Raw genomic sequence first — 40,922 nt, 5'->3', positions numbered from 1 at the left:
AAAAAAAAAGATCTGGCCGGCGTGCGGCCAGATGCCAGAAAAGGGAGAGAAAAGACCGCAGAACACGGGGGCACGAAACGAGCGGGGGGGGGGGGGGAGACACCCCCCCCCCCCCCCCCCCCCCGCTCCGCGTCCGGTGGCCGGCGGACCGCTCAGGCGCAGCTGAACCGGGCCGCCGCCCAGTCCGCGTGGTCCCCGCTCTTGGAGCCGTTGGTGTCGGACACCTTCAGCTCGACGTGCCGGGCGCCCCGCACGTCGACGTCGACCGGGACGGTCGCCGACGCGCCCGTCACCTTCGGCGAGGTCCACAGCGCCTTGCCGTCGGCCTCGACGGAGAAGGCGACCTCTCCGTAGCCGTTGATCTCGTCGTCGATGCCGACGTCCGCGGTGAACTTCGTGCAGCGGCCGCCCGGATAGACCTCGATGACGGAGTCGGCGTGCGTGCCGATCCCCTTCTCGTACGTCTTTCCGGCCAGGGTCAGCGTGTGACCGTCGTCGGCGCCTGACTCGCCGTTGCTGCGGTCGCGTTCGGCGGGCCCGTACCCGTTGGCGGACTTGAGCCACTTCATGTCGCTCGCCCAGGTGTCCTCGGCGGGCGCCTCGGGCATCACGCCGAGTGCGAACCGCTGGACTGCGGTGCGGTCCTGGCCGGCCGACCGGTGGCGGACGGTCGCGGTGAGCGTCTGTTCGCCGATGTCCGCGTCCTTGGCGGGAGTGAGGGCCACCTCGACGCGGCGCGTGGTGCCGGCGGGGACACGGTCGGCCTCGGCGGTGCCCGCGGTCCAGCCCGCCGGTACGTCGAGGGTGGCCTCGACGCCGGTGGCGTCCTTCGTGCCCGCCGTGATGTCGACGGCGACCATGCCGGGCGTGCCCGCGCCGAGCTCCTGCCCCGCGGGGACGCTCACGGTGGCCGGCGCCCCGGGTACGGCGCCGCCGACGGCGCTGGTGTCGTCGAGCCGCAGGGTGAAGGCACGGTCGGTGCGCCGGGCGGCCGTCTTGACCTTGACGACGCCGCCGCGGTCGTCGCGGTCGTAGAACCAACCCTGCCGCGCGCTGTCGTACGCCTTCTGCGAGATGAGCCGCGGCAGGGTGCGTCCGACCAGTTCCACACGGCTGGGCGCGTCACCGGTGTGCAGGGTGAAGGCGTAGGGGCGGCTGCGCTGCTTCCCGTCGTACGCGCCCTTGCTCGCGCCGATCCGCACCCGCACGTCGCCCGCTCCGGAGTGCGGTGCACGGACCTCGGCGCGCTGGGTGGCGTACTCGCCGTCGCGGTGCTGCCGGGTCACGCCGTCGTCCTCGTACAGCTCGAAGGACGAGTTGCCCTGCGGGTAGATGTCCCAGGCGAGCGGCGAGTCCGCGGTGCGGTCCTCGTGGGAGCGGATGCCGCCCGGCCACATCGGCACGGTCGCGCCACCCTTGACGAAGAGCGGCAGCGTGTCGAGGGGCGCGCTGTAGCCGTCGACCGTGGTCGGCCCCCGGTAGGTGCGCCCGCTCCAGTAGTCGGTCCAGGTGCCCTTGGGCAGGTAGATGCCGTCGCGGGTGGTGGTGTCCTTGTGGACGGGCGCGACGAGGAAGTCCTCGCCGGTCAGGAACTCGTACGTGGCGGCGTCGGTCGCGGCCTTGGGGTCATGGGGGTACTCCAAGGCGAGCGGCCGTACGGCGCCGACCCCGGTCTCGGTCGCCTCGTGGGCGTACGAGTACAGGTACGGCAGCAGCGACTCGTGCAGCTTCAGGTACGTGCGGTTGATGGAGGTGTAGGGCTCGCCCTGGCGGAAGGGCTGCTTGTCGGCGGCGGCCCAGCCGTCCATCGTCATCGTGACCGGCAGGAACATCTTCCACTGGAGGTCGCGTACGTACGTCTTGGGGCTGCCGCCGAAGATGCCGTCGACGTCGCCCGTCGTGTAGGCGAGCCCGGACATGGTGGATCCGGCGTACGTCGGGATCTGCCAGCGGATGTACTCCCAGCCGCCGCTCTGGTCGCCGGACCACTGCACGCCGCAGCGCTGCGCGCCGGACCAGCTCTCCGGGGCCCAGGTGAAGCCGCGGGCGTCGCTGTTGTCCTCGATCCCCCGGTAGGCGTCCTTGCAGCCGTCGAGCGCCTTCTTGTAGCCGTCGCCGACCCAGGCGACGTCGAGTTTGGCGACGCGCTGGCCGGCCCTGACCTGTTCGGCGATCTTGTCGAGGCCGTCCTCGGTCCACAGGCCCGTCTTCATCTTGCGCTCGGCGAGGCCCTTGGAGGTCTCGGCGAGGTTCTCGTAGCCGCAGCCGTAGCCGTCGTTGACGAGCATCCATCCGTTGGGCATGTCGTTCTCGACGTACCCGTCGGCGACCTCGAGGGAGTCGAGGGTGTGCCGCTCGCCGCGGTTGGCGTTGTGGAGGTAGCAGTCGGCGTCGCCGATCTCCATGCCGTAGACCGGCAGCAGGAAGGGCTTTCCGGTGAGCTCGGTGTACTGCCCGATGACGTCCTTGGCCGCGTCGTCGCCGCGTCCGGCGAAGTAGTAGGCGTCGAAGCGCTGTTCTTTCGCGGTGGCGGTCACGGGCTCGGCGAAGTCGTACGTGTTGGGGGCGTACGTGTTCCGGAAGACGCCGTATCCCTCGGAGGACAGGTAGAAGGGCACGGAGTTGGGATGTCCTCCGTCGTCCCAGTTGTAGTCGACGCTCACCTCGACCTTCTTGCCGCGGTGCGAGGTGTTGCCGCGCCCGTTCTGCATCCCGGCACCGTAGAACTGCTCGTCGGCACCGCGGGCGAGGCTCTGCGTAGTGCCGTCATCGCTCCAGGACAGCCCTTTGGACTCCGCCCAGACCCGACTGCCGTCCCTCCGGTACAGGGCGAACCGCAGCGGCGACTTGTAGGCGCGCAGCGTCACTTCGCCGGTGCTCAGCTCGTAACGGTCGCCCTTGTCGGCCCACTTGGTGCGGGGCGCCTTGCCCTGCGGCAGGACGATGTCGTCGCCCGCGGGGTCGGTGAACTTGCCGTCCGGGGCGAGTTCGAGCCGGAAGGTCTCGGCCGACACGAAGCTGACGCGGGCCTCGGCGTTGCCCGCGGTCAGCTGGTAGACGGGGCCGTCGGCGTCGAACCCGGTGACGTCGCCGACGGTGGTTGCTGGCTCACCGGCGGCCTGCGCGGACCCACCGCCGGGCCCCGCGAACACCGCGAGAAGACCCAGAAGGGCGACCGCGACCACCGGTCTGAAGCGAGTGGAAGATCTCATGGCGGAGGTCTAGCGCGACAACTGGCCCCGGGGCCATGGACTTTGCCGACCTGCTCGTGGATTTCCCGACGCCCGCACGCGAAAACCGGACGGGCGGAGGATTCCAGCCCGTCCGGCGCTTGAGGACGAGCCCGAAGGGCGATCGACCTCAGCAGAGGGACACCGCTACAAGGCCACGCCGAGCAACGCGTCGACCGCCCGCGAAACCACCCCGGGCGCCCCCTCCTCCGTCCCGCCCTCGGCATCCTGCCGAGCGGCCCAGCGGTCGACCGCGGCCAGCGCGGCCGGCGCGTCCAGGTCGTTCGCGAGCGCCTCGCGGATCTCCTCGACGAGCGCCTCGGCGGACGGACCGTCGGGACGGGACACCGCCGCACGCCAGCGCCCGAGCCGCTCCACCGCCTCCGCGAGCACCGCGTCCGTCCACTCCCAGTCCGCGCGGTAGTGGTGCGCGAGAAGGGTGAGCCGGATCGCGGCGGGGTCGACCCCGTCGCGACGCAGCTTCGAGACGAAGACGAGGTTGCCCTTGGACTTGGACATCTTCGCGCCGTCCAGGCCGACCATGCCCGCGTGGACGTACGCCTTCGCGAAGGGGTACTCGCCGGTCAGTGCCTGCGCGTGCGACGCCCCCATCTCGTGGTGCGGGAACGCGAGGTCGGATCCGCCGCCCTGCACGTCGAAGCCCATGCCGAGGTGGTCGAGGGCGATGGCGACGCACTCGATGTGCCAGCCGGGACGCCCGCGGCCGAGGCTGCCGCCGTCCCAGCTCGGCTCGCCGTCGCGGGCCGCCATCCACAGCATCGGGTCGAGGGGGTTCTTCTTGCCGACGCGCTCCGGGTCGCCGCCGCGCTCCGCGGAGAGGAGCTGCATCGCGGCGGAGTCGAGCCCGGACACCTCCCCGAAGTGGGTGTCGGACTCGACGGAGAAGTAGATGTCGCCCTCGAGTTCATAGGCGGCGCCCATGTCGCGGAGGCGTTCGACGAGCGGCACGATGCCGGGTATGGCCTCGACGGCGCCGATGTAGTGCTTCGGCGGCAGGAGGCGCAGCGCGGTCATGTCCTCGCGGAACAGCGCGGTCTCGCCCTCGGCGAGCTCGACCCAGTCCTTGCCGTCGCGGTTGGCGCGTTCCAGGAGCGGGTCGTCCACGTCGGTCACGTTCTGGACGTAGTGAACCTGCCGCTTGGTGTCGAGCCACACGCGTTGCACGAGGTCGAACGCGTTGTAGGTCGCCGCGTGACCCATGTGGGTCGCGTCGTACGGGGTGATTCCGCAGACGTAGATACGGGCGACGGGACCGGGGTCGAGGGTGACGAGTCCACCGGTCGCGGTGTCGTGGATCCGGAGGTCGCGGCCCTTGCCAGGAAGGGCGGGGACCTCAGAAGCGGGCCAGGCATGCATGCCCTGAGCCTAACCGGACGGAGCGTCCGTATACGAGTGGGGGATCACAGCGGATACGAGTGGGGGATCACACGGGCGGCCAGGGAATAGCGGGCCACTCGCCGCTCGGCTCGGGGTGGCGCCCCGACTTCAGGAGTGCCGCCACCCGTGCGCGCAGCGCCTCGGTCTCCTTGGCGGTGATCAGCCCGGCCAGCCGCCCCGCCAGCCCGGACCCCTCCGCGAGGCCGTCCTGAAGGCCCTGGAGGGCCTTCACGGCCTCGCCGGTCAGGGGCTCCCCCGCCCAGCCCCACAGCAGCGTCCGCAGCTTGTTCTCGGCGTGGAAGGTGACACCGTGGTCGATGCCGTAGAGGTGGCCGTCGGCGGGCAGCAGGTGGCCGCCCTTGCGGTCGCTGTTGTTGATCACCGCGTCGAGGACGGCGAGCCGCCGCAGCCGTACGTCGTCGGCGTGCACGAGGAGCGCCGTCCGCTCCTCGTCGACCTGCGCGAGGCCGACCGCCTTCCAGCCCTCGCCGGGTTCGTCCCCGTCGACCAGGGCGAGGAGTTCCGCGTCGCCGGAGGCCTCGATCCACAGCTGGCACATGCCCTCGCCGTGCGGTCCTTCCCGCAGCACGGTCGGCGGCACGAGGTCCCAGCCGGTGGCGAGCGACACCTCGTACGCGGCGACCTCGCGCTGGGCGAGCGTGCCGTCGGGGAAGTCCCACAGCGGGCGTTCGCCGGCGACCGGTTTGTAGACGCAGGCGGCCTCCTGCCCTTCGTACGCGACCGTGCAGTAGAGCACCGCGTTGGAGGCCTCGCGGATGCGGCCGCGCACGGTCAGCTCCCCGTGGGTGAGGAGCGCGACGGGGTCGGCGACGGTCACGCTCCCCGCCGGTATCCGTTCTGGCGCGGGCATACGTGTCCTTCCGGGTCGAGCGGGAGGCTGCACAGCGGGCACGGCGGGCGGCCCGCGCTGACGACGTCGAGTGCGCGTTTGGCGAAGGCGCGGGCCTGCGCGCCGGTGAGCCGGACGCGCAGCATCGGCGGGCCGTTCTCCTCGTCCTGCAGGAGCCTTTCTTCGGCGGCGGCGAGATCGTCATCGGTATCGGCGTCCAGCTCGACGAGGGCCTGTGCCTCGACGACCATGCGCTCCTCCTCGCCGTCCCAGGCGAGCGCCATCGTGCCGACGCGGAACTCCTCCTCGACGGGGGAGTCGAGCGGGGCGCTGTCGGAGACCTCGGACGGTGCGACGGCCGGCACCGGGGCGTTGCCCCCGCTACGGCGTACGACCTCGTCGAGGAGCTCTTCCATGCGCTCGGCGAGCGCGGCCACCTGGGTCTTCTCCAGGGCGACGCTGGTCACCCTGACACCGGCGGAGGCCTGCAGGAAGAAGGTACGCCGTCCGGGCAGCCCTACCGTTCCCGCGACGAATCGCTCCGGGGGGTCGTAGAGGAACACCTGACGGGACACGTCCTGTCTCCATTGATCGGCTGCAAAGTACGGAGGGCTGTTTCAGCCCGGTTCACCCTACTGCGGGGGACGATCACGGTGCGCCCGCACCGCCTCCCACGGTGGCGTCGTCACCCGGCGGCTCCTCCCGCGGCGCGAGCGAGGCGAAGTCGCCGGTGTCCCCGAGGCGTACGAGGAAGGGCCGCAGCCGTGTGTAGCGGATGGCGGTGACGGAGCAGGGCTCCACGGAGATGCGCTGGAACAGGTCGAGGTGGAGCCCGAGGGCTTCGGCGACGAGGGACTTGATGATGTCGCCGTGGGAGCACATCAGGTAGACGGCGTCCTCGCCGTGATCGCGCTCCACGCGCGCGTTCCACTCGCGGACCGCCTCGGCGGCGCGTGTCTGCATGGCCCGCATGGACTCGCCGCCGGGGAACGCGGCGGCGGACGGGTGCCGCTGGACGACCTCCATCAGCGGCTCGTCGGTGAGCTCGGCGAGTTTGCGGCCCGACCAGTCTCCGTAGTCGCACTCGCCGATGCGGTCCTCCGTGTGCTCCTGAAGCCCGGGGCGGGCGGCGAGGAGCGGTGCGACGGTCTCGCGGCAGCGCTGCAGGGGGCTGGTGACCACTTCGGACAGGGGCAGCGCGGAGAGCCGTCCGGGCAGGGCGGCGGCCTGTGCGGAGCCGCGCTCGTCGAGGGCCACGCCGGGGGTCCACCCGGCGAGCAGGCCGGCGGTGTTGGCCGTGGAGCGTCCGTGCCGGACGAGGATCAGCGTGGGCATGCGGTTCAGCCTATGCGCCCCAGCGGGTGCAACCGGTGGGAAGGCTGGGAAGAATGCGCGGTGTGATCGTTGACTGTGCCATCTACCGGGACGGGCGTCGGACCGAGGGCCCCGAGGACCTGTCCGACGCCCTCGACCAGGCGCGGGCGGCGGGTGACGCGTTCGTGTGGATCGGGCTGCACGAGCCGACGGCGAAGGAGTTCGACCGGGTCACCCAGGAGTTCGGGCTGCATCCGCTGGCCGTCGAGGACGCCCTCAAGGCCCATCAGCGGCCCAAGCTGGAGGTCTACGACGATTCGCTGTTCATGGTCCTCAAGCCGGTCGTGTACGAGCAGGACAGCGACACCGTCTCGTCGGGCGAGGTCATGATCTTCATGGGTGACTCGTTCGTGGTCACCGTCCGCCACGGCGAGGGCGCGCCGCTCGGTGTCGTACGGCACCGTCTGGAGGCCGACCCGGATGTCCTCAAGCACGGTCCGACGGCGGTCCTGTACTCGATCGCCGACGCGTCGGTGGACCACTATCTGGAGGTCGCCGACGAGCTGCAGGCCGACCTGGAGGTCCTGGAGGCGGAGGTCTTCTCACCGGAAGGCGGGAGCTCGTCGCGGAACACGGCGTCACGGATCTACCGGTTCAAGCGGCAGATCCTGGAGTTCCGGCGGGCGACGGGTCCGTTGGCGCTGCCTGTGGCGCGTCTCTCCGGAGTAGGCCCTTTCAGTCCTTCGGTGCCCTTCGTGGACGAGACGGCGCAGCCGTTCTTCCGGGACGTCAACGACCACCTGACGCGCGTCAACGAGTCCGTGGAGGGCCTGGACCGGCTGGTGTCGGACATCCTGTCCGCGCACCTGGCGCAGATGAGCGTGCGGCAGAACGACGACATGCGGAAGATCTCGGCGTGGGCGGCGATGGCCGCGGTGCCCACGATGATCGCGGGTGTCTACGGCATGAACTTCGACCACATGCCCGAGCTGCACTGGTCGTGGACGTACCCGGCGGTGATCCTCCTGATGGCGGTCCTGGAGGTCGTTCTCTACCGCATGTTCAAGCGCCGCGGCTGGCTGTAGACCCGCGGTTCGGCCGGGGTCGTGACACAGGCTCTCAGGCGAACTCGGTGGCCGGCGTGGCGGGTCCGCCGAGGGCATCGCGTCGGCCGGGCATCTCCAGGGAGACCATGCGCCGCCAGCCGACGGCTCTCTCGTAGCCGTACACGGTGTGGATGCCCGCGGTGAGCAGCTGCCGTTTGGCGTGCGGCCAGTGGAGGATGCGTCCCATGCGCTCCATCACCGAGAGGCTGACGTCGCGGTAGACGCGGATCTCGGCGTGGGCGCACTCGCGCAGGGTGCGCTGGATGGCGCGGCCGTGCCCGGCGCGCGCGAAGCGGAGCAGTTCCTCGTGGCAGTACGCGAGGTGGTTGTCCTCGTCGTGGGAGATCATCCGCACGGCGCGGCCGATGTCGGGGTGGTCGGCGAAGTACTTGAGCAGCAGCCGCATCTGTTCGGAGGCGCGCTGCTCGGTGACTCTGCTGTGCGAGAGGTACGTGACGACGTCCCGCACGGACAGCGGCTCGTCGGCCTTCAGCTTGTCGTGCGCGAGACCGATGCCGTGCTTCTCCAGGAGCATCGTGTAGTCGGTGTCGTGCGGCACCTCGACGGGCTGGAGGCCGCGCTTCTTCAGCAGCGCGTGGAAGATCCTGCCGTGCTTGTCCTCGTCGGCGCCGTGCCGGGCGATCTTGGGGGCGAGGGCGCGCTCGGTCCCGGGGACGAGTGCGGCGATGCGGCCGTTCTCCCAGCCGCCCTGTGCCTCGCCGCTGGCCGCGATGGAGCAGAAGAGCCGGAACGACTCGTCGTGGTCGAGGATCTCTTCGAAGACACTCCTGGCCGACAGCATCACGGGCACCTCCATGGCCTGCGCGCGAACCTCGCAAAGAACGAGTCAAGTGCGAGGTCCCGCCGGGGGCAACAGCTGTACCGGTCGGCTGCGCCGAACGAAGGACACCGACACCGCCACGAGGCCGTAACCGAGGGCTTCTTGACGCGTTGTTCCCCGTGACGGCCGTGGCGGGGAAGACCCCCGAGCCCCCACCACGGCCGCGGACTTCCCCCCTCCTCCTTACGCCAGCCCGGCGCGCTCCAGGGCCTGCGTGCCCGCGCGCAGCGAGGCGAGCCGCTCCTCCAGCGTGAAACCGGCGGGGGCCAGCGTGAGCGTGGTGACCCCGGCCGCGGCGTAGGCCTGCATGCGGTCGGCGATCCGGTCCACGGAACCGAGCAGCGTGGTGGAGTCGATGAGCTGCCGGGGCACAGCCGCGGCCGCCCCGTCCTTGTCGCCCGCCAGGTACTTGTCCTGGATCTCGGCGGCCTCCTTCTCGTACCCCATGCGCTGCGCCAGCTGGTTGTAGAAGTTCTGCTTCCGGCTGCCCATGCCGCCGACGTACAGGGCGGTGTACGGCCGGAACATGTCCGCGAGGGCGTCGACCTGCGTGTCCTCGCCGACGGCGAGCGGCACCGTCGGGACGACGTCGAAGCCGTCCATGGTCTTGCCCGCCTTCTTGCGCCCGGCGCGCAGGTGCCGGATCGCGGTGTCCTCCAGGTGTTCGGCGGCCGGGAAGATCAGCAGGGCGCCGTCGGCGATCTCGCCGGTCTGCTCCAGGTTCTTCGGGCCGATCGCGGCGACGTACAGCGGGATGTGCTCGCGCTGGGGGTGGACGGTCAGCTTGATGGGCTTGCCGGGGCCGCCGGGCAGCGGCAGCGTCCAGTGCTCGCCCTCGTAGGAGAGCCGCTCGCGGGTCATGGCCTTGCGGACGATCTCGACGTACTCGCGCGTGCGGGCCAGGGGCTTGTCGAACTTGACGCCGTACCAGCCCTCGGAGACCTGCGGGCCCGAGACGCCGATGCCGAGGCGGAACCGGCCGCCGGAGAGCGAGTCGAGGGTCGCCGCCGTCATCGCGGTCATCGCCGGCTGCCTGGCCGGGATCTGGAAGATGGCGGACCCGATGTCGATGCGTTCCGTCTGCGCCGCCACCCAGGAGAGCACCGTCGCGGCGTCCGATCCGTACGCCTCCGCGGCCCAGCAGACCGCATAGCCCAGCCTGTCGGCCTCCTTCGCGACGGCGAGATTGTCCGCGTCCATCCCCGCGCCCCAGTAGCCGAGGTTGATCCCGAGCTGCATGACCGGTCCCCTTACCGCTGTACCCATGAGTAACGTGTCTGTGCCCGGGACTGTAGCGTGCGGCGTCCGATCCGTCAGGGACGGAGGGGTGGCCGGGTTCTCCCCCATCGCTGGTTTGTCCACAGGCTCGCCCGTCGCGAGGGCACGGCCAGTAATCTCAGCGCCCATGGAGCAGAGGCATCTCGGCCGGACCGGCCTGCGCGTGTCCCGCATCGGACTCGGAACCCTCACCTGGGGCCACACCGAGGAGAACGACGCCGCCGACCTGTTGAAGGTGTTCTGGGAAGCCGGCGGCACCCTCGTCGACACCGCGGATGTGTACGGCGACGGGGAGGCCGAGTACCTCATCGGCCGCCTGATCGAGCGGCTCGTGCCCCGCCGCGATCTGGTCATCGCGACGAAGGCGGGCAGCGTCCCGGACCCGGAGCGGCGCTTCGACGGCTCGCGCGGCCATCTCCTGGCCGCGCTGGACGCCTCCCTCACCCGCCTCGGCACGGACTATGTGGACCTGTGGCAGGTCCACGCCTTCGATCCGGGGACGCCCCTAGAGGAGACCCTGCAAGCCCTGGACATCGCGGTGAGCAGCGGGCGGGCCCGCTATGCGGGTGTCGCGGACTTCTGCGGGTGGCAGCTCGCCAAGGCCGCGACCTGGCAGCTCGCGGCGCCGGGCACCCGCACCCGCCTGGCCAGTACGCAGATGGAGTACTCGCTGCTGCAGCGCGGCGTGGAGCGTGAGGTGCTGCCCGCCGCCCGCGACCTGGGAGTCGGGCTCCTGCCGTCCTCGCCGCTCGGCAGAGGCGTGCTCACCGGGAAGTACCGGCACTCCACGCCCGCCGACTCGCGCGGCGGCTCCGACCAGCTGGCGCCCTTCGTCGCGCCGTACCTGGACGAGGCGGCGGGCCACGTCGTCGACGCGGTCGCGACGGCCGCCGACGGGCTCGCGGCGACCCCGCTCCAGGTCGCCCTCGCCTGGGTGCGGGACCGCCCCGGAGTGACGGCCCCGATCATCGGCGCGCGCAACGCGCAGCAGCTCACGGCCGCATTGTCAGTGGAGACCCTTAGTCTTCCTGACGAGATCTGCAGGGCGCTCGACGATGTGTCGGCGCCGGTGCACCGCTATCCCGATCACGACTGGAGCACGCTGTGAGTACGGAATTCGCTGCCGCGGAGGACCCCGGGGCCGCTGCCGCGGAGCAGGCGGAGCCGCCCGGCGCGGAGGAAGCCGCGCCGGACGCCGAGACCACCTCGGACACCGGCGAGGGCAAGGGCGAAGGCGAGGGGAAGGACAAGGGCGAGAGTGCCGAGCTGTCCGAAACCGAGGCCGAGATCGCCGCGCAGCGCGAACTGCGGGAGCGCATCGAGCAGCGCAAGGCCTCGAAGCAGGGCCCGATCGAGGCCGGGACGAAGCTGAGCGGCACCACCGCGGATCTGCTGGCCGCCGTGCGCGCCGTGGAGAGCGGCGAGAAGCCCGTCGCGAGCGCGTTCCGGGAGCCGGAGCCCGCGCGCAGGCCCGCCCCGTCCCGCGCGCCCGAGCCCGTGCGCCCGCAGCGGCCCGTGACCGCCCAGACGCCCGCGCAGGAGATCGTCGAGGCCGTCCGTGCCGTGCTCGCCGAGGGCGGCGCGCCGCCCGCGCTCGCCGAGCCGACGGCGGCCGCGCTCGGCGACGGCGCCGACGGACAACTGCGCGCGGACCCGTGGCAGTTGCTGCGGGTCACCGGCGTGCGGCCAGAGCAGGCCGACGGGTTCGCCAGGGCGCTGCTCGGCGCGGAGTGCGGACCCGACGACGAGCGCAGGGGCCGCGCGATCACCGTATGGCTCCTGGAGCAGGCCGCCGTCGCTGGGCACACGGCGCTCGACGCCGCGGCGCTGAACGCCGCGCTCGGACAGCGCGCGGTGCCGGACCCGGACGCGGCGGTGCAGGGCGCGCTCGCCGAGGGCGACGCCCTGGTCTTCCAGGACGCGCTCGAAGGGACCGAGGTGCCGGTCCAGCGCACGGACGACGAGCCCGCCCGGAGCGGGGAGGGCGGGGAGGACGAGGAGCCGGAGCGCCCGGTCCGCGTCCTGATCGGCCTGGAGCGGTACGCACTCGCGGAGGAGAGCCTCGCCGATGGCCTCGCCCGCGTGATCAACTCACTGCCCAAGGAGCCCGACGGGGCCGGGGAGGCCGTGGCGTCGGAGGGCCCGGCGGCAGGTGGGTCCGGTCCGCGGGCCGCCGACTGGGAGGCCGCCGCCGCGCAGGCCTCCGGGTCCGCCGCCGAGCTGATCCGCGCCGTCGCCGGGCACGGACTCGTGCTGCACTCCGGCGGCGAGGAGGCGCGTGCCGAACCCGCGGCTCTGGTGACCGCCGCCGCGGCGCTCGGCCTGCGCGTCTGCGCCGCCGCCCACAGCGCGGACGGACGCCGCCGCCTCGCGCGGGCGACGGGCACCGACGACAACGCGGTCACCGTGGCCGGGCTGCTGGCGGGTGACGAGGGCCCCGGGCGCGACGCGGAGGGCGCGCTCGCGCTCGACCTCCTGGTCGTCCTGGACGCACCGCAGCTGGACGTGGAGACCGCGGCGATGCTCGTCGAGTCCCTGGCGGATGGCGCCCGGCTGGTCCTCAGCGGCGACCCGGGCGTGCTGTGGTCGGCGGGCCCCGGCCGCGTCTTCGCCGATCTCCTCTCCGCGCGCTGCTGCCCGCAGGTCGTCTCGCGCACCCCGGACCCGGGGCCCGTCGGCGAGCTGACGTCCGGCATCGGCGTCGGCGAGCTGAACCAGGTCGAGGCGCCCGGCAAGGAAGTCGTCCTCGTCCCGGTGCGCGACCCCGCCGAGGCGATCCACCGCACCGTCCAGCTCGTCGCGGACTCGGTGCCCCGGGCGATCGGGGTGCCTGCCGAGCACACCCAGGTCATCACGCCGGGACACGGCGGCGCCGCGGGCACGCGCGCGCTCAACACCGCCCTGAAAGAGCGGCTGAATCCGGGCCCCGGCCGGTTCGGCGGCTTCGACCCCGACGACCGGGTGGCCTACGCCCCCGCGCCGGGCCGCACGACGCTCGGCCGTGTGGTGGGGGCCGACGCGGAAGGCCTGCACCTGGAGTGCGGGGGCACCCCCGTCGTCGTACCCAAGGAGCGGGTGGAGCGGGAGGTGCGGCACGGCTGGGCGCTCACCGCCCACCAGGCGGCGGGGCAGCGTTGGCCCGCGGTCGTCGTGGTGCTGCCCGGCGACGCGGCACAGTCGCTGTCCCGGCCGTGGGTGTACACCGCGTTCAGCCGCGCGGAGCGGCATCTGTCGGTCGTGCAGGGCGTGGAGCAGGCGCTGCCGCGCGCGGTGGCGGAACGCCTCTGGAAGGACCGTACGACGCGCCTGCAGACGCTGCTGCGCCCGCAGGTGCCTGCGGCGACGGTCTGAGAGCCGCCGCTCCCCCGACGCAGTGCGCTCGCCGCCCCTGAGGGAGCGGCGAGCGCAGGAGCGATTCGCCGGAATGCGTGGCGCGGGACGCAACCGTCAGCGGCCGGCCCGCCGGGCGCCCGCACCGGCCCCTCCGGCGCCGTCGGCGTCCTCCTCCGCGTCGTCGACGTCGTCGGTGTCGTCGAGCGGCACCGGCACGTCCGGGTCGATGTCGATGTCGACGTCGGTCTCCAGGCCGTCGAGCCCGTCGTCGTCCAGTTCGTCGTCGAAGACCACGCTGACGTCGAAGCGGCACACCACCCGGTGCGGGTCGGCCTGGTCGAAGGGGGCGTCGAGCCACTCCCCCGGCTCCGCGGGGGTGTCCACCGCGGTGACCCAGAGCGTGGAGTCGCCCTCCTCCAGGCCGAACTCCTTGTGCCGGGAGGAGATTTCGTCCGGTTCGAACTCCCCGAAGAGGACACCGAGCGCGCTGTGCACGGTGTCCGCGGATCCGGCCCCTCCCGTGCCGCCCGCTTCGAGGTCGGCGACCCGCTGGGCCTGGGCGAGGAGCCGCTGCGGCTCCACCACGGTGTAGTCGCGGCGGAGCAGCACGCTCAGCGCGTTGGCCTCGTCGGGGCCCTGGTACGGCGGGAGCGCGTCGTCGGTGCCGGGGATCTCGAAGGGGGTGACCTCGTCGTAGCGGTCGTAGAGGAGCTCGTCGTACTCCTCGGCCGCCGCGGCGAGTTCGTTGAACGCTTCGTAGACGGCCGGATCGTCCTCGCCCGACCTGCGTTCGACCGCGGCCAGGTGGCGGTCGAGCGCGGTCTTGACCGCCTCGGCGGCGGCACGTACCTCGGCAGCGGTGGGCTGCGCAGCATCAGACATAGTGCAGACGCTATCCGTACGAGGCCCGTGCCCGCACAATAGATGCGATGCCGGAATACGAATTTGTCGACGTGTATGTACCGCGCGGGGTCACCCGCAAGGAAGCCACACGTCTGCTGACAGACCACGCAGAGTACGGACACTGGGAGTTGGACCGCCTGAGTCTGCGGCCCGACGGAAGCCGCAGAGTGCGCCTGAAACGACGCATCATCCGCCAGTTGAGAGCCACCTGGTGAAACGGAGCGGGCCCCGCGACGGCGGGGCCCGCTCCGTTCGGCTTGCGCTGCGCGCAGTGGCTCAGGCGGACGCCCGGGCCCTGCGGTAGAGCACCGCGCCCGCGAGCACCGCGCCCGCGCCGACGGGCAGCGCGAGGCCGAGCGGCAGCTCGCTGCCGGTCGACGCGAGCTGCGACGTCCCCTCGGGCGGGGTGACGACCTGCGCCTGCGGGTTGTTCGGCATGGCGCGGTCCTGGATCGGCTTGAGCGGGCCGTGCGGGGACTGGGAGCCCCCGGGGGTTTCCGGGCCGCCGGGGTTGCCGGGGTGACCGGGGTGACCGGGTTCGCCAGGATTGCCCGGCTTGCCGGGCTCCTCCGGGTTACCGGGGTGTTCCGGATTGCCGGGGTTTTCCGGGTTGCCGGGGTGTTCCGGGTTACCCGGCTCCTCGGGCCCGGTCGGGGGCTTCTCGCCGCCCGGCGGGGTCACCGTGGAACCGGATTCGTTCGCGCACTCGTTGCCCATCGCGGGGTTGCCGAGGCCGCCGATGGTGACGCTGTTGCCGCACACGTTCACCGGGGCGTTGACCGGCAACTGCACGTTGTTGCCGGAGCCGACGCCGGGCGAGTCACTGGCGTGACCGTGCGCCTTGGCGCCGCCGGACGGCTTGTGCGAGCCACCGCCCTTGTGGCCCCCGTTGACGCAGCTGTTGCCCATCGCCGGATTGAGGACGCCGACCACGTTCACGGTGTTGCCGCACACGTTGACCGGTGCGTCGACGGGCAGCTGGACGTTGTTGCCCGCCAACACGCCGGGCGACTTCGAACTGCTTCCCTGGGCACCCGAGTCCGCATGTGCGTAACCGCCGGTCGCGGCGAGCACGCCGGTCGCGGCCGCCACGGTGATCAGGCCTTTGCGCGTGACCTGTCGCATAGCTGTTCCCTGCCTTCAACCTGCCGGAATGCGTACGGGCCCGCTGCCCGGACGCGGAATGCCCGTCGGCCCCGGAGCGCATGGCACGCACTCCGGGGCCGACGGACTCAGACCCTCAAGGGGTGAGGCACAACGGCGTCACTTGTTGACGCAGGCGTTACCGAAGGCGGGGTTCAGCAGCCCGATCACGGAGACCGTGTTGCCGCAGGCGTTCACCGGGATGTGCACGGGCACCTGGATGACATTGCCCGACACGACACCGGGAGAGCCCACGGCGGCACCCTGGGCGCCGGCGTCGGCGGTGGCGATGCCCGCACCGGCGAGCACGAGACCACCAGTGGCAGCCACAGCGGCGACGACCTTCTTGATCATTATTCCTCCTCGTTGGCAATGCAGTCCCAGCCGCGGACTGCATGACCTGTAACGAGGGGAAACTGGTGAGGCTACGAGCCGAGGAGCCCTTTCACTCTTCTCAGTCAAGTACGCACGCGCTGACGATTGTTGGAGTGTCGTTTCAGCGCATGAAGCGGCCGGATTTCCACCGAATTCCGGCCGCTTTCCGTCAGGAGGCGTCGATGAACCGGTCGAGCACCCGGACCCCGAACTTGAGGCCGTCCACCGGCACCCGCTCGTCGACACCGTGGAACATGCCGGCGAAGTCCAGCTCCGGCGGCAGCTTCAGCGGCGCGAAGCCGAAGCCGCGGATGCCGAGGTCGTCGAAGGACTTGGCGTCCGTGCCGGCCGAGAGCATGTACGGCACGGCGCGGGCGATCGGGTCCTCGGCGCGCAGGGCGGTCTGCATGGCGTCGACGAGCGCACCGTCGAAGGTGGTCTCCAGTGCCTTGTCGGCATGAACGTCCTCGCGCTTGACCCGCGGGCCGAGAATCCGGTCGAGGTCGGCGAGGAACTCCTCCTCGTAGCCGGGCAGGTAGCGGCCGTCGACGTGCGCGGTGGCCTGGCCCGGGATCACGTTCACCTTGTACCCGGCGCCGAGCTGCGTGGGGTTGGCGGTGTTCTGCAGGGAGGCGCCGATGAGCTTGGCGATGCCGCCGAGCTTGGCGAGCGTCGCGTCCATGTCCTCCGGGTCGAGCTCGGTGCCGAGGGCGTCGCCGAGTTCGTCGAGGAAGTGCCGCAGCGTCTTGGTGACGCGCACCGGGAACTTGTGGCGCCCGAGCCGTCCGACGGCCTCGGAGAGCTCGGTGATCGCGTTGTCCTTGTGGATCATCGATCCGTGGCCGGCGGTGCCGTCCACGGTGAGCTTCATCCAGTGCATGCCCTTCTGCGCCGTCTCGACGAGGTAGAGCCGCAGGTTCTCGTTGACGGTGAACGAGAAGCCGCCGACCTCGCTGATCGCCTCCGTGCACCCCTCGAAGAGACCGGGGTGGTTGTCGACCAGGTGCCGCGCGCCGTACGTGCCGCCCGCCTCCTCGTCCGCGAGGAAGGCCAGGACGATGTCGCGCGGGGGCTTGCGGCCGGTGCGCATGCGCTCGCGCACGACCGCGAGGGTCATCGCGTCCATGTCCTTCATGTCGACCGCGCCCCGGCCCCACACGCAGCCGTCCGCGATCTCCCCGGAGAAGGGGTGGTGCGTCCAGTCCGCGGCGTTGGCCGGGACGACGTCCGTGTGGCCGTGGATCAGGAGCGCGGGCCGCGACGGGTCCTCGCCCTCGATCCTGGCGACCGTGGAGGCCCTGCCCGGGTGGGATTCGAAGATCTTCGGCTCGAGGCCCACCTCGGCGAGTTTCTCCGCGACGTACTCGGCGGCCTTGCGCTCCCCCGGGCCCGAGTGGTCGCCGTAGTTGCTCGTATCGATCTGGATCAGTTCGCGACAGAGGTCGACGACCTCGTCCTCACCGGTGACGGCCTTGTCCGTGCTGGACCCGCTCACGCTGGCTCCTCCCGCATTCGCTGCTGGTGGTCCCCCTCATCCTCTCTCTCCGCGGCTCCGCGCCCAAGGGCGGGCGGGTGACGTCATCCGCAGTTCACGAGGGGTGGCGGGGGTGATCGGGGACCCCTGGAAGCCTGGTAATGTTCTCTGTGTCGCCGCGGGAAACGCCCCGCGAAGACAGACACCTTGTCCGGGTGGCGGAATGGCAGACGCGCTAGCTTGAGGTGCTAGTGCCCTTTATCGGGCGTGGGGGTTCAAGTCCCCCCTCGGACACCAGCAGGGCCCCAGTCGAGAGACTGGGGCCTTTCGCGTTGCGTACGAAGGGACGCTCACGCCGGTCCCGCGGCGTCCCGCCAGTACACGTGGTTGCGGCGCGCCGCGCGCGTGTCGCCGTGTCGCTCGCCCAGTGCGGAGCGGTAGTTCTCGGCGAGCTCGGCGAAGGCTGCCGCGGCCCGCTCGGGATGGCCGCTCACCCCCAGCCAGTGGGCGTGCTGCCATCGGCAGCTGAGCGCGCGCACGTCCCCCGGGCCCAGCGCCCCCGAGGCGTCCACGGCGAGCTCGGCGAAGAGGTCCGCGGCGGCCGCGGCGTCGCCGCCGATGCCGGCCCAGCGGGCGTGCTCGTGGCGCGCCTGGAGGGTGTCCGGGTGGCGTGGGCCGTGTTCGGCGGCCAGCTGCTCGGCGAGCCGCTCGTACCGCGCGGCCGCGGCGGCCGCCCGGCCGCTCTCCCCCTCGGCGTGCGCCAGGGCCCGGTGCGTGAGGAGGGTGAGCTCGTGGTGGGCACCGAGCACCCGGCCGCACTGCTGCGCGAGGACGTTCAAAGCTTCCAGCGCGCCCGCCGGGTCACCGGCCTCCCCCATTTCGACGGCGCTGCTCAGCCGCTCGGGCACGTCCTCGGCGGTCAGCCTGCGGAACGCGGTGTTCGCGGCCAGGGCCAGCTGGTCGCTCGTCCCCGTGCCGCACCGCTGGGGCCTCGGCTCGCCCTTGGCGGTGAGGACGCGGGACGTGTGGCGGTAGGCCGCGCCGAGGGTGAGCAGTTCGGGTTCCGCGGCCGAGCCGTCGCGCAGGAACTTGATCAGTTCGCCCGTGAACAGCGTGTGGCGGTCGCCCAGGGGCGCGCGGGCCGGGGTGTTCGCGGGGGCGGAGGCGAGGACGAACGTACCGGCGATCTCCAGCTGGCCGAAGTAGAGCGACGCGGTGTCGCCCATGGCTTCGATGGCCCGGCCCGAGAAGCAGCAGTCGAGGAGCAGGACGCGGTTCCTCGCGGGTGCGGACGCCATGGTCTGGCGGATGAGGTCGAACCGCAGACTCGACCAGCCGAGCAGCCGGGTGTCGCTCCCGGTGAGCAGGAGGTGGAGCAGTCCGTGTTCGTCCAGCGCGCCGTGGCCCGCGAAGTAGACGAGGAACATGTCCTCCACGCCGCTCGCCGCGCGGCTGAGCGCCGCCCCGACCTTCTGCGGTTCCCGTACGTCGCGCAGGAGCGTGCAGCGCTCCTCGGGGAGCGCGACGTTGCCCGGGCTGGTGAGCAAGGTCCGCAGGTCGTCGAGGTTGTTGCTGACCGCGGGCAGGTGCGGCAGTTCGGCGTCGTCGTAGCTGCCGCAACCGATGAGCACTGCATGGGAGTTCGAACCGCCGGCCAACCGCACTTGGTCCCCCTCTTGCCGTGCCGCACCGCTGCCCAAATGATAGCGACGCAACTCATTTGAGGGGTGGCGCTCTTACCGCTGTCCGAGGTTTCGGGCATGCTGGCCAATCCGAAGTCGGCTGTGACGGGTGGGGGTTCTCATGGGGCGCTCGGACGTGCGGGACAACGCGGACGCGTTAGACGGCAGAGGCGGTGCGCACCGGGCTTCCGCCGTCTGTACGGCGTTCCAGAACCTGGTGGCCGACGCCGCTCTCGCGGTGGAGCCCGATGGGTTCGCTTCGGCGGTCCGGCTGCTGGACTCGGTCAGGACGACCGGCAACTGTCTCTACGCGATCGGCAACGGCGGCAGCGCGGCGACGGCGGGCCACTTGGCGTGCGATCTCGCCATGACCTCGGGCCCACAGGCCGCGGGTCTGCGGACGAACGCGCTCACCGGCAACACTCCGCTGCTCAGCGCGCTGGCCAACGACATCGGCTACGACCGCGTGTTCTCCGAGCAGTTGGCCCGCCTGCTGACGCCGGGCGATGTCGTGGTGGCCATCAGCGTCAGCGGCAACTCCCCGAACATCCTGGAAGGCCTGAAGACGGCTCGGACGCGCGGTGTGCGCACGGTCGGGCTGCTCGGCGGTTCGGGGGGCAGCGCGGCCGCGCTCGTCGACGTGCCGCTGCTGGTCGACAGCGAGGTGTACGGCGTGGTGGAGACCGTCCACCTGGGTCTCGTGCACTCCCTCGCGCTCGCCCTGGGTACGGGGAGGGGCCGCTCCCAGGACATTCTGGAGGCCTCGTTCGACGGAACGCAGGGCTGACGGTGGACCGTCGGGCCGCGCGGGGAGCGGGTACGGCCGATGTGGTGCTGGTGTCCGACCGGGGACCCGTGACGTTCCGGGCCGGCCCGTCCGGTCTCGCTCCGGAACGCAGGACGGGCAGTGTGACGGCGCTGCTCGACCGGTCCGCGCGGGCGCTCGACGGCGACGTGTGCTGGCTGGCTCCGTCGGCGAGCGAGGAGGACCGGGAGGCGGTACGGGACGGCCGGTTCGCGGGGCTGGGGCTCGGTTACGGATTCCGGCCGGTGCCCTTCCGGACGGCGGACTACCGGCGGTACTACGAGGACGCGGGCGTACGAGGGCTCTGGTACGCGCTCCACGATCTGTGGGCGGACCTTCCGCGGGACCTCGACGAGGGGGGCCCGGGGCCGCTCGGCGACCGCGCGGCGTTGCGGGCGTATCAGCGGGTGAACCGTGGTGTGGCCGCGGCGGCCGCGACGTACTGCCGTCCCCGTACCGTCGTGTGCTTCCAGGACTACCAGTTCGCCACGGCGCCCGGGTTCCTGCGCTCCCTGCTGCCCACGCAGACCGTGGGCCTCTTCGTGCACGCCGCGTTCGCCGGCCCCTCGTCGCTCGCGGTGCTGCCGGAGGTGGCGCGCGGGCTGCTCCTGCGCGGCATGCTCGCGGCGGACGTGCTGGGCTTCCAGTGCGAGCGGTGGGCGGATTCCTTCCTCCGTTTCGCCGGGGAGGCCGGGCACGAGGTCGACGTGGCTGCCGGAGCGGTCCGCCACGCGGGAGGCCGGACGCTGGTCCGCCGCTATCCGGCGCCGCCCGATCAGGAGTACCTGGCGGGTGTGTTCGGCTCGGCGGAGGCGGACCGGTGGTCCGGTGCCTTCCGGCGGCTGCGGGAGGGGGCGGGGGGTGGTGCGCGGCTGCTGGTGCGCGTCGACCGGCTCGATCCCGCGAAGAACGTCCTGCGGGGGTTCGAGGCCTTCGCGCTGCTCCTCGCCGAGCGCCCGGAGCTGCGGCACAGCGTCAGGTTCGTGTGCTGTCTGACTCCTTCCCGGCCCGCCGTGCCCGAGTACGCGTGGTACGCGGCCCGTGTGCGGGAGGCCGTCGCCGCCGTCCAGCGGGACTTTCCCGGGGTCCTGACCGTGTACTGGGACGAGGACCGGGTGCGGGCCATGGCGGCGCTGCGGGAGTACGACGTCCTGCTGGTCAACTCCGTGCACGATGGGATGAATCTGGTCGCCCAGGAAGGGGTGCTGGTGAACGGGCGGGACGGGGCGGTCGTCCTGTCGGCCCGGACCGGGAGCGCCGAGCGGCTCGGCGCGGGCGCCGTCCTGGTCGACGATCCGCGTGATGTCCGCGCGACCGTGTCGGCGCTCGGGCGGGCGCTCGCCATGCCGCCGTCCGGGCGTGCCGCGCGGGCGCACCGGATGCGGGAGCCGCTGCTGACCACGTCGCCCGAGAGCTGGCTGCGGGCGCAGCTCGCCGACCTCGCGGAGGTCCGGGACCGCCGGTCCTAGGGCCTGTGCAGGAAGTCCCTAGGAGTCCGGGCTCCAGGGCGCGATGTCGTCGTCCAGGGCGCGGAGGGCCTCCTTGACGGCCTCGGTGCGCGGGTCGCCGAGGCGTTCGAGGTCCTTCAGGGCCAGGGAGTAGTAGACCGCGGCCTCCTTCGGCCGGCCCATGGCGGCCAGCGTCGCGCCCAGGTTGACCGCGGTCGCCGCGGCGCCCGGTTCGTCGCCGAAGGAGCGCCTGATCCGCAGTGCCTCGTCGAACGTCGCCACGGCCTCGTCGTCGCGCCCGGCCGTGCGGTAGGCCTCGCCGAGGTGGTTGAGCGATGTGCCCTGGCCGAAGAGGTCCTTGATCTCGCGCTGGATGACGAGGGCGTCGAGCCAGTAGGCGATCGCCTGCTCGATCCGGCCGAGGTCGCGGTAGGCGGTGCCGAGGCTGTTGAGGTCGATGCCCTCGTTCCAGCGGTCCCGGATCTCCCGGTGGATGGCCAGGGCCCTCTTGGAGCAGCGGATCGAGTCCTCGATGCGGTTCATCCGCCGCAGCGCGCCGGCCAGGTTGTTGAGCGAGGTCCCTTCGCCGTACTTGTCGCCGATGCGGCGGCGGATGGCCAGGGCCTGTTCCCAGACCTCGACGGCCTTGTTGAACTCCAGCGTGCCGCGGTAGGCGTTGCCGAGGCTGTTCAGCGTCCACGCCTCGCCCTTGTGGCAGCCGGAGTGGCGGGCACCGCTCAGCCCCAGTTCATGGGTGACGATCCAGTCGCTCATCAGCTTGCGCACGTTGAAGAAGCTCCACAGGACCACGGGCAGTTGCCAGGCGATGGCGTCCTGTTCGCGCTGTACCGCCTGGCGGACGAGGGCGATCAGGTGGGTCCGTTCGGTGTCGCACCAGGTGAGGGCCTCCGACCCGTCGGCGAACCGGAGCGGCTCGCACCGTTCGGGCAGCGCGTCGAGGTCGATGGCGCGCCGGTGCGGCATCAGTTGCCGGTTGGCCGCGTCGGCGGTGTGCAGGTACCAGAGCAGGCAGCGCCGGATGGACTCCTCGCGGGAGGCCTCGGACTCCTCGTCGTACGCGCGCTCGGCGGCGTAGTCGTGGATGAGGTCGTGGAAGCGGAACCGGTCGGGTGCCACCTGTTCGAGCAGATGGCAGTCGATCAGGCCGCGCAGGTACACGTTGGTGCGGGCCCGGGAGTCGCCGGTCGCGGCGGCCGCGGCGAGGAGGCTGAACTCGCCCGTGGGGTGCAGGCCGAGGATGCGGAAGCAGCGGGCACTGCCGGCGCCCAGTGCGCGGTACGACCAGGAGAAGGCGACCCGCACCTCGCGCTGTTCGGCGCCGGTGTCCTCGCCGTCCGCGGCGAAGGTGTCGAGCCGGTGGCGCTCGTCGCCGAGGCCTTCCAGAAGGTCGGCTATGGGCCACTGCGGGTACGCGGCGACACGCTCGCCCACGATGCTGAGGGCCAGCGGCAGATGGCCGCAGCCGGCCGCGAGTTCCTCGACCGCGCCGGGTTCGTGCAGTACGCGGTCGCCGCCGACGATGCCGGTCAGCAGCTCTATGGACTCGCGTTCGCTCAGGGTGTCGAGGCGGATGCTGCGCGCTCCGTAGGTCCCCACCAGGCCCTGGAGGCGGTTGCGGCTGGTCACGATGACCACGCAGGTGGCGCTGCCGGGCAGCAGGGGCAGCACCTGTGCCGTGTCGCGGGCGTTGTCCAGGAGGAGCAGCATCTTCCGTTCGTGCAGCAGGGTGCGGAACATGGCCGCGCGCGGTTCGAGTTCCTGCGGCACCTTGGGCGAGGCCACGTCCAGCGCGTGCAGGAAGTCGGCGAGGACCTCGGCGGGTTCGAGGGGGATGCCAGGTCCGTAGCCCCGGAGGTTGACGTAGAGCTGTCCGTCCGGGAACGCGTCGCGCGAGCGGTGCGCCCAGTGGACCATCAGCGCGGTCTTCCCCACTCCGGGGGCGCCGCCGACGGAGGAGATCACGGCGGTGTCGGGGCCCGTCCTGCGGCGCTCCTCCAACAGCTGGTCCAGTTCCGCGAGTTCGTCGTCGCGGCCGACGAATCCCGGACGGTCGAGCGGCAGCTGGTGGGGGACGGGGAGTGGCGGCCGGTCCGCGGGCACCGCTTCGGCGGGCCGGAACCGCAGCAGGCCCTCGATCAGTCGGCGGCTGAACTCGGGGTCCTCGGCGACGGCCCGCGACAGCTCGTCGACCGACCCGATCGCGGTCCTGCGGGGCTCTTCCGCGTCCGGGGCGTCCCGGCCCTGCCGCCTGCCCGTGTGGTCGTCCACCAGCCTGCGGAGCCCCTCCCAGCTGGTCTGCGAGCCGGTCGCGGGCGCGTCGCGCGACGGCGCGCCCGCGACCGTTCCGTGGATTTCCCCTGCCGGCACCGGTCCACCCCCGTGGGTCAAGCCAAGTTGGGCGAATTATACGGCGCGCGAAAGGTTGCGAGACGTGTCCCGGACGGATGGCTTGGGTATTCTCGCGGGCGTCGGGTTCTTCCTGAGGAGGGTGCGTGACGAACGCATCGTCGGATGCCTTGGTTCTCTTCGGCGCGACCGGTGATCTGGCACGGCGAAAACTCTGGCCCGCCCTCTATCGCCTGTCACTCTCGTTTTCCGAGCGGTGCACGCCTTTGATCGTCGCGGTGGGACTGCCCGGCCTCGGCAGGGAGGGCTTCGAGAAGTTCGTGACGTCGGCCGTCCACGACATGTGCGGCCCCTCGGACGGTGTGACGGTCCACGGGCTGCTGGCCAGGACCTGCTACGTCGAGGGGGACACGGCGCACCCCGGCACCATGGAGGACGTGGCCCGCGCACTGCGCACCACGGACCGTCCCGTGTACTTCCTCGGCGTGCCGCCCCCGCTGGCGACCGGCACGATCGCGACGATGGGAGCCGTGCGCCTCCCACCGGGCTCCGTACTCGTCGAGAAACCCTTCGGCAAGGATCTCCATTCGGCGCGGGAGCTCAACGAATCCCTGCTCAAAGTATTCTCCGCCGACTCCGTGCTGAGAATGGATCACTACCTCGGCAAGGAAGCGGTCGAAAATCTCCTCGCTTTCCGTTTCTGCAATCCCTTCCTGGCCTCCGCGTGGGACAGGAACACCATTTCCCGGGTGCAGATCACGCATTGCGAGAGCAGAGGCGTCGACACGCGAGGATCTCTGTACGAGGAGATCGGCGCGGTCCGCGACGTCGTCCAGAGCCATCTGCTGCAACTCGTCGGGATAGTGGCGATGGAGGCGCCCGCCGACGGCACCGCGGAGGCCTTCCGCGAACGGATCGCTCAGGCCCTGGCCCGGGTGCGCCCGGTCGATCCCGGGCAGCTCGTGCGCGGGCAGTACGCGGGGTACCGGGCGGAGGCGGGCGTGGCCGGCGATTCGGCGGTGGAGACCTTCGCCGCGCTGCGCCTCGACGTCGACGCCGAGCGCTGGCGCGGTGTGCCGTTCCTGCTGCGCTCCGGCAAGGGCCTTGCCGCGACGGCGATCGAGGTGGTCGTGGACTTCGTGCCCGCCGAGCGCCGGCTGTGGTTCACCCGGGAGGATCCGGGGCCCGCGCGGCTGCGCTTCCGGCTCGGCGGTCACGGCGGGGCCGTGCTGACCGTCAACGCCCGCAGGCCCGGGGCCGATCCCGGGCCGGTACCGGTGGATCTGGCCTTCGATCTGGAGGCGGCCGGGCCGTCGTGGGAGGCGTACACGCACCTCCTTGCGGACGCGCTCCACGGCAGGACGGGCCGGTTCGTGTCGATGCGGACGGTGGAGGAGTCGTGGCGCATCGTGGCCCCGGCGCTGGAGGTGCGGGACGCGCCGCTCCCCTACGCGCGCGGGTCGTGGGGGCCGGAGGAGTCGGCGGGACTGCCCGGGGCCGACGGGTGGTGCGCGCCGCTCTAGGGCTCGGGGAGCGGCGTCCTGGTCGTCCCCGTGGCCTCAGTCGGCCGGCCGCTCCTCCCCCAGGACGTCCCGCGTGGCCAGGCGGTAGGCGCCCCGCACGCCCACCAGCGGGTCGAGGGCGAGTCGGACCGGGACCTCCGCGAGCAGGTCGTGGTGGCAGGCTCCCGGGCTGATGAAGCGGTCCAGGAACGCCGTCTCCGCGCACAGGAACTCCGCGACCCCGGGCGCCTGCAGCACCCCGCTGGTCAGGGTGACGACGCCGCCCGCGGGCAGGCACACCAGGACCACGCCGCGCAGGTACTGGCCGAAGAGGGAGGCGAAGAGCCGGACGACCTCACGGGCGCGGGGGTCGCCGGTCAGCGCCGCCGCGGTGATCAGCGGCGCGACGGCCGCGCCGGACGCGCGCGCCTCGGTCACCCCGGCGTGCAGATCGGGGGCGGGCGGCGCCGCGTGACACACGTAGTCGTACATCCGGTCGAAGCCGCGGAGCCCGCCGATGGACTCCTCGACGGTGACGACCCCTGCGAGTCCTCCGCTCCCGGACCGCAGGAAGTCGAGGTACCCGGCCTCGAAGGCGTCCACCGGCTGCCAGGTGACGTGTCCCGACTCGGACGTGCGCACCGCACCGTGCCCGTCCAGGAGGGCGCTGCCGACGCCGCTGCCCACGGAGACCGCGAGGAGTTCGTCCGCGCGGGATTCGGCGTCGTGGTGGGTGAGCGGCCGCACCTCGTCCGGTCCGAGGTCCGCCATGCCGTGTGCGGTCGCCGTCATGTCGTTCACGACGCGGAGCCGGATGCCGTGCTCGGCGGCGAACGCGGCGCTCTCGAAGAGCGGCCAGTGCGGCAGGTTCGTCATCTGTACGTTGCCGTGCGCGGGGACGCGGCCCGCGACCGCGAGCACCACGGCCTCGGGGCGCAGGCCCGCTTCGCCGAGGGAGGCGGTCACGAGGTCGCCGAGCGACGGGAAGTCGGCGGTCCGCACCTTCCACTCGCCGTACTCCGGATCGCCGGCCCGTCCGCCGCGCAGCCGGGAATTGGTACCACCCACGTCGAACGCGGCCACCGCTGTGCGCACTGCCTCACCACTTCGCTTCGGGTCGGCCCAATTCTCCCCCGTACGGACCGAGTTGTCGTGGGGCACAGTATGACGAGACGTCCGTGCGAACACGTACGCGCGGACGCGGGAACGGATGCGGTGATGTCATGTCGGTACAGATCGAGGTGACGGGTCCTGCGGGCTCCGACACGGCGCTGGTGCGGGATCTGCTCGCCTGGCTGCAGCGGGAGGACGACCTGCGGGGCCGGGTCCGGCTCGCGCGCGGGACGCCGGAGCCCGGCCAGATGGGGACCGTGTCGGAGCTGGTCCTGACGACGGTCAGCAGCGGTACGGTCGCCGCGCTGGTGGCGTCCGCGCAGCTCTGGATCAAGCAGCGGCGCGCGAACCTCTCCATCGTCGTGCGGCACCCCGACGGCAAGGAGGTGGAGATCGACGCGGAGCAGATCTCGGGCGCCGAGGAATTCATCCGAACGGTACTGCGGGACACGGATCCGGCGCCCTGAGCGCCGCTCCCGGAGCTCAGCTCTCGAAGCGGTACCCCATTCCCGGCTCCGTGACGAGGTGCCGGGGCCGGGAGGGGTCCGCCTCCAGTTTGCGGCGGAGCTGGGCCATGTAGACCCGCAGGTAGTTGGTCTTCGTACCGTGGGACGGGCCCCACACGTCGAGCAGCAGCTGCCGTTGGGGGACGAGGTGTCCCGGGTGGCGGATGAGGATTTCCAGGAGCTGCCATTCCGTGGGGGTGAGGCGTACGTCGCGGCCGTCGCGGGTGACCTTTTTGGCGACCAGGTCGACGGTGAAGCCGTCGGTGGTGACGACGGCGGTCTCCCGGCCCGCCGGGACGGGTTCGGTGCGGCGGACGGCGGCCCGCAGCCGGGCGAGGAGCTCGTTCATGCCGAACGGCTTGGTGATGTAGTCGTCGGCCCCCGCGTCGAGCGCCACGACCTTCTCGGCCGAGGCGCGCCGGGCGGTGAGGACCAGGACCGGCGCGCGGGTCAGGGCGCGGAGGAGCTTGAGCACCTCGATGCCGTCCATGTCGGGCAGGCCCAGGTCGAGGATGACGACGTCCGGCTGCCGGGCCTTCGTCAGGCGCAGCGCGGTGGTTCCGTCGGGGGCGGCGTCCACCCCGTACTCACGGGCCCGGAGGCTGATCACGAGAGCCCGTACGAGCTGCGCGTCGTCCTCCACGACCAGCACCCGTTTCATCCGGTCACCCCTTGCCGGTGAGTTCCTGGAGGGCGATGTTGAGTTGGAGGACGTTGACGCGCGGCTCGCCGATGAAGCCGAGGGTGCGTCCGTCGGTGTGTTCGTCGACCAGCTTCCCGACCTGGCGTACGGGCAGGTGGTTCTCGGCGGCCACGCGGCGGACCTGGAGGTCGGCGTAGTCCGGGGAGATGTGCGGGTCGAGGCCGGAGCCGGAGGAGGTGACCGCGTCGGCGGGTACGTCGGCGGGGCTGATCCTGTGCCCGGGGGTGGAGTTGTCCTTGATGACGGCCGCCTTGGCGTTCTTCACCTGTTCGATCAGTTCCTTGTTGGCGCCGGAGAGGTTGGTGGCGCCGGACAGGAGCAGCTTGTACCGGGTGTTGACGCTGTTCTCGCCGAGGCCGTTGGAGGGGCGGGGCTGGAACCATTTGAGGTCGGGGGCGGCCGTCTCCTGGCCCTTCTTCAGCGGCAGGTCGTAGCGCTGGCCGATGAGTTCGGAGCCGACGGTCCTGCCGTCCGCCTTCACCTCGGAGCCGTTGGCCCTGCCGGGCAGGAGGGCCTGGGCGACGCCGGTCACGGCGAGCGGGTAGAGGACGCCGCAGATGACGGTGAGGACGAGCAGGGCGCGCAGGCCCGCGCCGATCAGCCGGGCGGTGTTTCCTACGGAGTTGTTCATGGCTGCGTCACCCAATGCCGGGGATGAGGGAGATGAGTACGTCGATGAGCTTGATGCCGATGAACGGGGCGATGAGCCCGCCCAGGCCGTAGAGGCCGAGGTTGCGCCGCAGCATCTTGTCGGCGCTCATCGGCCGGTACCGGACCCCCTTGAGGGCGAGCGGCACGAGCGCGACGATGATCAGCGCGTTGAAGACGACGGCGGAGAGGATCGCGGACTCGGGCGACGACAGGTTCATGATGTTGAGCTTGTCGAGGCTCGGGTAGGCCACCGCGAACATGGCGGGGATGATCGCGAAGTACTTCGCGACGTCGTTGGCGATGGAGAAGGTCGTCAACGCCCCTCGGGTGATCAGGAGTTGCTTGCCGATCTCGACGATCTCGATGAGCTTCGTCGGGTTGGAGTCCAGGTCGACCATGTTCCCGGCCTCCTTGGCGGCGGAGGTGCCGGTGTTCATGGCGACGCCGACGTCGGCCTGGGCGAGCGCGGGGGCGTCGTTGGTGCCGTCGCCCGTCATCGCGACCAGTTTGCCGCCGGCCTGCTCGCGCTTGATCAGCGCCATCTTGTCCTCGGGCGTGGCCTCGGCGAGGAAGTCGTCCACGCCCGCCTCGTCCGCGATGGCCTTGGCGGTCAGCGGGTTGTCGCCCGTGATCATGACGGTCTTGATGCCCATACGGCGCAGTTCGTCGAACCGCTCGCGCATGCCTTCCTTGACGACGTCCTTGAGGTGGATCACCCCGAGGACGCGCGCGCCGTCAGCGTCTTCCAGAGCCACAAGGAGCGGCGTGCCACCAGCCTGTGAAATGCGGCCGCCCAGTTCCTGCGCATCCTCGGCGACCTCGCCACCACGTTCCTTGACCCAGGCGATGACCGAACCGGTCGCGCCCTTGCGGACCTTGCGTCCGTCGACGTCCACACCCGACATGCGGGTCTGTGCCGTGAAGGGCACCCACTCGGCGCCGGTCAGCTCACCCTGGTGGCGCTCGCGCAGGCCGTACCTCTCCTTGGCGAGTACGACGACGGAGCGGCCCTCGGGGGTCTCGTCGGCCAGCGAGGAGAGCTGGGCGGCGTCGGCGACCTCGGCCTCGGTGGTGCCGCGCACCGGCACGAACTCTGCGGCCTGCCGGTTGCCGAGGGTGATGGTGCCGGTCTTGTCGAGGAGCAGCGTCGACACGTCGCCCGCCGCTTCCACGGCCCGCCCCGACATGGCGAGGACGTTGCGCTGGACCAGGCGGTCCATGCCGGCGATGCCGATCGCGGAGAGCAGGGCGCCGATGGTCGTCGGGATCAGACAGACGAGCAGCGCCGCAAGGACGATCATCGAGGTCTGGTCGTCGGCGCCCGCGTAGATCGCGAAGGGCTTGAGGGTGACGACGGCGAGCAGGAAGACGATGGTGAGGGACGCCAGGAGGATGTTCAGGGCGATCTCGTTGGGCGTCTTCTGGCGGGCCGCGCCCTCGACCAGGTTGATCATGCGGTCGATGAACGTCTCGCCCGGCTTTGTCGTGATCTTGATGACGATGCGGTCGGAGAGGACCTTCGTGCCGCCGGTGACGGCGGAGCGGTCGCCGCCGGACTCGCGGATGACGGGGGCGGATTCGCCGGTGATCGCGGACTCGTCGACGGAGGCCACGCCCTCGACGACGTCACCGTCGCCGGGGATGATGTCGCCGGCCTCGCAGACGACCAGGTCGCCGATCCGCAGGTCGGTGCCGGCCACGGACTCCTCGGCGGTGCCGGAGAGGCGGCGTGCGACGGTGCCGGTCTTGGCCTTGCGCAGGGTATCGGCCTGGGCCTTGCCGCGGCCCTCGGCGACGGCCTCCGCGAGGTTGGCGAAGACCGTGGTCAGCCAGAGCCAGGCGGTGATCGCCCAGCCGAACCAGTCCCCCGGGTCCTTGAGCGCAAGCACGGTGGTGACCACCGAGCCGATCAGGACGACGAACATGACGGGCGACTTGACCATCACGCGCGGGTTCAGTTTGCGGAAGGCGTCCGGCAGCGACTTCAGGAGTTGGGCCGGGTCGAAGAGGCCCGCGCCGACCTTGCCCGCGTCGGAGGACGTGGGACCGTCGGGGACGTCCTGGTGCGGGGCGCGCTCCGCGGTGGCGAGCGACCCTTCGTTCCGGTCGTCGGCCTGGTGCTTCTCGGTGTGTGTGCTCATGACGCGAGCCCCTCGGCAAGCGGTCCCAGCGCGAGCGCGGGGAAAAAGGTCAGACCGGTGATGATCATGATCGTGCCGACGAGGAGGCCGGTGAAGAGCGGCTTCTCGGTGCGCAGCGTGCCCGCTGTCCTGGGGACCGGCTGCTGCTCGGCCAGTGAACCGGCGAGCGCGAGGACGAACACCATCGGCAGGAAGCGGCCGAGCAGCATCGCGAGTCCGATCGTGCTGTTGAACCACTGCGTGTCGGCGTTCAGGCCCGCGAAGGCCGAACCGTTGTTGTTGGCTCCGGAGGTATAGGCGTAGAGGATCTCGGAGAAGCCGTGCGCGCCGGTGTTCGTCATGGAGTCGCCCGGGGTGGGCAGGGCCATCGCGACGGCCGTGAAGCCGAGGACGAGCGCCGGGGTGACGAGGATGTAGCAGGCGGCCAGCTTGATCTCGCGGGTGCCGATCTTCTTGCCGAGGTACTCGGGGGTGCGTCCGACCATCAGTCCGGCGATGAACACGGCGATGATCGCCATGATGAGCATGCCGTAGAGGCCGGATCCCGTGCCGCCGGGTGCGATCTCGCCGAGCTGCATGCCCAGCATCTGGATGCCGCCGCCGAAGCCGGTGTAGGAGGAGTGGAAGGAGTTCACCGCGCCGGTGGAGGTGAGCGTGGTGGCCACGGAGAAGATCGACGATCCCGCGACGCCGAACCGGTTCTCCTTGCCCTCCATCGCCCCGCCCGCGAGGTCGAAGGCCGGGCCGCCGTGGTGGAACTCGGTCCACATCATCAGTGCGGTGAACCCGAGCCAGATCGTCGCCATCGTGGCGAGGATCGCGTAACCCTGCCGGACCGAGCCGGCCATCCTGCCGAAGGTCCGCGTCAGCGCGAACGGGATGAGCAGGATCAGGAAGACCTCGAAGAGGTTCGAGAGCGGGTTGGGGTTCTCGAAGGGGTGGGCGGAGTTGGCGTTGAAGTAGCCGCCGCCGTTCGTGCCCAGCTCCTTGATGACCTCCTGCGAGGCGACGGCGCCGCCGTTCCACTCCTGCTTCCCGCCCATGAACTGGCCGACCTCGTGGATGCCGGAGAAGTTCTGGAGGGCGCCGCAGGCGACGAGGACGAGCGCGCCGATCAGGGAGATCGGGAGCAGGATGCGGACGGTGCCGCGCACGAGGTCGGCCCAGAAGTTGCCGAGCTCACCGGTGCGGGAGCGCGCGAAGCCCCGTACGAGGGCCACCGCGACGGCGATCCCCACGGCCGCCGAGACGAAGTTCTGCACGGCCAGGCCGCCGGTCTGCACGACGTGGCCCATGGCCTGTTCGCCGGAGTACGACTGCCAGTTGGTGTTCGCGACGAACGACGCCGCGGTGTTGAACGCCTGGTCCGGGTCGATGGACGTGAAGCCCAGCGAGCCGGGCAGCGAGCCCTGGAGCCGCTGCAGCAGGTAGAGGAAGAGGACGCCGGCGGCGGAGAAGGCGAGGACGCCGCGCAGGTACGCGGGCCAGCGCATCTCCGTGTCGGGGTCGGCGCCGATGGCCTTGTAGATCCACTTCTCGGCACGGAGGTGCTTCTTCGAGCCGTAGACGTGGGCCATGTAGTCGCCGAGCGGACGGTGTGCGAGGGCGAGCGCCGCCACGAGGGCGAGCAGCTGGAGCACACCGGCAAGGACGGGGCTCATATCCGTACTCAGAACCTCTCCGGGAAGACGAGGGCGAGGACGAGATAGCCAAGGAGGGCGACGGCCACGACGAGGCCGACGATGTTCTCGGCGGTCACAGCTTGGTCACCCCCTTGGCGACGAGGGCCACCAGCGCGAAGACCGCGAGCGTGGTGACGACGAAGGCCACGTCGGCCATCGTGAGCTCCTGAAGGAAGTGGACGGTGCAGTAGTTGCTCGGACGGTTAGAGGTAACCGCCCTTTTCGCCGTCCACGACCGGCGTTGACACCCTCCATACGGCGCGTTCGGCCGTCTTGACGGCTCTCATACGGAGGGTGCCGGTCCGCGCCCGTCCGGGCCGTCGGCCGCTACTCCCGCAGCTCGGCCAGGCGTGCCAGGGCGTCTCGCGCGGACTCCCGCTCCGCGTCGGCGAGCCGGATGCCCGCGGCGCGGGCCAGGAGCCGCTCCGCCAGGCCGTCGTCGCCGAGGCGGCGGGCGATGTCGCCGCGCAGGACCAGGAGGCGCAGCTCCTGCTCGGGGGCGGGGCGCTCGTCGGTGAGGCCGAGGGCCCGGTCGATGATCTTCGCGGCGCCGGGCAGGTCCTCCTTGGAGTCGGCGAACAGGTCGGCCATGTGCAGGGCCCGCGCGAAGGTCTCCTTGGGGACGGGGCGCATCGACTGGTCCTCGCTGATCTGCTGTCCGACGCGGATGCTGTTGCCGCCGGGGTCGGTCATCAGGAACTGCCGCATGCCGTACGACATGTCCTTGAGCGGGCCGATGCGGGGCAGGCCGCGGGTGGGGATCCTGCCGTACGCCGCCTTGAGCCCGGCGCGGAAGGCGGCGTGCAGCGTCTCGACGTCGTCCGTGACGACGTAGCACCCGGAGTAGGACTGCCGGGGGTCGTACTCCTTCATGGCGAAGAACTGCAGCTCGATGCGGCCGCGTTCGACGACGGCGTACGGATAGGGGCTCTTCTGGAGGAAGGTCGTCTCGAAGCCGAGGACGGTGTAGAAGTCGACCACCGGCTGGACGGTGCGGCACGGGAGGAGCGGAATCATCTTCTCGGGCATGCGCCCAGTCTAGTCAAACTTGAATAGCATCCTCCCGTGGCCGCCCTCACGCGCGCAGCGCGTGCCCCGTCGTCGCGTCCACGTGGTCCGGTACCTCCTCGTGGCGGTCGCCGACCGTCGAGGTGCCGGTGGGCTCGAAGAGGAGGATGCGGGCACCCTCGGGGGCGCAGGGCCGGTGCTCGGTGCCGCGCGGGACGGTGAAGAGCGAGCCCTGCGGGAGCGTGACCCGGCGCTCCCCCGCGGGCTCGCGCAGGTCGATGTGCAGCTCGCCGTCGAGTACGAGGAAGAACTCGTCGGTGTCGTCGTGGACGTGCCAGACGTGCGTGCCCAGGACCTTGGTGGCGCGTACGTCGTAGTCGTTGACGGAGGCGACGATGCGGGGGCTCCACAGGGCGTCGAAGGAGGCGAAGGCCTCGTCGAGGGCGACGGGGTCGTTGGTCGTGGCGGTGGGTTCGTCGGTCATGGGGTGATCTTGCGGCGTGCCGCGCCCTCGCCGCGAGTGCTAGAAATGGCACATGGCGCAAGGATCCTCTCACCCCTCCGTCGCAGGGCCCGCGCATCGCGTCGTGGTCGTCGTCGACGAGGGCACCAACCCCTTCGAAGTCGGCGTCGCCACGGAGGTCTTCGGACTGCCGCGGCCCGAACTCGGCCTGCCGGGCGCCCTGTACGAGCTGGTGCTGTGCACCACGGGGCCGGACGTCCGCATGAACCGCGGCTTCTTCACCCTCACCGGCGTGCCCGGACTCGAGGCCGTGGACACCGCGGACACACTGGTCGTGCCGGGGCGGCCGAACCACACCGTGCCGCGCGCCCCGGACGTCCTCGCCGCCATCCGGCGGGCCCACGGGCGCGGCGCCCGCGTCCTGAGCTTCTGCACCGGGGCCTTCGCGCTCGCGGAGTCGGGCATCCTCGACGGGCGCCGCGCCTCCACGCACTGGCAGTGGGCCGACTCCTTCCGTGAGCGGTTTCCGGCCGTGCAGCTCGAACCCGACGTGCTGTTCGTGGACGACGGCGACATCCTCACCGCGGCGGGCAGCGCGGCCGCCCTCGATCTCTGCCTGCACCTCGTGCGCAAGGACTTCGGTGCGGAGGTCGCCAACTCCGTGAGCAGGCGGCTCGTGTTCGCCGCCCACCGCGACGGCGGGCAGCGGCAGTTCATCGAGCGGCCCGTGCCCACGGTGCCCGACGAGTCGCTCGCGCCGGTGCTCGCCTGGGCGCAGGAGCGGCTCGGCGATCCCGTGACCGTGACCGGTCTCGCCGCCCGCGCCGGGGTCAGCCCCGCCACCCTGCACCGCCGCTTCCGCGCGCAGCTCGGCACGACCCCGCTGGCCTGGCTCACCCGGGAGCGCGTGGCTCTGGCCTGCCGACTCATCGAGCGCGGCGAGGAGCGCCTGGACGTGGTCGCCCACCGCAGCGGCCTCGGCACCGCCGCCAACCTGCGAGCCCGGCTGCGCCGCGAGACGGGCCTGAGCCCGTCCGGCTACCGGCGCAGGTTCGGGCCCGGCGCGCCCGCACCGGCTGGCCGGATCCCTGCTGCCGCCACGGCCCGGACCCCGTGAAGACTGGCCTCCCCCACGCGCCGGGCGCCGTCGCCCACCGCGCGCCCTCGCCACCGAGCAGAGGCGGACCGCCATGCCGACCGGAGCGCAGATCCTGATCAACGGACTCGTGGACGGAGGCGTTCGCGCGTGCTTCGCCAACCCCGGCACGTCCGAGATGCACTTCGTGGCCGCCCTGGACGAGGCGCCCGGACTGCGGCCCGTGCTCTGTCTCTTCGAGGGCGTGGCCACCGGCGCCGCCGACGGCTACGGACGGATGACGCGACGCCCCGCGTGCACGCTCCTGCACCTCGGCCCCGGCCTCGCGGGCGGCCTGCCCAACCTGCACAACGCGCGCCGGGCCGCCACCCCCGTCGTCAACGTCGTCGGCGACCACGCCCTGCACCACAAGCGCCTCGACGCGCCCCTGGAGTCCGACATCGGAGCGCTCGCCCGCACCGTCTCGGCCTGGACGCGGCGCACCTACTACGCCACCGAGCTCGCCGGTGACGTGGCCGCCGCCGTCACCGCGGCGACCGGCCCGCCCGGCGCCGTCGCGACGCTCGTCGTGCCGGCCGACGTGTCGTGGTCGCAGGCGGGCGACGCGCCGGCCGCCGCACGTCCCGCCCCGGCACGGCACGGCCTCGTCTCCGTGGACGCCGTGACGGGCGCCGCCGGGGCGCTGCGGTCCGGGGAGGGCACCGCCCTGCTGCTCGGCGGGGACGCCGTGCGCGGGGCCGGGCTCGAGGCGGCGGGGCGGATCGCCGCGGCGACCGGCGCCAAGCTGCTCTGCGAGACCTTCCCCGCCCGCATGGAGCGGGGCGCGGGCCGGCCTGCCGTCGAGCGGCTCGCCTATCTCGCGGCGGGTGCGGCCCGTCAGCTGGCGGGCGTACGGCACCTGGTGCTCGCCGGAGCCGCGTCGCCGGTCGCCTTCTTCGCGTACCCCGGGCAGGGCGGGGCGCTGGTGCCGCAGGGGTGCGCGGTGCACACGCTCGCGGTCGGCGCGGAGGACGTGACGGCGGCGCTCGAAGGGCTCGCCGAGGTGGTCGGGCCCGGCGTGCGGCGCGTACGGGAGGAGGCGGCGCGGCCCGCGCTGCCCAGCGGTGAGCTGACGGCCGAGTCGGCGGCCGAGGTGATCGGGGCGCTGCTGCCGGAGGGTGCCGTCGTCGTCGACGAGGCCAACACCTCCGGGCTGTGGCTGCCGGGCGCGACCGCGGGCGCGCCGCCGCACGACTGGCTGACGCTGACCGGTGGCGCCATGGGGCAGGGGCTGCCGCTCGCGGTGGGGGCGGGGGTGGCCTGTCCCGACAGGACCGTGCTCGCCCTGGTCGGGGACGGCGCCTCGATGTACACGCTGCAGGCGCTGTGGACACAGGCGCGGGAGGGGCTCGACGTCACGACGGTCGTCTTCGACAACGGGTCGTACGCGATCCTCAATCTGGAGCTGGCAGCGGTGGGGGCGGTGGCGGGCGGGGAGCGGGCGCGCAGGCTGCTCGACCTCTCGGGGCCGCCCCTCGACTTCGTCGCGCTGGCGCGCGGGATGGGGGTGCCGGCGGAACGGGCGACCACGGCCGAGGAGTTCGCGGCGCTGCTGAAGCGGGGTCTCGCGGAACCCGGGCCCTTCCTGATCGCGTGTGTGGTCCCGCCGTTGGCGTGAGAACCCAAAGGGGGTGTGTCAGATGTCCCACAGCCCTTCATGGTCACGGTGTGCGTCGGTCAGGCCGTCGGCGAAGAACCGGTCGTAGTACTCGGACTCGACGTGGTGGACCTGGAGCCAGACGCCGGGGACGTGGATCGCGTCGGTGTGCGCGGGGAAGCGGCGGTGCGTGCGCAGGATGTACGCGCAGATGTCCCGCGTGCAGTCGACCACGCGGTCCTCGTACTCGCTCGCCTCCGCGAGGTACCGCTGCCCGTACCCCTCCTTGTAGATGCGGGAGAAGACGTCCTTGTCGCCGTACGTCCCGCCGGGGCCGAACTTGGCGCGCATCACCGCGTCGACCGCCGACGCCATCGTGCGGTGCGCCGGCGGGCACGCCGCCTCGATGAGGGGTTCGCCCTCGGGTGACGTCAGGCCGACGGGATGGGAGCGCAGGTCGGCGTACTTGGGCAGCGGGACGTGCCAGCGCCACACGTCCGGCAGGCGCCAGCGCGGTGTGACGAACGTGAAGCCGAGCATGCGGCCGTAGGTGCGGGAGAACTTCGGGTCGCCCAGGGCGATCTGCGGGTTGATGGAGGCGTGGATCCACGCGCCGAGGCCCATCGCCTCCGCGGTCAGCATCAGGTTCTGCAGGAGCAGGTCCGCCTCGATCTGGGTGCGCAGTGGGCCGAGCGTGCCCAGCGGCAGCTTGATGTCGCCGTTCAGGAAGCCGTTGCGGACCCATTTCCGCACGCCCGCCGGGCGGTAGAGGTTGCGGTCGTCGACCAGGGTGGGGCGGACGTCGTCCGGCTGGGTGAGCAGGTACATCAGGGCGTTGATGTACTGGTGGGAGAGGTCCACCACGGGGAACAGGACGGTCGTTCCCGGCAGGTTGGACAGGAAGCGGTTCGAGTCGAGGTAGGCCGGGAAGTCGCGCATGCCCTCGGCGACGTCGAGGCGGTGGTCGAGGACGCGGACCTTCGCCTCCCTTGCCCGCTCCACCAGGGCGGTCGCGTCGAGGGGGGTGGCGGGGGCCGGGGGCAGCCGGCGAAGGAAGTACGTGCCCGAGTCGTTGATCAGGAAGAAGTGCGTGCCCTGCGCGTTGTCGGGGCTGCCCGCGGTACGGCCCGCCATGGTCATGTTGGGCTTGGCCATGATGGGCTTGCCGTCGCGCGGGTCGTCGAAGGGGCGGTCCGGCATGGTGAGGCCGGTGCACCCGGTCAGCGCGATCAGCACCGCCTCCTCCAGCTCGGACAGGGGCCGGGGCTCGTGCGGCGACCGGTAGCTCATCGACCCCGCGGGAACGGCGGCGCCGCGGCTCACCCGGTGAGTACGACGCCGCCAGACGGTCTCCAGGAGGGGCCGGGCGAAGAGGTCACCGAGCCCCGGGTGACCGGCGGCACGCTCGCCCCGGTCCCCCGGCCCGCCCTCAGCCGCCGGCACGTCCGCTCTCGTCTCCCTCGGTCGTCTGCTGCACCTGACGCCACGGTGCGAACGCGGTCGCGCCGCGCGGGAGCAGGCCCGCGAGTTCCGGACAGTGGCGCAGCAGGACCGAGTTCATGCCGCCCTTCTGGACCCAGTCGATGCCGAGCGGCGTGTAGATCTCGGGGCGGAAGTCCACGGTCAGGAAGCGGTCGCTCTGCAGGCGCCGCGTCGCCATCAGGATGAAGATGCGGAACGCCGTGTCGCTGAAGCCGAAGCCGTGCGGCGGGTTCTCCGCGAACAGGCCGACCACCGTGTCGATCTCGTCGACGGAGCGGTAGACGTCCTTGAGCCGGGCCACCGTCTCGGGGTCCTGCGACAGGTCCTCGAAGCGGCGGATGCGCTGCTTGTGCAGGCCCTCGCGGAAGTCGTTGTAGCGGGGCACGCCGCGCCTGCGGGTGCGGACGAGGTCGACGACGGACAGGTCGATGATCTCGCCGTCGCGCTCGAACTGCTGGAGCGCGCGCGGGAAGTTGTGCAGGGTGATGGCGCCGGGGTGGGCGATGCCGAAGGAGTAGAGCGTGTCGGCGAGACCCGTCTTGCGGATGGCGCCCTCGGCGGCGCGGCCCTGGATGTCGTTGAACCCGAGGGTCTCCAGGCGCTGCCCGAAGCGGTGCTCGCGCAGCTCGTAGTCGTCGGGGATCAGCGGGTGCATGCGGTAGACGGTGACGAAGTCCTCCGTCAGGGAGTACGGCGCGCTGTGGTGGTCCGGCAGCGTCGCGGGGATGCCGGTCAGCGAGTGGGACTCGAGGAGCCAGAGGCCGAGTTTGTTCAGCCAGTTGGCGGGCGGTCCCTCCCAGTTGGTGTGCAGGCCTATGTCGATCGCCTCGGTGGCGAGGATCGCCGGGGTCCACTCCACCGTGTGGATCTTCGCGATGAGGGCGGAGACGACGAGGCGGGCCGTGTGGTAGACGCTCTCCTCGCCCATCGACGGGTAGGCGTGGCGCAGCGCGTCGCAGACCGCGTTGTGCTCGCGGGCGAAGAGCGTGTGCATGGCGCTGAGGCCCAGCCACCAGCTGTCGGCGAATCCGGTGAGCGGGACGCCGTTCTGCGCGAGGGGCAAGTGGCCCTCTTCGAGGCGGAGTTTGGCCCCGCCGTCGGGCTCGCGCAGGAACCTGGCGGTGTGTTCGTTCTCGCCGTACACCTCGGAGCCGTCCCACCAGTGCGACGCGGTGTTGGCGAAGAGGACGGGCGGCTGGTCGCCGGGGAGCTCGATGCCTTCGTTGTCGGCGAAGCGCATCACGTGCTCCGCGGGTCCGCCGGGGGTGTTGTGCCAGCTGGTGCCGGGCGGCAGGGGCACCTCGACGGACTTGCCGCCGGGCTTGTGGCGCCGGTGGTTGACCCAGTCGTGGACCTGGAACTGGATCCAGGCGGCGGCGAGGACGTTCAGTGACGTCGCGGGCAGGAAGGTGTCGCGGTGCAGGAGCTGCCTGCTGACCGTGACGGGGTTCGGGACGTCGAAGAGGTCGGGCCGGTAGACGGGCTTGAGGTTGCGGCCGAAGGCGGCGCCCACGGCTCCCATGGACGGCTTCGACAGGTCGTTGTACGTCCCGTCGTAGGAACGGGCGGTGCGCAGCTGCTCGTCGACCGGCGCGGGCACCCGCATGGTCTTGGGCGGCGCCTCGTGCACGTCGGTGTCGATGAGGTTGAGGCGGCGCAGGGCCTTGCGGAGGAAGACGAGGTTGAGCAGGCCCGCCTCGACCGGCAGCTTGTGCCAGGGCACGTAGCGGTTCAGGAGGCGGAAGGCGGCGGCGACGGGCATTCCGAGCACCGTGTTGCGCAGCGGTTCGCCGGTGACGAAGCGCAGGCCGTGGCGGTGTGCGGCGCTCGCCTCGTACGTGGCCTTGCGGGCGCGGTTGAGGTTGCCGAGCGGACGGAACTCGTCCGTGGTGAACCACGGGTTGAAGCCGGTCACTTCGACGCGGCCGCCGGCGGCGCGCGCCTCCGCCGTGTCCAGGTCCTGGCTCGGCACGGTGAGGGTGGCGACGGGCACGGCGGGGGCCACCGACTCCAGCCACTCCACGGAGCCGTCCTCGACGGGGGTGCGCCGCTCGTCGACGTACCGCTGCACGCACAGGTCGAAGGTGACGTCCTGCCGGGCGAGGCGGGTCTCGAGCTCGCGGCGCAGGTACTGCGGGTCGCGGCGCCCGGGGTCGGAGCGGGTGGCGGTGGCGCTGCCGCCCGAGGGCCGCAGCAGGTAGCGGACCGGTCCGGCCTCGCCCCACAGGATGGCGCTGCGGCTCCAGTACGTCTCCGCGGCGAGGCTGTTCACGGTGTGCCGGGCGGCGGCCCGGACGTTGCGGCGCATGCGGGTCGCGGTGGCGACGCCGACGGCGAGGGGCAGCTTCACGAAGAGCCCGACGGCCTTTCCCAGCGTGGTCGTGGCGCCCGCCATGGCCTTGGCGAAGGCGACGAACTCGCGGGCGTCGCGGGCGTGCGAGACCGGGTGGTTGGTGGCGAGCAGGTCGTGGCTCTCCTCGGCGGAGACGGTCACGCGCACGGCGGCGCCGCGCAGGTCGGGTGCGCCGTCGGCCTGCCGGATGCCGCTCGCGTTGGAGAGCCGCACGGTCGCCCGGTACTCGGCGCCGGGCTGCGCGAAGCCGCTCCGCAGGGAGGCGGGCAGGTCGTCGTGGAAGCGCAGGCGGGCGTTCTCGACGCCGAGTGCGGCCTTGGCGTGCAGGGCGCGCTCGGGTGTGGCCGCCCGTGCCGCGCGCCGGTTCTTCTCCTGGACCTTCATGACTTCCTTGGCCAGGCGCTCGAAGAGGCGTCGCTCCGCTTCCGGGCTGCCGCCCATGTAGCGCTCGTAACTCTGCTGGTGCTGTCCGGTGTCGGCCATCGGGCGCCTCTTCCTTCGCACGGCTGGGCTGCGCGGGACTGCGTGGGGCGGGACTGCGTACGGACGGGACTGCGTACGGGACAGGGGGCAGGCAGACGCTACTGGCGGCGCCGGTCGGCCGCAGCGACGGTTCCCGCCTATGTGCGCGGCCGCCCCGGTACGTCGAACAGGCGGGCGGGCCAGGGTGTTTGGGCCCGTCGGCGGCGGTTCGCCGGGTGCGCCGTGCCGGGCCGGGCGGCCGCTTCACACCCCGTGTGAATCCCCGCTCCCCACCAGCCCCACGTGCGGGGCGGGCGCGGTGGCCGGGTCCCGTCGGGTGTCCGCCGTTCGGGAGCCGCCGAGTTGACGGTGCGCCGGGCCGGTGGTGTGCTCGCAGCTCCGGTGCGGCTCCCGCTCGTCGTGGGGGCGGCCACCGCTCGCCGTGGGGGGACGCCATGCGGGACGACTTCGCCAGGGGACCGGGCTTCGCCGAGCTGCGCCCGCTCAAGGAGCCCACCGCGGGCGGGCCCGGCGGCTTCCCCGTCCACAAGGATCTCGTGGAGCTGCTCGCCGCGGA

General features: G+C 71.8%; 34 protein-coding genes and 1 tRNA gene (1 of these 35 running past the window's edge). 12 read left to right on the top strand and 23 right to left on the bottom strand.

Annotation, left to right across the window (positions count from 1 at the left end):
* Positions 1–152: 152 nt before the first annotated feature.
* From AC07DO_RS25010 to AC07DO_RS24990, 5 genes are all read right to left on the bottom strand, one after another.
* On the bottom strand, positions 153–3,212 hold the full coding sequence (locus tag AC07DO_RS25010; RefSeq protein ID WP_479062760.1) for an NPCBM/NEW2 domain-containing protein: 3,060 nt from the start codon (positions 3,210–3,212) through the stop codon (positions 153–155).
* 165 nt (positions 3,213–3,377) lie between these two features.
* The gene (gene mshC / locus AC07DO_RS25005; RefSeq protein WP_479062759.1) at positions 3,378–4,607 is read right to left on the bottom strand and encodes a cysteine--1-D-myo-inosityl 2-amino-2-deoxy-alpha-D-glucopyranoside ligase; all 1,230 of its coding nucleotides are present in this window, start codon (positions 4,605–4,607) and stop codon (positions 3,378–3,380) included.
* Positions 4,608–4,674: 67 nt separating this feature from the next.
* Complete coding sequence (locus AC07DO_RS25000; protein ID WP_479062758.1) at positions 4,675–5,499, bottom strand: SCO1664 family protein; 825 nt, start codon at positions 5,497–5,499, stop codon at positions 4,675–4,677.
* Positions 5,463–6,053: a DUF3090 domain-containing protein gene (locus tag AC07DO_RS24995; protein ID WP_479062757.1), complete on the bottom strand. Its 591-nt coding sequence runs from the start codon at positions 6,051–6,053 to the stop codon at positions 5,463–5,465. The genes AC07DO_RS25000 and AC07DO_RS24995 overlap by 37 nt, the downstream gene beginning before the upstream one ends.
* 73 nt (positions 6,054–6,126) lie before the next feature.
* Positions 6,127–6,813: a histidine phosphatase family protein gene (locus AC07DO_RS24990; protein ID WP_479062756.1), complete on the bottom strand. Its 687-nt coding sequence runs from the start codon at positions 6,811–6,813 to the stop codon at positions 6,127–6,129.
* A gap of 62 nt (positions 6,814–6,875) precedes the next feature.
* On the opposite strand from AC07DO_RS24990, the gene corA reads away from it, so the two are divergent.
* Positions 6,876–7,877, top strand: a complete 1,002-nt coding sequence (gene corA / locus AC07DO_RS24985) for a magnesium/cobalt transporter CorA (RefSeq protein ID WP_479062755.1) — start codon at positions 6,876–6,878, stop codon at positions 7,875–7,877.
* A gap of 34 nt (positions 7,878–7,911) precedes the next feature.
* Here corA and AC07DO_RS24980 read toward each other — a convergent pair whose 3' ends face one another.
* A complete protein-coding gene (locus tag AC07DO_RS24980) occupies positions 7,912–8,700 on the bottom strand; it encodes a ferritin-like domain-containing protein (protein ID WP_479063250.1) in 789 nt (262 codons plus the stop codon).
* A 222-nt stretch (positions 8,701–8,922) separates the two neighbouring features.
* A complete protein-coding gene (locus AC07DO_RS24975) occupies positions 8,923–9,978 on the bottom strand; it encodes an LLM class F420-dependent oxidoreductase (RefSeq protein WP_479062753.1) in 1,056 nt (351 codons plus the stop codon).
* Positions 9,979–10,144: 166 nt separating this feature from the next.
* Here AC07DO_RS24975 and AC07DO_RS24970 point away from each other — a divergent pair, with 166 nt between their 5' ends.
* Together AC07DO_RS24970 and AC07DO_RS24965 are read left to right on the top strand one after the other, a co-directional pair.
* Entirely contained in the window at positions 10,145–11,125 is a 981-nt protein-coding gene (locus AC07DO_RS24970) for an aldo/keto reductase (protein WP_479062751.1), read from the top strand.
* Positions 11,122–13,368: a helix-hairpin-helix domain-containing protein gene (locus AC07DO_RS24965; RefSeq protein WP_479062750.1), complete on the top strand. Its 2,247-nt coding sequence runs from the start codon at positions 11,122–11,124 to the stop codon at positions 13,366–13,368. The genes AC07DO_RS24970 and AC07DO_RS24965 overlap by 4 nt, the downstream gene beginning before the upstream one ends.
* Positions 13,369–13,464: 96 nt before the next feature.
* Here AC07DO_RS24965 and AC07DO_RS24960 read toward each other — a convergent pair whose 3' ends face one another.
* A complete protein-coding gene (locus AC07DO_RS24960) occupies positions 13,465–14,232 on the bottom strand; it encodes a hypothetical protein (RefSeq protein ID WP_479062748.1) in 768 nt (255 codons plus the stop codon).
* A 47-nt stretch (positions 14,233–14,279) separates the two neighbouring features.
* Between AC07DO_RS24960 and AC07DO_RS24955 the strand changes: the two genes are divergently transcribed.
* Positions 14,280–14,468, top strand: a complete 189-nt coding sequence (locus AC07DO_RS24955) for a DUF5703 family protein (RefSeq protein WP_079074641.1) — start codon at positions 14,280–14,282, stop codon at positions 14,466–14,468.
* A gap of 61 nt (positions 14,469–14,529) precedes the next feature.
* Here AC07DO_RS24955 and AC07DO_RS24950 read toward each other — a convergent pair whose 3' ends face one another.
* From AC07DO_RS24950 to AC07DO_RS24940, 3 genes are all read right to left on the bottom strand, one after another.
* Complete coding sequence (locus tag AC07DO_RS24950) at positions 14,530–15,378, bottom strand: chaplin (protein ID WP_479062746.1); 849 nt, start codon at positions 15,376–15,378, stop codon at positions 14,530–14,532.
* A 138-nt stretch (positions 15,379–15,516) separates the two neighbouring features.
* Positions 15,517–15,750, bottom strand: a complete 234-nt coding sequence (locus AC07DO_RS24945; protein ID WP_479062744.1) for a chaplin — start codon at positions 15,748–15,750, stop codon at positions 15,517–15,519.
* Between the two features lie 190 nt (positions 15,751–15,940).
* Positions 15,941–17,266 carry a M20/M25/M40 family metallo-hydrolase gene (locus tag AC07DO_RS24940; protein ID WP_479062743.1) on the bottom strand — a complete coding sequence of 442 codons (1,326 nt, stop codon included), beginning with the start codon at positions 17,264–17,266 and terminating at the stop codon, positions 15,941–15,943.
* Between the two features lie 188 nt (positions 17,267–17,454).
* On the opposite strand from AC07DO_RS24940, the gene AC07DO_RS24935 reads away from it, so the two are divergent.
* A tRNA-Leu gene (locus AC07DO_RS24935) sits at positions 17,455–17,542 on the top strand.
* Between the two features lie 53 nt (positions 17,543–17,595).
* Here AC07DO_RS24935 and AC07DO_RS24930 read toward each other — a convergent pair.
* Complete coding sequence (locus AC07DO_RS24930; RefSeq protein ID WP_479062742.1) at positions 17,596–18,876, bottom strand: caspase family protein; 1,281 nt, start codon at positions 18,874–18,876, stop codon at positions 17,596–17,598.
* Between the two features lie 172 nt (positions 18,877–19,048).
* Here AC07DO_RS24930 and AC07DO_RS24925 point away from each other — a divergent pair, with 172 nt between their 5' ends.
* A complete protein-coding gene (locus AC07DO_RS24925; protein ID WP_479062740.1) occupies positions 19,049–19,714 on the top strand; it encodes an SIS domain-containing protein in 666 nt (221 codons plus the stop codon).
* A 50-nt stretch (positions 19,715–19,764) separates the two neighbouring features.
* Positions 19,765–21,201: a trehalose-6-phosphate synthase gene (locus AC07DO_RS24920; protein WP_479062739.1), complete on the top strand. Its 1,437-nt coding sequence runs from the start codon at positions 19,765–19,767 to the stop codon at positions 21,199–21,201.
* A gap of 18 nt (positions 21,202–21,219) precedes the next feature.
* On the opposite strand, the gene AC07DO_RS24915 is transcribed toward AC07DO_RS24920, so the two are convergent.
* Entirely contained in the window at positions 21,220–23,568 is a 2,349-nt protein-coding gene (locus AC07DO_RS24915; protein ID WP_479062738.1) for an ATP-binding protein, read from the bottom strand.
* Positions 23,569–23,693: 125 nt separating this feature from the next.
* On the opposite strand from AC07DO_RS24915, the gene AC07DO_RS24910 reads away from it, so the two are divergent.
* A complete protein-coding gene (locus tag AC07DO_RS24910; protein ID WP_479062737.1) occupies positions 23,694–25,070 on the top strand; it encodes a glucose-6-phosphate dehydrogenase in 1,377 nt (458 codons plus the stop codon).
* A gap of 36 nt (positions 25,071–25,106) precedes the next feature.
* Here AC07DO_RS24910 and AC07DO_RS24905 read toward each other — a convergent pair whose 3' ends face one another.
* Positions 25,107–26,144, bottom strand: coding sequence for a glucokinase (locus tag AC07DO_RS24905; RefSeq protein WP_479062735.1), 1,038 nt, complete (start codon positions 26,142–26,144; stop codon positions 25,107–25,109).
* 128 nt (positions 26,145–26,272) lie between these two features.
* Here AC07DO_RS24905 and AC07DO_RS24900 point away from each other — a divergent pair, with 128 nt between their 5' ends.
* Positions 26,273–26,629: an effector-associated constant component EACC1 gene (locus AC07DO_RS24900; protein WP_479062733.1), complete on the top strand. Its 357-nt coding sequence runs from the start codon at positions 26,273–26,275 to the stop codon at positions 26,627–26,629.
* Positions 26,630–26,645: 16 nt separating this feature from the next.
* Here AC07DO_RS24900 and AC07DO_RS24895 read toward each other — a convergent pair whose 3' ends face one another.
* The 7 genes from AC07DO_RS24895 to AC07DO_RS24865 form a co-directional block, all read right to left on the bottom strand.
* Entirely contained in the window at positions 26,646–27,329 is a 684-nt protein-coding gene (locus tag AC07DO_RS24895) for a response regulator (protein WP_479062732.1), read from the bottom strand.
* Positions 27,330–27,333: 4 nt separating this feature from the next.
* Entirely contained in the window at positions 27,334–28,002 is a 669-nt protein-coding gene (locus AC07DO_RS24890) for a potassium-transporting ATPase subunit C (protein ID WP_479062731.1), read from the bottom strand.
* Between the two features lie 7 nt (positions 28,003–28,009).
* A complete protein-coding gene (gene kdpB / locus AC07DO_RS24885) occupies positions 28,010–30,163 on the bottom strand; it encodes a potassium-transporting ATPase subunit KdpB (RefSeq protein WP_479062729.1) in 2,154 nt (717 codons plus the stop codon).
* Positions 30,160–31,824 (bottom strand): potassium-transporting ATPase subunit KdpA, encoded by a 1,665-nt coding sequence (gene kdpA / locus AC07DO_RS24880; protein WP_479062727.1) that lies wholly within the window; start codon positions 31,822–31,824, stop codon positions 30,160–30,162. The genes kdpB and kdpA overlap by 4 nt, the downstream gene beginning before the upstream one ends.
* 8 nt (positions 31,825–31,832) lie before the next feature.
* A complete protein-coding gene (gene kdpF, locus AC07DO_RS24875) occupies positions 31,833–31,922 on the bottom strand; it encodes a K(+)-transporting ATPase subunit F (protein ID WP_033264828.1) in 90 nt (29 codons plus the stop codon).
* 250 nt (positions 31,923–32,172) lie between these two features.
* Positions 32,173–32,874 carry a bleomycin resistance protein gene (locus tag AC07DO_RS24870; protein ID WP_479062725.1) on the bottom strand — a complete coding sequence of 234 codons (702 nt, stop codon included), beginning with the start codon at positions 32,872–32,874 and terminating at the stop codon, positions 32,173–32,175.
* A gap of 46 nt (positions 32,875–32,920) precedes the next feature.
* Complete coding sequence (locus AC07DO_RS24865; RefSeq protein ID WP_479062724.1) at positions 32,921–33,337, bottom strand: cupin domain-containing protein; 417 nt, start codon at positions 33,335–33,337, stop codon at positions 32,921–32,923.
* 52 nt (positions 33,338–33,389) lie between these two features.
* Between AC07DO_RS24865 and AC07DO_RS24860 the strand changes: the two genes are divergently transcribed.
* The gene (locus AC07DO_RS24860; protein ID WP_479062723.1) at positions 33,390–34,433 is read left to right on the top strand and encodes a GlxA family transcriptional regulator; all 1,044 of its coding nucleotides are present in this window, start codon (positions 33,390–33,392) and stop codon (positions 34,431–34,433) included.
* A 73-nt stretch (positions 34,434–34,506) separates the two neighbouring features.
* Entirely contained in the window at positions 34,507–36,069 is a 1,563-nt protein-coding gene (locus AC07DO_RS24855; protein ID WP_479062722.1) for an acetolactate synthase large subunit, read from the top strand.
* An 18-nt stretch (positions 36,070–36,087) separates the two neighbouring features.
* On the opposite strand, the gene AC07DO_RS24850 is transcribed toward AC07DO_RS24855, so the two are convergent.
* On the bottom strand, positions 36,088–37,491 hold the full coding sequence (locus AC07DO_RS24850) for a hypothetical protein (RefSeq protein ID WP_479062721.1): 1,404 nt from the start codon (positions 37,489–37,491) through the stop codon (positions 36,088–36,090).
* Positions 37,478–40,366: a peroxidase family protein gene (locus tag AC07DO_RS24845; RefSeq protein WP_479062720.1), complete on the bottom strand. Its 2,889-nt coding sequence runs from the start codon at positions 40,364–40,366 to the stop codon at positions 37,478–37,480. The genes AC07DO_RS24850 and AC07DO_RS24845 overlap by 14 nt, the downstream gene beginning before the upstream one ends.
* A 434-nt stretch (positions 40,367–40,800) precedes the next feature.
* Here AC07DO_RS24845 and AC07DO_RS24840 point away from each other — a divergent pair, with 434 nt between their 5' ends.
* Positions 40,801–40,922, top strand: partial view of a lipase family protein gene (locus tag AC07DO_RS24840; RefSeq protein ID WP_479062719.1) — the start only. It continues 1,150 nt past the right edge of the window; the window shows 122 of its 1,272 coding nt (coding positions 1–122); its start codon is at positions 40,801–40,803; the stop codon falls past the right edge of the window.

This window comes from Streptomyces sp. NPDC045678, assembly GCF_056432085.1.
Note: the sequence above shows the minus strand (reverse complement) of the source record. Positions and strands in the feature narration are given on the sequence as shown.

Coding starts and splice junctions, on each gene's coding strand:
- AC07DO_RS25010 (WP_479062760.1), bottom strand. CDS start 3,212: ATGAGATCTTCCACTCGCTTCAGACCGGTGGTCGCGGTCGCCCTTCTG.
- mshC (WP_479062759.1), bottom strand. CDS start 4,607: ATGCATGCCTGGCCCGCTTCTGAGGTCCCCGCCCTTCCTGGCAAGGGC.
- AC07DO_RS25000 (WP_479062758.1), bottom strand. CDS start 5,499: ATGCCCGCGCCAGAACGGATACCGGCGGGGAGCGTGACCGTCGCCGAC.
- AC07DO_RS24990 (WP_479062756.1), bottom strand. CDS start 6,813: ATGCCCACGCTGATCCTCGTCCGGCACGGACGCTCCACGGCCAACACC.
- AC07DO_RS24980 (WP_479063250.1), bottom strand. CDS start 8,700: ATGCTGTCGGCCAGGAGTGTCTTCGAAGAGATCCTCGACCACGACGAG.
- AC07DO_RS24975 (WP_479062753.1), bottom strand. CDS start 9,978: ATGCAGCTCGGGATCAACCTCGGCTACTGGGGCGCGGGGATGGACGCG.
- AC07DO_RS24970 (WP_479062751.1), top strand. CDS start 10,145: ATGGAGCAGAGGCATCTCGGCCGGACCGGCCTGCGCGTGTCCCGCATC.
- AC07DO_RS24960 (WP_479062748.1), bottom strand. CDS start 14,232: ATGTCTGATGCTGCGCAGCCCACCGCTGCCGAGGTACGTGCCGCCGCC.
- AC07DO_RS24955 (WP_079074641.1), top strand. CDS start 14,280: ATGCCGGAATACGAATTTGTCGACGTGTATGTACCGCGCGGGGTCACC.
- AC07DO_RS24950 (WP_479062746.1), bottom strand. CDS start 15,378: ATGCGACAGGTCACGCGCAAAGGCCTGATCACCGTGGCGGCCGCGACC.
- AC07DO_RS24945 (WP_479062744.1), bottom strand. CDS start 15,750: ATGATCAAGAAGGTCGTCGCCGCTGTGGCTGCCACTGGTGGTCTCGTG.
- AC07DO_RS24925 (WP_479062740.1), top strand. CDS start 19,049: ATGGGGCGCTCGGACGTGCGGGACAACGCGGACGCGTTAGACGGCAGA.
- AC07DO_RS24900 (WP_479062733.1), top strand. CDS start 26,273: ATGTCGGTACAGATCGAGGTGACGGGTCCTGCGGGCTCCGACACGGCG.
- AC07DO_RS24895 (WP_479062732.1), bottom strand. CDS start 27,329: ATGAAACGGGTGCTGGTCGTGGAGGACGACGCGCAGCTCGTACGGGCT.
- AC07DO_RS24890 (WP_479062731.1), bottom strand. CDS start 28,002: ATGAACAACTCCGTAGGAAACACCGCCCGGCTGATCGGCGCGGGCCTG.
- kdpB (WP_479062729.1), bottom strand. CDS start 30,163: ATGAGCACACACACCGAGAAGCACCAGGCCGACGACCGGAACGAAGGG.
- kdpA (WP_479062727.1), bottom strand. CDS start 31,824: ATGAGCCCCGTCCTTGCCGGTGTGCTCCAGCTGCTCGCCCTCGTGGCG.
- AC07DO_RS24870 (WP_479062725.1), bottom strand. CDS start 32,874: ATGCCCGAGAAGATGATTCCGCTCCTCCCGTGCCGCACCGTCCAGCCG.
- AC07DO_RS24865 (WP_479062724.1), bottom strand. CDS start 33,337: ATGACCGACGAACCCACCGCCACGACCAACGACCCCGTCGCCCTCGAC.
- AC07DO_RS24860 (WP_479062723.1), top strand. CDS start 33,390: ATGGCGCAAGGATCCTCTCACCCCTCCGTCGCAGGGCCCGCGCATCGC.
- AC07DO_RS24855 (WP_479062722.1), top strand. CDS start 34,507: ATGCCGACCGGAGCGCAGATCCTGATCAACGGACTCGTGGACGGAGGC.
- AC07DO_RS24845 (WP_479062720.1), bottom strand. CDS start 40,366: ATGGCCGACACCGGACAGCACCAGCAGAGTTACGAGCGCTACATGGGC.